The 56331-nt window shown below is 69.7% G+C and carries 54 protein-coding genes and 2 tRNA genes (1 of these 56 only partly in view); 34 read left to right on the forward strand and 22 right to left on the reverse strand.

What is annotated here, in order from left to right; all coding sequences use genetic code 11:
• Positions 1 to 360: 360 nt before the first annotated feature.
• The 3 genes from AC6CH0_RS00005 to AC6CH0_RS00015 are packed head-to-tail and all read right to left on the reverse strand — an operon-like array spanning position 361 to position 2906.
• Positions 361 to 1191, reverse strand: a complete 831-nt coding sequence (locus AC6CH0_RS00005) for an aldo/keto reductase (protein WP_498097357.1) — start codon at positions 1189 to 1191, stop codon at positions 361 to 363.
• A gap of 54 nt (positions 1192 to 1245) precedes the next feature.
• Positions 1246 to 2046 carry a DUF1684 domain-containing protein gene (locus AC6CH0_RS00010; RefSeq protein ID WP_498097359.1) on the reverse strand — a complete coding sequence of 267 codons (801 nt, stop codon included), beginning with the start codon at positions 2044 to 2046 and terminating at the stop codon, positions 1246 to 1248.
• Positions 2047 to 2093: 47 nt separating this feature from the next.
• Positions 2094 to 2906 (reverse strand): CPBP family intramembrane glutamic endopeptidase, encoded by an 813-nt coding sequence (locus AC6CH0_RS00015; protein WP_498097361.1) that lies wholly within the window; start codon positions 2904 to 2906, stop codon positions 2094 to 2096.
• Between the two features lie 48 nt (positions 2907 to 2954).
• Between AC6CH0_RS00015 and hrpA the strand changes: the two genes are divergently transcribed.
• The 9 genes from hrpA to AC6CH0_RS00060 all read left to right on the forward strand — a co-directional run bounded on the left by hrpA (position 2955) and on the right by AC6CH0_RS00060 (position 14302).
• Entirely contained in the window at positions 2955 to 6947 is a 3993-nt protein-coding gene (hrpA, locus tag AC6CH0_RS00020) for an ATP-dependent RNA helicase HrpA (protein WP_498097363.1), read from the forward strand.
• 104 nt (positions 6948 to 7051) lie between these two features.
• Entirely contained in the window at positions 7052 to 8260 is a 1209-nt protein-coding gene (locus AC6CH0_RS00025; protein ID WP_498097365.1) for an MFS transporter, read from the forward strand.
• Positions 8261 to 8283: 23 nt separating this feature from the next.
• On the forward strand, positions 8284 to 9117 hold the full coding sequence (locus AC6CH0_RS00030) for an aldo/keto reductase (protein ID WP_498097367.1): 834 nt from the start codon (positions 8284 to 8286) through the stop codon (positions 9115 to 9117).
• A gap of 163 nt (positions 9118 to 9280) precedes the next feature.
• Complete coding sequence (locus tag AC6CH0_RS00035; protein WP_498097369.1) at positions 9281 to 10243, forward strand: DUF4349 domain-containing protein; 963 nt, start codon at positions 9281 to 9283, stop codon at positions 10241 to 10243.
• 9 nt (positions 10244 to 10252) lie between these two features.
• Positions 10253 to 11428: an acyl-CoA dehydrogenase family protein gene (locus AC6CH0_RS00040; protein ID WP_498097371.1), complete on the forward strand. Its 1176-nt coding sequence runs from the start codon at positions 10253 to 10255 to the stop codon at positions 11426 to 11428.
• Positions 11429 to 11503: 75 nt separating this feature from the next.
• Entirely contained in the window at positions 11504 to 11680 is a 177-nt protein-coding gene (locus tag AC6CH0_RS00045; RefSeq protein ID WP_498097373.1) for a hypothetical protein, read from the forward strand.
• A 6-nt stretch (positions 11681 to 11686) separates the two neighbouring features.
• Entirely contained in the window at positions 11687 to 12568 is an 882-nt protein-coding gene (locus AC6CH0_RS00050) for an alanyl-tRNA editing protein (protein WP_498097375.1), read from the forward strand.
• 44 nt (positions 12569 to 12612) lie between these two features.
• A complete protein-coding gene (locus tag AC6CH0_RS00055; RefSeq protein WP_498097377.1) occupies positions 12613 to 13107 on the forward strand; it encodes a cation:proton antiporter regulatory subunit in 495 nt (164 codons plus the stop codon).
• A gap of 10 nt (positions 13108 to 13117) precedes the next feature.
• Positions 13118 to 14302, forward strand: a complete 1185-nt coding sequence (locus tag AC6CH0_RS00060; RefSeq protein WP_498097379.1) for a cation:proton antiporter — start codon at positions 13118 to 13120, stop codon at positions 14300 to 14302.
• A gap of 87 nt (positions 14303 to 14389) precedes the next feature.
• On the opposite strand, the gene AC6CH0_RS00065 is transcribed toward AC6CH0_RS00060, so the two are convergent.
• Positions 14390 to 15520: an LLM class flavin-dependent oxidoreductase gene (locus AC6CH0_RS00065; RefSeq protein WP_498097381.1), complete on the reverse strand. Its 1131-nt coding sequence runs from the start codon at positions 15518 to 15520 to the stop codon at positions 14390 to 14392.
• A gap of 192 nt (positions 15521 to 15712) precedes the next feature.
• On the opposite strand from AC6CH0_RS00065, the gene AC6CH0_RS00070 reads away from it, so the two are divergent.
• The 3 genes from AC6CH0_RS00070 to AC6CH0_RS00080 all read left to right on the forward strand — a co-directional run bounded on the left by AC6CH0_RS00070 (position 15713) and on the right by AC6CH0_RS00080 (position 18632).
• Positions 15713 to 16366, forward strand: a complete 654-nt coding sequence (locus AC6CH0_RS00070) for an NADPH-dependent F420 reductase (RefSeq protein ID WP_498097383.1) — start codon at positions 15713 to 15715, stop codon at positions 16364 to 16366.
• Between the two features lie 87 nt (positions 16367 to 16453).
• A complete protein-coding gene (locus tag AC6CH0_RS00075) occupies positions 16454 to 17902 on the forward strand; it encodes an MFS transporter (RefSeq protein WP_498097385.1) in 1449 nt (482 codons plus the stop codon).
• Positions 17865 to 18632 (forward strand): DNA alkylation repair protein, encoded by a 768-nt coding sequence (locus AC6CH0_RS00080; protein WP_498097387.1) that lies wholly within the window; start codon positions 17865 to 17867, stop codon positions 18630 to 18632. The genes AC6CH0_RS00075 and AC6CH0_RS00080 overlap by 38 nt, the downstream gene beginning before the upstream one ends.
• 24 nt (positions 18633 to 18656) lie before the next feature.
• Here the strand turns inward: AC6CH0_RS00080 and AC6CH0_RS00085 are convergent, their stop codons facing one another.
• The 5 genes from AC6CH0_RS00085 to galU all read right to left on the reverse strand — a co-directional run bounded on the left by AC6CH0_RS00085 (position 18657) and on the right by galU (position 23071).
• On the reverse strand, positions 18657 to 20150 hold the full coding sequence (locus tag AC6CH0_RS00085; RefSeq protein ID WP_498097389.1) for an MFS transporter: 1494 nt from the start codon (positions 20148 to 20150) through the stop codon (positions 18657 to 18659).
• 117 nt (positions 20151 to 20267) lie between these two features.
• Positions 20268 to 20343, reverse strand: a tRNA-Ala gene (locus tag AC6CH0_RS00090).
• Positions 20344 to 20395: 52 nt separating this feature from the next.
• Positions 20396 to 21454 (reverse strand): hypothetical protein, encoded by a 1059-nt coding sequence (locus AC6CH0_RS00095; RefSeq protein ID WP_498097391.1) that lies wholly within the window; start codon positions 21452 to 21454, stop codon positions 20396 to 20398.
• 52 nt (positions 21455 to 21506) lie between these two features.
• Entirely contained in the window at positions 21507 to 22169 is a 663-nt protein-coding gene (locus AC6CH0_RS00100) for a GNAT family N-acetyltransferase (RefSeq protein WP_498097393.1), read from the reverse strand.
• Positions 22170 to 22171: 2 nt separating this feature from the next.
• Positions 22172 to 23071, reverse strand: coding sequence for a UTP--glucose-1-phosphate uridylyltransferase GalU (galU, locus tag AC6CH0_RS00105; protein WP_498097395.1), 900 nt, complete (start codon positions 23069 to 23071; stop codon positions 22172 to 22174).
• 79 nt (positions 23072 to 23150) lie between these two features.
• Between galU and AC6CH0_RS00110 the strand changes: the two genes are divergently transcribed.
• From AC6CH0_RS00110 to mscL, 3 genes are read left to right on the forward strand one after another with little or no spacing between them, the layout of a single operon-like run.
• Positions 23151 to 23729 (forward strand): 5-formyltetrahydrofolate cyclo-ligase, encoded by a 579-nt coding sequence (locus AC6CH0_RS00110; RefSeq protein WP_498097397.1) that lies wholly within the window; start codon positions 23151 to 23153, stop codon positions 23727 to 23729.
• A 43-nt stretch (positions 23730 to 23772) separates the two neighbouring features.
• Positions 23773 to 24117, forward strand: a complete 345-nt coding sequence (locus tag AC6CH0_RS00115; protein ID WP_498097399.1) for an FmdB family zinc ribbon protein — start codon at positions 23773 to 23775, stop codon at positions 24115 to 24117.
• A 33-nt stretch (positions 24118 to 24150) separates the two neighbouring features.
• Positions 24151 to 24612, forward strand: a complete 462-nt coding sequence (mscL, locus tag AC6CH0_RS00120; RefSeq protein WP_498097401.1) for a large conductance mechanosensitive channel protein MscL — start codon at positions 24151 to 24153, stop codon at positions 24610 to 24612.
• A gap of 9 nt (positions 24613 to 24621) precedes the next feature.
• On the opposite strand, the gene AC6CH0_RS00125 is transcribed toward mscL, so the two are convergent.
• Together AC6CH0_RS00125 and AC6CH0_RS00130 are read right to left on the reverse strand one after the other, a co-directional pair.
• Positions 24622 to 24837, reverse strand: a complete 216-nt coding sequence (locus AC6CH0_RS00125; protein ID WP_498097403.1) for a hypothetical protein — start codon at positions 24835 to 24837, stop codon at positions 24622 to 24624.
• Positions 24834 to 28607 carry a DEAD/DEAH box helicase gene (locus AC6CH0_RS00130; protein WP_498097405.1) on the reverse strand — a complete coding sequence of 1258 codons (3774 nt, stop codon included), beginning with the start codon at positions 28605 to 28607 and terminating at the stop codon, positions 24834 to 24836. Before AC6CH0_RS00130 ends, AC6CH0_RS00125 begins: the two co-directional genes overlap by 4 nt.
• 96 nt (positions 28608 to 28703) lie before the next feature.
• Here AC6CH0_RS00130 and AC6CH0_RS00135 point away from each other — a divergent pair, with 96 nt between their 5' ends.
• The 3 genes from AC6CH0_RS00135 (at position 28704) to AC6CH0_RS00145 (ending at position 31120) form a co-directional block, all read left to right on the forward strand.
• Complete coding sequence (locus AC6CH0_RS00135; protein ID WP_498097407.1) at positions 28704 to 30425, forward strand: FAD-dependent oxidoreductase; 1722 nt, start codon at positions 28704 to 28706, stop codon at positions 30423 to 30425.
• A gap of 99 nt (positions 30426 to 30524) precedes the next feature.
• The gene (locus AC6CH0_RS00140; RefSeq protein ID WP_498097409.1) at positions 30525 to 30830 is read left to right on the forward strand and encodes a rhodanese-like domain-containing protein; all 306 of its coding nucleotides are present in this window, start codon (positions 30525 to 30527) and stop codon (positions 30828 to 30830) included.
• Complete coding sequence (locus AC6CH0_RS00145; RefSeq protein ID WP_498097411.1) at positions 30827 to 31120, forward strand: metal-sensitive transcriptional regulator; 294 nt, start codon at positions 30827 to 30829, stop codon at positions 31118 to 31120. The genes AC6CH0_RS00140 and AC6CH0_RS00145 overlap by 4 nt, the downstream gene beginning before the upstream one ends.
• A 20-nt stretch (positions 31121 to 31140) precedes the next feature.
• Here the strand turns inward: AC6CH0_RS00145 and ald are convergent, their stop codons facing one another.
• Positions 31141 to 32238: an alanine dehydrogenase gene (gene ald, locus AC6CH0_RS00150; RefSeq protein ID WP_498097413.1), complete on the reverse strand. Its 1098-nt coding sequence runs from the start codon at positions 32236 to 32238 to the stop codon at positions 31141 to 31143.
• 144 nt (positions 32239 to 32382) lie between these two features.
• Between ald and AC6CH0_RS00155 the strand changes: the two genes are divergently transcribed.
• From AC6CH0_RS00155 to AC6CH0_RS00185, 7 genes are all read left to right on the forward strand, one after another.
• Positions 32383 to 32898, forward strand: coding sequence for an Lrp/AsnC family transcriptional regulator (locus AC6CH0_RS00155; RefSeq protein ID WP_498097415.1), 516 nt, complete (start codon positions 32383 to 32385; stop codon positions 32896 to 32898).
• A gap of 102 nt (positions 32899 to 33000) precedes the next feature.
• Complete coding sequence (locus AC6CH0_RS00160) at positions 33001 to 34047, forward strand: ATP-dependent DNA ligase (RefSeq protein WP_498097417.1); 1047 nt, start codon at positions 33001 to 33003, stop codon at positions 34045 to 34047.
• A gap of 133 nt (positions 34048 to 34180) precedes the next feature.
• Positions 34181 to 34345, forward strand: coding sequence for a hypothetical protein (locus tag AC6CH0_RS00165; protein WP_498097419.1), 165 nt, complete (start codon positions 34181 to 34183; stop codon positions 34343 to 34345).
• Entirely contained in the window at positions 34342 to 34614 is a 273-nt protein-coding gene (locus tag AC6CH0_RS00170) for a hypothetical protein (RefSeq protein ID WP_498097421.1), read from the forward strand. Before AC6CH0_RS00165 ends, AC6CH0_RS00170 begins: the two co-directional genes overlap by 4 nt.
• Positions 34615 to 34684: 70 nt before the next feature.
• Positions 34685 to 35380 carry a TMEM175 family protein gene (locus tag AC6CH0_RS00175; RefSeq protein WP_498097423.1) on the forward strand — a complete coding sequence of 232 codons (696 nt, stop codon included), beginning with the start codon at positions 34685 to 34687 and terminating at the stop codon, positions 35378 to 35380.
• Positions 35381 to 35481: 101 nt separating this feature from the next.
• Complete coding sequence (locus AC6CH0_RS00180; protein ID WP_498097425.1) at positions 35482 to 38835, forward strand: DEAD/DEAH box helicase; 3354 nt, start codon at positions 35482 to 35484, stop codon at positions 38833 to 38835.
• Between the two features lie 69 nt (positions 38836 to 38904).
• Positions 38905 to 39531, forward strand: a complete 627-nt coding sequence (locus AC6CH0_RS00185) for a glyoxalase (protein WP_498097427.1) — start codon at positions 38905 to 38907, stop codon at positions 39529 to 39531.
• Positions 39532 to 39627: 96 nt separating this feature from the next.
• Here AC6CH0_RS00185 and AC6CH0_RS00190 read toward each other — a convergent pair.
• Positions 39628 to 39702: transfer RNA gene (locus tag AC6CH0_RS00190), tRNA-Arg, on the reverse strand.
• Between the two features lie 93 nt (positions 39703 to 39795).
• Between AC6CH0_RS00190 and AC6CH0_RS00195 the strand changes: the two genes are divergently transcribed.
• Complete coding sequence (locus AC6CH0_RS00195; RefSeq protein WP_498097429.1) at positions 39796 to 40836, forward strand: lactonase family protein; 1041 nt, start codon at positions 39796 to 39798, stop codon at positions 40834 to 40836.
• 46 nt (positions 40837 to 40882) lie between these two features.
• On the opposite strand, the gene AC6CH0_RS00200 is transcribed toward AC6CH0_RS00195, so the two are convergent.
• From AC6CH0_RS00200 to AC6CH0_RS00215, 4 genes are all read right to left on the reverse strand, one after another.
• The gene (locus AC6CH0_RS00200; protein WP_498097431.1) at positions 40883 to 41845 is read right to left on the reverse strand and encodes a CHAP domain-containing protein; all 963 of its coding nucleotides are present in this window, start codon (positions 41843 to 41845) and stop codon (positions 40883 to 40885) included.
• Between the two features lie 134 nt (positions 41846 to 41979).
• Complete coding sequence (locus AC6CH0_RS00205) at positions 41980 to 42477, reverse strand: HNH endonuclease (protein ID WP_498097433.1); 498 nt, start codon at positions 42475 to 42477, stop codon at positions 41980 to 41982.
• Positions 42478 to 42837: 360 nt separating this feature from the next.
• On the reverse strand, positions 42838 to 43698 hold the full coding sequence (locus AC6CH0_RS00210; RefSeq protein WP_498097435.1) for a C40 family peptidase: 861 nt from the start codon (positions 43696 to 43698) through the stop codon (positions 42838 to 42840).
• Between the two features lie 205 nt (positions 43699 to 43903).
• The gene (locus AC6CH0_RS00215; RefSeq protein ID WP_498097437.1) at positions 43904 to 44596 is read right to left on the reverse strand and encodes an iron-dependent transcriptional repressor DtxR; all 693 of its coding nucleotides are present in this window, start codon (positions 44594 to 44596) and stop codon (positions 43904 to 43906) included.
• A gap of 70 nt (positions 44597 to 44666) precedes the next feature.
• Between AC6CH0_RS00215 and serC the strand changes: the two genes are divergently transcribed.
• Together serC and AC6CH0_RS00225 are read left to right on the forward strand one after the other, a co-directional pair.
• Positions 44667 to 45782 (forward strand): phosphoserine transaminase, encoded by a 1116-nt coding sequence (gene serC / locus AC6CH0_RS00220; RefSeq protein ID WP_498097439.1) that lies wholly within the window; start codon positions 44667 to 44669, stop codon positions 45780 to 45782.
• 4 nt (positions 45783 to 45786) lie between these two features.
• Positions 45787 to 46053: a DUF2530 domain-containing protein gene (locus AC6CH0_RS00225; RefSeq protein ID WP_498097441.1), complete on the forward strand. Its 267-nt coding sequence runs from the start codon at positions 45787 to 45789 to the stop codon at positions 46051 to 46053.
• Here the strand turns inward: AC6CH0_RS00225 and AC6CH0_RS00230 are convergent.
• A complete protein-coding gene (locus AC6CH0_RS00230; RefSeq protein ID WP_498097443.1) occupies positions 46026 to 46652 on the reverse strand; it encodes a DUF3027 domain-containing protein in 627 nt (208 codons plus the stop codon). The two genes, AC6CH0_RS00225 and AC6CH0_RS00230, sit on opposite strands and share 28 nt — an antisense overlap.
• On the reverse strand, positions 46645 to 47025 hold the full coding sequence (locus AC6CH0_RS00235; protein ID WP_108931706.1) for a cold-shock protein: 381 nt from the start codon (positions 47023 to 47025) through the stop codon (positions 46645 to 46647). The genes AC6CH0_RS00230 and AC6CH0_RS00235 overlap by 8 nt, the downstream gene beginning before the upstream one ends.
• Positions 47026 to 47134: 109 nt before the next feature.
• On the opposite strand from AC6CH0_RS00235, the gene AC6CH0_RS00240 reads away from it, so the two are divergent.
• The 3 genes from AC6CH0_RS00240 (at position 47135) to AC6CH0_RS00250 (ending at position 51034) form a co-directional block, all read left to right on the forward strand.
• Entirely contained in the window at positions 47135 to 47407 is a 273-nt protein-coding gene (locus AC6CH0_RS00240; protein WP_498097445.1) for a multidrug ABC transporter ATPase, read from the forward strand.
• Positions 47408 to 47416: 9 nt separating this feature from the next.
• Complete coding sequence (locus tag AC6CH0_RS00245; RefSeq protein WP_498097447.1) at positions 47417 to 49279, forward strand: helicase-associated domain-containing protein; 1863 nt, start codon at positions 47417 to 47419, stop codon at positions 49277 to 49279.
• A gap of 111 nt (positions 49280 to 49390) precedes the next feature.
• A complete protein-coding gene (locus tag AC6CH0_RS00250) occupies positions 49391 to 51034 on the forward strand; it encodes a DNA repair helicase XPB (protein ID WP_498097449.1) in 1644 nt (547 codons plus the stop codon).
• A gap of 110 nt (positions 51035 to 51144) precedes the next feature.
• On the opposite strand, the gene AC6CH0_RS00255 is transcribed toward AC6CH0_RS00250, so the two are convergent.
• Positions 51145 to 51867, reverse strand: coding sequence for a pyrimidine reductase family protein (locus tag AC6CH0_RS00255; RefSeq protein WP_498097451.1), 723 nt, complete (start codon positions 51865 to 51867; stop codon positions 51145 to 51147).
• On the reverse strand, positions 51864 to 52736 hold the full coding sequence (gene folP, locus AC6CH0_RS00260) for a dihydropteroate synthase (protein ID WP_498097453.1): 873 nt from the start codon (positions 52734 to 52736) through the stop codon (positions 51864 to 51866). Before folP ends, AC6CH0_RS00255 begins: the two co-directional genes overlap by 4 nt.
• A 119-nt stretch (positions 52737 to 52855) precedes the next feature.
• Between folP and AC6CH0_RS00265 the strand changes: the two genes are divergently transcribed.
• The 3 genes from AC6CH0_RS00265 to AC6CH0_RS00275 all read left to right on the forward strand — a co-directional run bounded on the left by AC6CH0_RS00265 (position 52856) and on the right by AC6CH0_RS00275 (position 55816).
• Complete coding sequence (locus tag AC6CH0_RS00265) at positions 52856 to 53548, forward strand: response regulator transcription factor (protein WP_022894322.1); 693 nt, start codon at positions 52856 to 52858, stop codon at positions 53546 to 53548.
• A 31-nt stretch (positions 53549 to 53579) separates the two neighbouring features.
• Positions 53580 to 55385 carry a sensor histidine kinase gene (locus AC6CH0_RS00270; protein WP_498097455.1) on the forward strand — a complete coding sequence of 602 codons (1806 nt, stop codon included), beginning with the start codon at positions 53580 to 53582 and terminating at the stop codon, positions 55383 to 55385.
• A 140-nt stretch (positions 55386 to 55525) separates the two neighbouring features.
• Positions 55526 to 55816, forward strand: a complete 291-nt coding sequence (locus AC6CH0_RS00275; protein ID WP_498097457.1) for a WXG100 family type VII secretion target — start codon at positions 55526 to 55528, stop codon at positions 55814 to 55816.
• 108 nt (positions 55817 to 55924) lie between these two features.
• Here AC6CH0_RS00275 and groL read toward each other — a convergent pair whose 3' ends face one another.
• Positions 55925 to 56331 carry the final stretch of a chaperonin GroEL gene (groL, locus tag AC6CH0_RS00280; protein ID WP_498097459.1) on the reverse strand. The gene runs 1213 nt beyond the window's last position, so the window shows 407 of its 1620 coding nt (coding positions 1214–1620); the start codon falls outside the window, past its right edge; its stop codon occupies positions 55925 to 55927.

Genomic DNA, 56331 nt, shown 5'->3' on the forward strand with positions numbered 1-56331 from the left:
TGAGTTTCAGCCATTCCGGCCTGCCCTCAGGGCAACCTATCTACCGTACCACTTCCGACGCCGGCTTCGATCACTCGAAGTCACTCAGCGGATGCTGACACAACAAGAACACGACTCGAGAGTCATGTTCGTTCTGAAGTGGGGGTTTCATCTTAGGCTTGAAATCACCGAGTCGCAATGCGACTTCGAGGCTATTTGGCTAAGAATCTCGCCGTCTCGGCCGGGAAGCCCTGATCTCTCAGCCGCTTCCCGCACCGCCGTGGCGATGAGTAAGAATTTACGCGGATCCCCGCACCCCGGCAAATCAGGCATGCATCCCGGGCGTGTCGCGCCGGAACACGGGGATCTCGCGACATCCGGTCAGTTCACGTCGTCGGGGTGGGAGCTCACCCGGCCCTCGCGCTCGAGCGCGGTGATCGCCTCGACCTCGGCATCGGTCAACTCGAAGTCGAAGACGTCGAAGTTCTCGGCCATTCGTTCTCGCCGGTTCGACTTCGGGAAGACGACGTGACCGCGCTGCAGGTGCCAGCGGATCACGACCTGCGCCGGGCTCTTGCCATGCGCCGCTGCAGCGCCGGCGACCTCGGGGAGTTCGAAGAGCGGGTACTTGCCCTGACCGAGCGGCCCCCACGCCTCGATCGCGATGCCGTGCTCCTCGGCGAATGCCGCCGTGGCCGGTTGCTGATGCGCCGGGTGCAGCTCGATCTGGTCGATGGCAGGCACGACGTCGGTCTCGTCGAGCAGTCGCTGGAGATGCGGCACGAGGAAGTTCGAGACGCCGATCGAGCGCACCCGCCCGCTCTCGCGCAACTGTTCGAACGTCTTCCACGTCTCGACGTATCGGTCGTTCGCCGGAGCCGGCCAGTGGATCAGGTACAGGTCGAGATAGTCGAGGCCGAGCCGATCGAGGCTCGCATCGAACGCATCGAGCACCGATTGCGTGCCCTGGTCGTCGTTCCACAGCTTCGTCGTGATGTAGAGCTGTTCGCGCGGGATGCCCGAGTCGGCGAGCGCAGCGCCGACGCCGGCCTCGTTGCCGTAGATACGCGCCGTGTCGATATGGCGATACCCCACCTCGAGGGCATCGGTGACGATGCGCTCGGTCTCTTTCGGGTCGACCTTGAACACGCCGAAGCCGAGCTGCGGGATCGAGTGACCGTCGTTGAGTTGGATGCGGGGAACAGAAGTCATGCTCCATCCCACCACGCCGAAGCGCGCTGCGGCAGGAGGTTCGCTGGCCGCGAATCAGGCCGCGGTCGCTCCGAGCCGGTCGCTGATGGGGTCGGTTGCCACGTCTGCTGCAGCGAGCGCACGGCGCGACGCGTTTCGCTCCCCCGCGCGCAGCGCGATCGGCCAACGATTGCCGGTCGGCGGCAACGGGCACACGTACTCGTCGGAGAACGCGCACGGCGGCAGGTACGCCCGATTGAAATCGACGACCACCCGGCCCGCGGCGTCAGGTTCGGGCACGCGCAGGAACCGGAAGCGGTAGCTCTCGTCTCCGCTCGTTGCGTCGGCGATCACGGCCGAGAGGCCGTGCCCGTCACGGGTGACCGTGAGGGCGAGCGGAACGCCGTCGATCTCGAGTTCGATCGCGCCGCCGAGCCTGCCCTCCGATGCGTGTCCGTCGACCGAGGTGACCTCGATCGTCGCGCCCTCGTCTGCGGCGGCGAACCGTCCGGTCACCACCCGGTCGGACGAGAACGGATAGGTCTCGATGCCGTCGAGACGCGTGCGGCTCGGGGCATCCGGATCGATCACGCGAAGCGCGAGCGATCTGTCGCGCTCGAATGCGCGCAGGCGCACGCTGCCGATCTCGTGCTCCTCCCCCGGAACGAGCCGCACGACCTCGTCGTCCGGCTGGGCTTCACCGACGATCGCGCCGCCCTGGACGCGCCAGCGCCCAGGCGCGCCGGCGAACTCCGCGGATTCCGCCGTGAGCCAGTGGGTGTGACGGAGCGCGGCCGTGCCGTGCGGCGCCGACACCGCCTGCCAGCGGCTCCGCCGCCACTCGCACCACTCGCGTTCGACGTCATCCAGGCTCATGTGCACACCGTAGCCGCCGCGTTCGCCAGCCCCGAAATCACGGGTCGTCAGGCGGCGAGCGCGGAGTCGGGGAGGAACAGCAGCACGAGGGCCGGCGCACTGGTCATGAGGTTGACGAGCAGGTGGGCGATCATGATCGGCATCAGCCGCCGCTGGCGATGCACGATGATCCCGGAGCCGATGCCCCACACGAAGAACGCCGCGAGGTAGACGAGCACCGCATCCGGGGTCGCCGCGTAGAACACATGCTGCAGCGCGAAGATCGCGGCGGGCACGATGATCGCCCAGAACGGCCGCCAGCGCCGCTCGAGTCCCCACTGCGAGTAGCCGCGGTAGACGAGCTCCTCCGCAGGGGCGTTCAGCGGCGCGAAGGTGAGGACCGAGACGACCGCGAGCACCGTGAGCCCCACGCGGTTCACGGGCGGTGCGGCATCCGCGTCGTAGAAGACCGTTGCGAAGTGCTCGAACGCTGCACCGCCGTGGAGGGCGAACATCACCCCAATCACCGCGAGGATGAACGGCAGCCACAGCACGGCGAGCCAGAGCAGGCCCCAGAGCACGTCTGGGCCGAGCCGTCGCCACGAGAAGTCGATGAGGTCACGCGCCCGTTGCCCCGAGCGGTGCAATGCCCGCCGCACGAGCACGATCGAGAGCACGTTCACGGGCAGCATCGTCGCTGCAGCGAACAGCATGCCGGGCGGGAACGGCCCGGGTGAGCCCGTCGACGCGAGCGCGATCCAGGTGCCGAGCGCTGCGAGCCCGACGAGCGCGACCCGGAGGGCCGGGAGACCGAGGAGGGCGGCGACCGCCGGAGAGCGCGTCGAAGTCGACCCCACCTGCACCGCGACATCCGTGGACATGAGGGAGTTCTACCACGGGCCCGCCGGCGCCGCATACGATGGAGGGCTGTGCTTGCTGCGATCACCTACCCCGCCGAGCTGCCCGTCTCCCGGCAGCGTGAGGAGATCGCGCGCGCCATCAGCGAGAACCAGGTCGTGATCGTCGCCGGAGCGACCGGCTCGGGCAAGACGACGCAGCTGCCGAAGATCTGCCTCGAGCTCGGGCGTGAGTCGATCGGCCACACGCAGCCACGGCGACTCGCCGCCCGCACGATCGCCGAGCGCATCGCCGAGGAACTCGGCGATGAGGTCGGCGGCCTCGTCGGCTACCAGGTGCGTTTCACCGACAAGGCCACCGCCTCGACCCGCATCAAGCTGATGACCGACGGCATCCTGCTGAACGAGATGCACCACGACCGGATGCTGCGTCGCTACGACACGATCATCATCGACGAGGCGCACGAGCGCAGCCTCAACATCGACTTCCTCCTCGGCTACCTCAAGCAACTGCTGCCGAAGCGGCCCGACCTCAAGGTCATCGTGACGAGTGCCACGATCGATCCTGAGAGCTTCGCGAAGCACTTCGCGGATGCCGCGGGCACGCCGGCACCGATCATCGAGGTCTCCGGGCGCACCTACCCGGTCGAGATCCGGTACCGCCCGCTGGTCTCGGAGGAATCGGCGAGCGACGATCCCGACGAGACGACGGCGTCGGGCCCCGGCGGCCGGGCCGCGGCCGACGACAAGGACTACCTGCAGGGCATCATCGAGGCGCTCGACGAGCTCGACCGCGAGTCACGCGGCGACGTGCTCGTGTTCCTCTCGGGCGAGAACGAGATCCGCGACGCCGAAGAGGCGGTGCGCGGGCACTACGCCGGCCGCGAGGCATCCGTCACCGAGGTGCTGCCGCTCTACGGACGCCTGTCGTCGGCCGACCAGCACCGCGTGTTCCAGCCATCGACCGTCGCCGGCGTGCGCCGACGCGTAGTGCTCGCGACGAACGTCGCGGAGACGAGCCTCACCGTGCCCGGCATCAAGTACGTCATCGACGCTGGCACCGCACGCATCAGCCGCTACTCGGTGCGCTCGAAGGTGCAGCGGCTGCCGATCGAAGCGATCTCCCAGGCCTCGGCGAACCAGCGATCGGGCCGCTCGGGGCGCACGAGCGACGGCATCGCGATCCGGTTGTACTCCGAAGAGGACTTCGCCAGGCGCCCCGAGTTCACCGAGCCCGAGGTGCTGCGCACCAACCTCGCCGCCGTCATCCTGCAGATGATCTCCCTCGGGCTCGGCGACATCGAAGCATTCCCCTTCCTGACGCCGCCCGACTCGCGGGGCGTGAAAGACGGTGTCGAGCTGCTGCGGGAGTTGGGCGCGGTCGATCCCTCGGCCGGCTCGGGAGCCGGCCCGCGGCTGACGAAAGTCGGCCGCGCACTCGCGAAACTGCCGATCGAGCCTCGTTTCGGTCGCATGGTGGTGGAGTCGAAGCAGCACGGTGTGAGCCGCGAAGTGCTCGCGATCGTCGCCGGGCTCACGATTCAAGACCCGCGCGAGCGTCCGCTCGAGCGTCGCCAGCAGGCCGACGAACGCCATGCCCGATTCGCCGACCCGACGAGCGACTTCATCACGCTGCTGAACCTCTGGAACCACCTCGAGACGCAGCAGCGCGAGCTCGGCTCGAGCGCGTTCCGCCGCATGTGCAAGAACGAATTCCTGAACTACCTGCGCGTGCGCGAATGGAACGACGTCTATCGGCAGTTGAGGCAGATGGCGAAGCCCCTCGGGCTCACGATCGACGACACGACTCCCCGCGGGGGAACCGCGCCCGACGCCGATCGCATCCACAAGGCGCTCCTCGCGGGCCTGCTCAGCCACATCGGGTTGAAGGATGCCCCGGCGAGCACCCAGCCGTCGACGGCACGCGGCGGCGCGGCAGCCGGCGGGCGCAAGCCGAAGGGCGAGTACCTCGGCGCCCGGCAGTCGCGGTTCCTCGTCTTCCCGGGTTCGACGCTCGCGAAGAAGCAACCCGACGCCATCATGAGCGCCGAGCTCGTCGAGACCAGCCGACTCTTCGCCCGCATGAACGCGGCGATCGACCCGGCCTGGGCCGAACCGCTCGCGGGCGACCTCATCAAGCGCAGCCACAGCGAGCCGCACTGGGAGAAGCGTCAGGGCGCTGCCGTCGCGTACGAGAAGGTGACGCTCTACGGCGTGCCGATCGTGGCGCGCCGGCGCATCCAGCTCGCGCGCATCGACCAGGCGTACGCCCGCGAGCTCTTCATCCGGCACGCGCTCGTCGACGGCGACTGGCCGAACGACATCCGGCGTGACCGGCTCTTCGACTTCGACCGGGCGAACCGAAAGCTGCGCGCCGAGCTCGAAGCCGTCGAGGAGCGCAGCCGTCGCCGCGACATCCTCTTCGACGACGAGGCCGTCTTCGACTTCTACGAATCGCGTGTTCCCGCCGACGTCACCTCGACCCGGGTCTTCGAGAACTGGTGGCGTACCGCGAAGCAGGAGACGCCCGAGCTGCTGACGATGACCGCCGACGCGCTCGCCCCCGACGACGCACCGGGCATCGACGAAGACGCCTTCCCGCCGAATTGGCGTCAAGACGACCAGACCCTCGCGTTGCGCTACCGCTTCGAGCCCGGTGCGGCCGACGACGGCGTCACCGTGCAGGTGCCGCTCGTGCTGCTCGCCCGGCTCCGCCCCGACGGCTTCGACCGGCAGGTGCCCGGGCTTCGCACCGAGCTCGTGACGGCCATGATCAAGGCGCTGCCGAAGGTGATCCGGCGCAATGTCGTACCTGCGGCCGACTGGGCCGCGAAGATCGTCGCCGAGCTGGACGAGACGGATGCCCCGGCCGGCACGTCGTTCGCCGACGAGGTCGCCGCCGCGATCAGACAGCTGACCCACACTCCGGTGACGGGTGCCGATTTCGCGATGGATCGGGTACCGCCGCACCTGCTGATGTCGTTCCGCGTGGTCGACGGGCGCGGCAAGCAGCTCGCCGTCGGCAAAGACCTCCGGGCGCTCCAAGCGCAGCTCTCTGACCGTGCGCGCGATGCGGTCGCCGACACCTTCGCGCACGCCGGCCGCGGCGAGCGCGGGGCTCGCGGACCACGGCAGGTCGACGGCCCGGAACCCGCCACCCCGGCCGCGATCGCTGCGGCCGGCGAGGGACCGGGCGCCGGCATCGAACGCAGCGGACTCACGAGCTGGGACTTCGCCGAGCTGCCCCGACACGTCGACACCACGGTCGGCGGCAACCGCGTGCGCGCGTATCCGGCGCTCATCGACGACGGGGCGACGGTCAGCATCCGGCTGCTCGCCACGCCCGAAGAGCAGGCGCGGGCGATGCCCGGCGGCATCCGTCGCCTGCTGATGCTCGCGACCCCGTCGCCGGTGAACTACGTGCAGCAGCACCTGACCGGCAACGAGAAGCTCATTCTCGCCACGAGTCCGTACCCCAGCACCACCGCCCTGTTCGCCGACTGTCTCGTCGCGTGCATCAACGACGTGCTCTACCGGGTCAAGGACGACGGCATGCTCTTCACGAAGCTCGAGTTCGACACGGTGCGCGACCGCGTCTCGGGCGTCGTGATGGACACCATGTTCGAAACCGTCGGCCTCGTCGCCCGCACCCTCACCGCGCTGCGGAGCGCCGAGAAGACCGTGAAGTCGGCGACGAGCATGGCATTGCTGCCTGCGCTGAGCGACGCCAAGGAGCAGCTCGCGGGGCTCGTGTTCCCCGGCTTCGTCGCGCGCACGGGCCTCGAACGTCTCCGGCACGTGCCGCGCTACCTCGAAGGGGTCACGGTGCGCATCGGCAAGCTGACCGACAATCCGGGGCGCGACCGCGTGTGGATGAACGAGGTGCAGACCGCGCTCGCGCGGTTCGCCGACGCCGGCGGCACGATACCGCTCGCGCCGGATGCCGCGGCGAACGTCGTGCGGGCGCGCTGGCTGATCGAGGAACTGCGCATCAGTCTCTTCGCACAAGAGGTGCGCGCCGCCGAGAGCGTGTCGCTGCAGCGCATCACGAAGCTGCTGGCGTAGCCCGCCATCGGCACGGCGCTCGCCGCCGCGGCGTGCCCGACCCGCCCGATCCACCTGCCTGGCAGGTGCCCCCGCGGCATCCGCCTCGATAGAGTGATCGCACCGTGGGAAGCTACTCCGATCTGCTCAAGTCCTCGGGCGTCGCTCGTATCATCGCCGCCCAGCTGACGGCACGGTTCCCGTCGGGAATGCTCTCGCTCGCCTTCCTGCTGCACGTCGAGCAGCAGACGGGATCGTACGGCGCCGCGGGGCTCGTGCTCGCCGCCACCTCGATCGGCCAGGCGATCGCCGGACCGATGACGAGCCGGCTCATGGGCCGGCTCGGCATGCGGCCAGTGCTCATCAGCACCCTCGTCGTCTGCGTGGCTGCGGTCGTCGCGATCGCCGTGCTGCCGCTCACCGTTCCCCTGTACATGGCGATCGGCTTCGTCGCCGGTATCGCGACACCGCCGGTGCAGCCGGCCGTGCGCACGATCTACCCCAAGATGGTGAACTCCCGTCAGCTCACCCCGCTGTTCTCACTCGACGCGTCGGCACAAGAGATCATCTGGGTCGTCGGGCCGGTCGTCACGACGTTCGTCGCGACGCAGATCGGCACGGTCTGGGCGATCCTGCTCGCCGCCGTGCTCATGGTCATCGGCGGCATCTGGTTCATCTCCTCGCCCGAGCTCGGGCGAGTCCGCATCCCGCGTTCGAAGCGTCGGTTCGGCGTCGTGCTGAGCCGGCCGCCGGTGCTGCTCGCGACGATCGTCGGATTCCTGCTGATCGGCGCGTGCGCCGCGATCGAGGCCGGCGTCGTCGCCGTGTTCGGTCACGACGGCGCGGAAGCGGGAATCGTGCTCGCGATCTTCTCGCTGGGCTCGCTCGCGGGCGGCCTCTTCCTCGGGCACGTGCCGATCGGCCCCTGGTCGACGGCGCGCCGCATGTTCATCGTGTTCGCCGGCACGGCGCTCGCGGCCGGGCTCATGGACTTCTGGTGGCTCTCCGCCACCCTCTTCATCGCGGGCATCGGCATCGCACCCGCGCTGGCCGTGCTCTTCGCGATCGTCTCGGCGAGCGTGAAGTTCTCCGACACGGCCGAGGCGTACGGCTGGGTCGGCACCGGGCAGCTCATCGGCGCCGCCCTCGGCTCGGCCCTCGCCGGATTCCTCATCGACGGATACGGCGCGCAGGGCGCGTTCTGGGCGGCAGCGGCGCTCGCGCTGCTGGGGTTCATCGTGCCGGTCCTCGGTCGGCGATGGCACCCCGACCTCAGGGGCCGTGATGCGAGCCCGATCCCCGACACCGAGCCCGTTCCCCTGCAACCGAGCTAGCAGAGCTCAGAGAGGCGCCCCGGATGTCCCGACCGCACCCTCCCGCCCCGATGATGCCGCTCGCCGACGGCGCCAGCATCCCCCAGCTCGGCTACGGCCTCTACAAGGTGCCGTCATCCGATGCCGCGCGGCTCGCTCTCGACGCGATCGCCGCGGGCTACCGGCACCTCGACACCGCCGCCTTCTACGGCAACGAGCGCGAGGTCGGCGAGGCGGTGCGCGCGGCCGACGTTCCTCGTGACGAACTCTTCGTGACGAGCAAGGTCTGGAAGGACGACAACGGCTTCGACTCGACGCTTCGCGCGTTCGACGAGTCCATGCGGCTGCTCGCCCTCGAACGACTCGACCTCTTCCTGATCCACTGGCCGGTTCCCTCGACCGACCGGTACGTCGACACGTGGCGGGCACTCATCCGGCTGCGCGACGAGGGCCGGGTGCGTTCGATCGGCGTCTCCAACTTCCACGCCCATCACCTCGAGCGGCTCATCGACGAGACCGGCGTGACCCCCGTCGTGAACCAGGTCGAGCTGCACCCCTGGCTGCCGCAGACGGCACTTCGCGAGTTCCATGCAGCGAGCGGCATCCGAACCGAGGCCTGGTCGCCGCTCGCCCGCGGCCGAGTGCTCGGCACGCCGCTGCTCGACGACCTCGCCGCGAAGCACCGCCGATCCCCGGCGCAGATCGTGCTGCGCTGGCATGTGCAGCTCGGCAACATCGTGATTCCGAAAGCGTCATCGACCGAACGCATCCGAGAGAACCTCGATGTCTTCGGATTCGAACTCGACGACGACGATCTCGCCGCGATGGCGACCCTCGAGACCGGAGCCCGCACCGGGCGCGATCCCGACGACGACTGAGACGGCACGGCGCCGCAGCAGGCCACGGCGAGCGCGCCGTACGGACGAACCGCCGCGAACGTTGTGGCCGTTCGGCGACTCACAGCCAAGCGCAATGCGATCGTGATCCGACTCCCAGCCGGGTACCAGACATCGGGTTCGGCCCGCGGAATACAGTGAGCCCATGAGACGACGCATCGCACCGGCGGCAGCGGCAGCCGCGATCACCGCCCTCCTCCTCGCCGGATGCTCAGCCGGCAATGGCAGCTCGTCGAGCGAGTCCGCGCCCGGCACTCAGGAGATCGCTCCCGGGGCACCTCAGTCGGTCGAGGGCGGCGACGCCGCCGATTCCACCGAGTTCACGGCCGAGGCCGACGCGGATCGCAGTGTCATCACCACCGGCTGGATCTCCGTCACGGTCGACGACCCGATCGCGAGCGCCGAAGACGCCGCCGACATCGCCGAGCAGGCCGGCGGCCGGATCGACAGCCGCAACGAGACTCCGGGCACGGAGACCCAGCCACCGAGCGCGTTGCTCACCATGCGCGTTCCCGCCGACGACCTCGACGACGTGATCGCGCAGCTTCGCGAGCTCGGCACCGTCAACGCCGTGACGATGAACGCCTCCGATGTCACGCAGCAGCGCCAAGACCTCGATGCCCGCATCGACGCGCTCACCGCCTCGGTCGCCCGCCTGCAGGAACTCCTCGGCACCGCCACCACGATCGCCGACCTCATCGCCATCGAATCAGAACTCACCACCCGGCAGGCCGAACTCGACAGCCTGACGCAGCAGCGCGACTGGCTCGTCGACCAGGTCGATCTCTCGACGATCACGCTCGACCTCGTCACCGAGGACGTCGCACCCGAGGCCGCGCCCGACGACTTCTGGAGCGGGCTCCTCGCCGGATGGGGGGCACTCGTCGCCTTCGCCAGCTGGCTCGGAGTCGCGTTCGGCGTGCTGCTTCCGTGGCTGCTGTCGGCACTCGTGATCGTCGCCATCGTCGTGGCGATCGTCGTCGCTTCCTCGCGCACGCGGCGAACCAGGCGAGCGGATGCCACGGCACCCGTCGCCCCGTCGGGCGCACCGGACGGCGGCGCCTCGACCCCCTCCGCGGGCCCGCCCGCCAGCGGGCCCGAGGCGTAGTCTGGCGGCGTGACAACGCCAGAGACGCCGACTCCCGAGACCCTGCTGAACGACGAGCTGCTCGAACGCATCCGCGAGCGGGCGAGCCGATACGACCGCGACAACGAGTTCTTCGACGACGACCTCACCGAACTCCGGGAGGCCGGCTACCTGACGGCGCTCGTGCCGACCGAGTTCGGCGGGCTCGGCTGGAGCCTCGCAGACGCGGTGAAGAGCCAGATGCGTCTCGCGGGCGCGGCGCCGGCGACCGCGCTAGCCGTCAACATGCACCTCGTGTGGACGGGGGTCGCCAAGGTGCTTCGCGACCGGGGTGACGACTCGCTCGACTTCGTGCTGCGCGAGGCCGGTGCCGGCGAGATCTTCGGCTTCGGCATCAGCGAGGCCGGCAACGACCTCATGCTCTTCGGCTCCCACACGAGCGCCGACCCGCAGCAGGGCGGCGGCTACCGCTACACCGGCCGCAAGATCTTCACCTCGCTGTCGCCGGCGTGGACCCGGCTCGGCACGATGGGCCTCGACACCACCTCGCCCGATGCCCCGAAGATCGTCTACGGCTTCATCGACCGCGAAGACCCCGACGTGCGCATCCTCGACGACTGGGACACGATGGGCATGCGGGCGAGCCAGAGCCGTACGACCGTGCTCGACGGCGCATTCGCGGCCGCCGACCGCATCGTGCGCCGGCTCGACCCCGGACCGAACGCCGACCCGCTCATCTTCGGCATCTTCGCGAACTTCGAGCTGCTGCTCGCCTCGGTCTACGCCGGCATCGGCGACCGGGCATTGAAGTTGGCCGTCGACGCCGCGCATCGGCGCACCTCGATGAAGCGCGACGGCGCGCCCCTGTCGCAAGACCCCGACATCCGCTGGCGCATCGCCGACGCGGCACTCGCCCAGGAGGCCATCGAACCGCAACTCCTCGCGATCGCCCGCGACCTCGACCAGCTCGTCGACCACGGCTCGTTCTGGTTCGCGAAGCTCGTCGGCGTCAAGGTGCGCGCGACCGAGACCGCCAAGCACGTCGTCGATCAGGCGGTGCGCGTCTCCGGCGGGTCGAGCTATTTCGCGGGCTCGGAGCTCGGTCGCCTCTACCGCGACGTGCTCGCGGGCATCTTCCACCCCTCCGATGACGAATCCGCGCACGCGACCGTCGCCAACGCATGGCTCGGCCCGCTCGAGTCGTGAACCCGAGCTCGGTGCGCCCCGAACGGTAGACTTGGCCGGGCGGCGCGGACCGCCACCGGATCACTGGAGGTCGTTGTGAACGTCGTCGCTTTCCTCATCTCGCTGGGGCTGTTCGTCTTCGGCATGTGGTTGATGGGCACCGCGCCCGAGCTGACCGAGTTCCAGGCGCCGCTCTTCTTCGGCGGCATCCTGAGCGTCTCGCTCTCACTCGCCGTTCCGTTCCACGTGCTCGGCCGCAGCGACGGCGTCTGAGCCGCAGTGACACTGCCCTCGCACGACACGCTCGTCACCTATCCCGACGGCTCCCTCGACGCTACTGCCGTCGTGCTGCACGCCGCGCCCGTCGGCGGGTCGCGATTCGCGGTCATCACCGACCGGACGAGCTTCCACCCCGTCGATTCGGCATGGCCCGACCAGCCGGCCGACTCCGGCAGCTTCAGCACCGCACACGGTGACGTGGTGATCGTCGATGCCGTGGTGGCGGCGACCGACGGCAGCGAGCTCTTCCTCGGTGCCGACATCCCGGTGCGAAAGGGCACCGACGGGTGGGTGTTCCTCGTCGCGCACCTCGTCGCCGACGACGTCGCGATCGCCGAGCGCGACGAGGTGACGGTGCGAGCGGATGCCGCCACCCGGCACGCCCTCTCGGTCGGTCACACCGCCTGCCATGCGGCCGCGCTGGCGCTCAACGCCGCACTCGCCGCGCACTGGTCGAAGCCGGCTCGCGAGGATGCGCTCGGCGCCCCCGACTTCGACGGCATCGCGATCACCTCCAGCCGCATCGGTCCCGATTCGTCGGTCGACGTGTACCGATTGAACAAGTCGTTGCGCCGCGCCGGGTTCGACACCGCTGCGGTGGGAACGGAGCAGCTCGGCGAGCTCGCAGCATCCGTGACGGCCACGATCGCCGCGTGGGCGCAGGCCGACGCGAAGGTGCGAATCGAACGCGATGGCGACGGCCTCACCGACCGACGGTTCTGGGTGGCCGAGCTGCCGGGTGGAACGGCACGCATCCCCTGCGGCGGCACCCACGTCGGCTCACTCGCCGAACTCGGTGCCGTCCACGTCGAACTCGACGTCGGCGACGACGCCGGCACGGCGGTGCTCAACATGCGCACGCACGCCCAGCCTCGCCGCTGAGCGCGGCGGGCCGGGACACTGCCGCGCGGGGTTACGATGGCGACGTGGGAATTCGCATCGAGAAGGTCGATCTGCCGGGCATCGGCATTCGGCACGACCTCGTCACCGAAGGCGGTCGACGCATCAGCGTGGTGTCGCACCGAGATGGCGAGCGCGACCTGGGCATCTTCGACCAAGACGACCCCGACGCCTGTCGTGACTCCATTCCGCTGAACGACGATGAGGCCGCAGCACTCGCCGACGTGCTCGGCGCCTCGGTCATGCTGAGTCGCCTGACGAGCCTCAGCGATGAGACCGCCGGGCTCTTCACCGAGCAGATCGCGCTGCCGACCGACTCTCCGTACCTGAACCGCACGCTCGGCGCCACGAAGGCCCGCACCCGTACGCACGCCTCGATCGTGGCCATCGTTCGCGACGGCTCGATCATTCCCTCCCCCACGCCTGCTGAAGCGCTGCGCGCGGGAGACGTCATCGTCGTCGTCGGCACACGCGAAGGACTCGACGGAGTGGCCCGGCTGCTCGCCAACGGCCCCGACTGAGGCCGCGCGAATGCACGAGACCACGCTGCTCCTCATCGAAGTCGGCGCGCTGCTCCTCGGCATGAGCCTGCTCGGGCGACTCGCCCTCGTCATCGGCATCTCGCCGATCCCGTTCTACCTCGTGCTCGGCCTCGCCTTCGGCGAGGGCGGTCTCGTCGCACTCGACGCGAGCGAGGAGTTCTTCCAGACGGGGGCCGAGATCGGGGTCATCCTGCTGCTGGCGCTTCTCGGTCTCGAGTACACCGCCGCCGAGCTCTTCTCGAGCCTGAAGTCCGCCCGAAAGGCCGGACTCATCGACGCCGCCCTGAACGCCGTGCCGGGTGCCGCGCTCGCGCTGCTGCTCGGATGGGGACCGATCGCGGCCGTCGCCCTCGCGGGCGTCACGTGGGTCTCCTCGTCGGGCGTGATCGCCAAGCTGCTGCGCGACCTCGGCCGACTCTCGAACCGCGAGACGCCGTCGATCCTCGCGCTCCTCGTGATAGAGGACCTCGCGATGGCGTTCTACCTGCCGGTGCTGTCGGCACTGGTCGTGGGCGTGAGCCTCTGGCAGGGCGCGGTGGGCGTGGCCGTCGCGGTCGGCGTCGTCGCCGTGATCCTCTACATCGCGCTGCGGCACGGGCACATCGTGTCGCGACTCTTCCCGGCCGACCAGCACGAGCCGCTGCTGCTCGGCGTGCTCGGCCTCACGATGCTCGTCGCCGGACTCGCGGCCGAAGTGAGCGTGTCGGCCGCGGTCGGCGCGTTCCTCGTGGGCATCGCCCTGTCGGGCCGCGTCGCGGAGAACGCGAGCCAGGTGCTCACGCCCCTGCGCGACCTGTTCGCCGCGATCTTCTTCGTGTTCTTCGGATTGACGACCGACTCGTCCGCCCTGCTGTCGATGCTGCCCGCCGCCCTCGCCCTTGCACTCGTGACGATCATCACGAAGCTGCTGACGGGCGCCTACGCCGCCCGCCGTGCCGGTGTCGGCACGCTCGGCCAGTGGCGCGCCGGATTCTCGCTCGCGCCGCGCGGCGAGTTCTCGATCGTCATCGCCGGCCTCGCGGTCGGCGCTGGGGTGGCCCCGCAGCTCGCCCCCCTCGCGACGGCGTACGTGCTCATCACGATCATCGCGGGCACGTTCCTCGCGCGGCTGCCCGAGGCGTCGTGGTTCCGGGCGGCGGTGCGGAAGCGCCGGCCGCCGGTCACGGTCGCCTGACCGGGGCGGGCTCGACTCGCACCTGCCAGGCGGTCGAGTCGGTCATCCACTGCGACCGGGTTTCGACGGCTCGACCGCCAGTCGAGATCAGTCGTGCGGGAGCTCGGCGGATGCCGCGGCATCCGCCCGATCGGCAGCGCCGAGGTCGGCCACCGCACGGAGCTCTGCGTCCTCGGCGTCGGCCGCCTCGAGCAGCTGTCGCACGCGCGGCACCACTTCGGTCGCGTACAGCTCGATGCCGCGCATCATCGCCTCGTGCGGAAGCCCGCCGTTCGAGTACTTGAGATCGAAGCGGTTCGCCCCGATCGCGCGCATCGCGCCCGCGATCTTGACGGCGACCTTCTCGGGAGCTCCCGCGTAGAGGGCTCCGTTCGGACCGGCCTCGTCTTCGAAGTGCTCACGGCTGACCGGGCCCCAGCCGCGTTCACGGCCGATGCGGTCGATGATGATCTTGTAGTGCGGCCAGAGCGTGTCGAGCGCCTCGGCGTCGGTGTCGGCGATGAAGCCGGGCGAGTGGATCGCGATCGGTTGCAACGGGTGGCCGAACTGCTCGAGCGCGCGGCGGTACAGGTCGGCGAGCGGTGCGAACCGGGCCGGACTGCCGCCGATGATCGCGAGCACGAGCGGCAGTCCGTAGTGCGCGGCCCGCACCACGGATTCCGGGCTGCCGCCGACCCCGACCCACGTCTTCAGCCGGCCGTGCTCGACCGGCGGGAACACGCGCTGTTCGGTGAGCGGCGGTCGCAGCTTGCCGGTCCAGGTGACGAGCTGCTGCGGCAGCAGCTCGGAGAAGAGGCCGAGCTTCTCCTCGAAGAGCTCTTGGTACTGGTTCAGCTCGAACCCGAAGAGCGGGAACGACTCGATGAACGAGCCACGGCCGAGAATCACCTCGGCGCGACCGTTGGAGACCCCGTCGAGTGTCGCGAAGCGCTGGAACACCCGCACTGGGTCGTCGGAGCTCAGCACGGTCACCGCTGAACCGAGGTGGATGCGTTCGGTGCGCCCGGCGATCGCGGCGAGCACGACCTCCGGCGCCGAGACGGCGAAGTCCTCGCGGTGATGCTCGCCGACGCCGAAGAAGTCGAGGCCGAGACGATCAGCGAGCTCGGCCTCCTCCACGACGTTGCGCAGGACCTGGGCGTGCGGCAGGGGACTGCCGTCGGGCCCGATCGTCACGTCGCCGAAGGTGTCGAGTCCGAATTCGTAGCGCTCAGGCATCCTGTCTTCCTCTCCGCGTTTTCATGCGTGTGCATGCACAGGGCGGAACCCTCATGAGGTCGAGACTATTCCCACGGTCTCTCGCGGTCACGCGCGGGAATGCGTACTTCGGCGTTCGCGTTCACCATGCATGACGACGCATCGACCTCGGTGCGCTGAGGGCGATGTGCCGATGAATGGGAGAATCGAAGCGTGACGGATCGACCGGTCATCGGAATCTACGGAGCGGGCAAGGTGGGCACCGCCCTCGCTCGTCTGCTCGTGGCGTCCGGCCATCGCGTGCTGATCGCGGGATCCCCGCGGCAGACCGCGCTCGATCTCCTCGTCGGCGTCGTCGCCCCCGGTGCCGAGGTGACCTCGCCCGAAACCCTCGCCGGCACCGCCGACGTCATCATCGTGGCGGTGCCGTTCGGCAAGGCGGGGTCCGTGCCGTGGCACGCGTTCGATGGGCGCATCGTGGTCGACGCCATGAACTACTGGCCGCCCGTCGACGGCAACATCGCGGAGATCGACGACGACCCGCGCACCACGAGCGAGATCAACGCCGCTCGCAACCCGCGCGCCCGCGTCGTGAAGTCGCTCAACCACCTCGGCTACCACGAGATGGAAGACGACAGCATGGCGGCGGGCTCGCCACTGCGGCGCGCCCTCGCGGTCGTGGGCGACGACCCCGACGCCCGCGCCGTGGTCGCCGAACTCATCGACGACCTCGGCTTCGACCCCGTCGATGGCGGCGACCTGCGCCATGGAGAGGCTCTCGAGCCCGGGCACCCCGCCTTCGGCCGCGAGCTCTCGGCGGGCGAGCTCGCCGCGCTCATGACCCCGGCCGCGCACCTCGCCGCCTGAGCGCGGAGGGCAGCTGCAGCAGAGGTGCTCCCGAGTGAGACGGGCGACCCACTAAGGTGAGTCCACCCGTATCCCGAAGGAGTGCCGATGTTGCGTGCCGCCAGACTCGGACCCGTCGCCGCCATCGTCGGATTCCTCGCCTTCGTCGAGTTCACGAGTGGCATCCTGCAGGGCTACTACACACCGCTGCTGACCGACATCGCCCGCCACCTCGGCATTCACGACGCCGACGTCAACTGGCTCGAGGGCACGCAGCTCATGCTCTCGGCGCTCGTCGTGCCCGCCTTCGCGAAGCTCGGCGACATGGTCGGACACAAGCGCATGCTCGTCTGGTCGACTGCGATCACGGCGGTCGCCTCGATCGCCCTCGCCTTCACCGACCAATTCTGGGTGTTCCTCGTGGCGTGGGCGTTGCAGGGATTCTACGTCGTCTGGCTCCCGCTCGAGATCGCCCTGATCTGGTCGCGCAGCCGCTCAGCCGAACGGCCGGCGGCGATGACGCGGAAGGCCGCGGGACTGCTCGTCGCCGCGCTCGAGCTCGGCGCGATCGCCGGCGCCCTCTCGGCCGGCGCGCTCGCCGAGGCCCTGCCGATGCAACTGCTGCTCCTCGTACCGGCGGTCGCCGTCGTCGCCTGCTTCTTCGTCATCCTCTTCGGAGTGAAGGAGTCCCCCGACCTCGCCGGCGGCCGCCTCGACACCGGCGGCCTCATCCTCATCTCGCTCGCACTCCTCTCTCTCACGGGCGGTCTCAGCTTCATGCGGCTGAACGGCCCGGCCGACCTCCTCTCGTGGGCGCTCGTGGCGCTCGGGGTACTGCTCGTCGTCCCGTTCGCCCGGTACGAACTGCGGCATCCCGATCCGCTCATCGATGTGCGCATGTTCCGGCAGCCGACGCTCTGGCCGGTCTTCCTCACGGCCGGGCTCTTCGGCGTGAGCGTGCTCGGCGCCCAGGCGCCGCTGTCGACGTTCGCCCGAACGGATGCGTCCGTGTACGGGTTCGGCCTCAGCGCCACGACCGGGCAGACCTCGATCCTCGTCGGCGCCTACGTGCTCTCGCTCGTCGTCGGCGCGATGCTCTTCCCGCTCGCGACGCGCTGGGTCACCCCGCGCATCGCCCTCATCGGCGCGAGTTCGCTCGTCGCGCTCGGCTACCTCCTCTTCCTCCCGTTCCACGACGGATACGTGCAGGTGCTCGCGAACATGGTGATCGCCGGCATCGGTTCGGGCGCGCTCGTTGCGGCGCTCCCGGCCGCGGCCGCCGCCGCTGCGCCGCGGAACCAGACGGGCGTCGCCACCGGCCTCACGAACTCGGTGAAGACCGTCGGCGGGGCGATCGCTTCGTGCGTCTTCGGCATCGCGCTGCTCGGTGCGGCCGGCGAAGCGGCCACCGGCACGGCGGGCGCGTTCGGCGGGTACGTCACCGTGTGGCTCGTCTGCGGCCTCACTGCGGCGGTCGCCGCCGTGCTCCTCGCCTTCGTGCCGAGACTCGCCTTCTCCGATGCCCCTGTCGTCGAGGCATCCGCCGTCGTACGCTGATGCCCGGGCCGCAGAACGCAGTCGGGAGGCGACGATGACGGATGCCGCGGGGCTGATCGCGACGCTCGAAGGGCTCGCGAGCGACGTGGAGCGCGAGAAGTACACGAGGTACTTTCCGCCCGATCCCGACGCACCGTTCATCGGCGTGCGCATGGGCGCCGTCTTCGAACTCGCGAAGACCGCGCTCGACCTGCCCGCCGCCGAGCTCGAGCGGCTGCTCGAGCAACCGACGCACGAGGTTCGCGCCCTCGCCTGCAGCATCATGGGCAAGGCGGCCGCGCGGCCGAAGACCGCCGAGGCTCGGCGCATGGAACTGTACGAGCTCTACCTCGGCCGCCACGACCGCATCGACCAGTGGGATCTCGTCGACCTCGCCGCGCGCGACGTGGTGGGCGGGTACCTGCTCGAACGGGATCGTGCCCCGCTCACCCGGCTCGCAGCCTCCGCGTTCTGGCCCGAGCGGCGCACGGCCCTCGTTGCGACCTTCGCCTTCCTCCGCCGCGCGGAGCTCGATGACGCGTACACGCTCGCCGAGACCCTCGCCGACGATCCGGAGCCGCTCGTGCAGAAGGCGCTCGGCTGGGTGCTCCGCGCCGCCGGCGACGTCGACCGAGAGCGACTGACCGCCTTCGTCGAGGCCCATGCGGCGACGATGCCGCGAGTTGCCCTGCGCGCCGCGATCGAGCACTACGACAAGCTCGACCGGGCACGCATTCTCGCGATCCGCTGAGTGGTCGGTCCCGCAGCAACCGGATCAGGCGGCCGCGGGCTCCTCGCCGCCGAGCGCACTGCGCTTGCGCCGACGCGACCCGAGGTCGGCCACGCCGATCGCGAAGGCGATCGCCACGAGCACCGCGACGGCGAGCATGCCGATGCCGTATGCGTGGTGGTACACCGTGAGGTCGGGCTTGCCTTCGGACTCGCGGAAGATCGTGGAGTAGAAGAGCGAGAGCGTGACGGCTGTGCCGATCGCCGTGCCGATACGCTGCCCGAGCTGGCCGACCGAACCCGCGAGGCCGCCCTGCTTCACCGGAATGTCCATGAGCGTCAACGTCTGGTTCGGCGACACGACGAGGCCGCCGCCCGCCCCGCCGATCACCATGGCGCCCGCCATTGCCCACGGCGTCACCTCGGGCGGGGTCATGATCGCGAACAGCACGAGCAGGCCGATGCCGGCGAGCAGCAGTGCGAGCCCCCACACGACCAGCGGGCGTCCGATGCGGTTCACGAGCGTGCCGCCGACCCACGATCCGACCGCGCTCATGAGGGCGAAGCCGATGCCGACCATGCCGGCGAAGACGGCTTCGAGCCCGAGCCCGTGCTGCAGGTAGAGGGTGGTTAGCAGGAACATCGACGGCATGGCGGCGAAGTACACGCTCGCGAGCGCCGTGCCGTTGCGGAACGAGCTCACGCCGAACAGTCCGAGCGGCACCAGCGGGTGCTTTCCGGATGCCGCGTACCGCCGTTCCCACGCGATGAACGCGGTGATCGCGAACACGAAGACGACGAGCACCCACCAGCGCGCCGGGTTGTCGCTCGGCGCGCCCGTCGTGAAGAGGAAGGGCCACATAAGCGAGAGCACCGTGACGGCGAAGAGCATCAGGCCGACCGGGTCGAGCGACAGCGGCTTGGTCGACGGACGCCGTGTCTCGGGCAGCAGCCAGATGGCGAGTGCGATCGCGGCGAGCGCGAGCGGCACGTTCATCCAGAAGATGCCGCGCCACCCGTCGACCGGACCCCCGATCGCGATCATGAGACCGCCGAGCGTCGGCCCGAACGCCGTCGCGAGGCCGATCGTCGCTCCGAAGAGCCCGAAGGCCTTGCCGCGTTCCTTGCCGGTGAACAGCTCCTGGATGATGCCGAGCACCTGCGGCATCTGGATGCCCGCCGCGACGCCTTGCAACAGGCGGGCGATGAGCAGTACGCCGACGTTCGGCGCGAGCGCCGCCGCGAGGCTCGTCAGCGTGAACAGGCTGAGGCCGACGATGAACAGGGTCTTGCGCGAGCGCTGGTCGCCGATGCGACCCGCCGGCACGAGGGTCAGGCCGAAGGTGAGCACGTACCCCGCGACGATCAGCTGCAGCTCGGTCGACCCGGCGCCGAACGCGTCTTCGATGGCCGGGAGGCCGACGTTCACCTTCGACAGGTCGAGGATCGTGAGTGCCGCAACGGCCACGCACACCCAGTAGGCACGCCACCGGTGGCCTTCGGGCAGGGTGATCGACCGGGTCTCAGGCGCGTGCGACATCCGTTCCACCATACGCCCGGCTCAGGGCCTCGCGGTTCTTCCCGGCCGACGACACGGACGACGCGACTGAGACGATGATAGCCCTGCCGATTTCACCGGCAGGGCTGTCATTTCGAGTGGTGGACCCAGGGGGATTCGAACCCCCGACCTTCTCATTGCGAACGAGACGCGCTACCAACTGCGCCATGGGCCCGAGCGAGAAAGAGCCTATCATCTCGCATGCGAAGCCTCAGACCATCGCAGGCTCAGCCCGCCTGCCGTCGGCGGCGGAGCACCGCGTCGAGATCGGCGAAGCCCGGGCGCGTGTCGTCGATGATCCCCATGCGCGCATACGCACTCGTGGTCGCGCCGACACCCCGCGTCTCGGACGGCTGCCGCCGTTGGTCGACGGATGCCGCGGCGGGCACGACGGGGCTGATGGCGGGCAGTTCCGGCTCGAGCTCTGCCGCTCGTCGGGCGATGTCGTCGCCCACCTCGGCACGCTTCAGCTGGGCCGCCGCCTCGATGGATGCCATCGCCGTGGCAGCGATCGTGCCGCGGGAGAGGTGCAGCGGCTTGGGCAACGGTTGCGGGGTCCAGCCCTCGACGACCGATTCGGTCGCTGCCAGATCGATCGGTTCGAAGGGCTCGGCTTCCACCACTGTCGCCGACCGTATCGCGACGGCCGGCGCTTGACGGACGCGCGCGAGCCGGACGAGGCAGCCGATCGCGAGAATCGCACCCGCAGCGCCGGCAGCGGGCGCGATGAGCGATGCGCCGAATGCCGCCGCGATGCCGCCGGCGACGACGGTGAGCAGTGAAACGAGCAGCACGAGCGAGCACATGGCGCGCCTGCGCCGAAGCGCACGCCGAGCGGCAGCAGCCGACGCCGTTCGGACTCGATCGGCCGTCGCGGGCTCGACCGCCGGCACGTCGGCCGGCGCCACGACAGCGATCGGCGCGGTGGCGACGAGATTGGCGACGAGCGCCTCGGCAGCGCGCCCACGCGCGGCATCCGCGGCCCCCGCCGCTGCCCGAAGCTCGGAGAGCGCCTGTTGTTCGGCAGCTTCGGCGGTGAGCCGCGCCGCCGCCTCACGCTGTTGGAGGATGCGTTGCTGGTTCGCGACCTCGCGAGCCGTCGCCTCGACCCGCACCGGTTCGGGAGTCTCGGCGGTCTCCGCGAGGATGCGGAGCGTCTGCTGCAGGCGTACCGCGTTGCGCTCGGTGGCGAGGTACTGGCGCCGCAGCAACCAGCTCGGCAACAGGTAGGCGACCCAGAGCGCGGCCGCCACAGCCACGAGCAGCCCCCCACCGATCACGTCCATGGGACAACGCTAGGTCACGGCATGCCGTTGGCCCTACTCGACGCCCGCGTGTTCACCGATCGGCGAGCGGCAGCGGGTAGGCGGATGCCGCGCGGTCGTCGGCATTCACCTGGGCGACCCCCTCGGGCACCCGGCCTTCACGCCATCGGCGGAGCACCCCGCGCGGCACCTCTTCGGACACCAGCGCGAAGGCGAAGTGGTCGCTCCACTCGCCGTTGATGTGGATGAACCGCCGTCGGAACCCTTCATAGCGGAAGCCGAGTTTCTCGACCACCCGGAGCGATGGGCCGTTGCCCGGTCGGATGCAGATCTCCATGCGATGCAAGCGCAGTACCCCGAAGCAGTAGTCGGTTGCCAGCGCGACGGCCGCTGGGGTGATGCCGCGACCGGCGACGTGCTGCGCCACCCAGTAGCCGATCGTGGCCGAGGAGAGTGAGCCGAACGTGATCGACGACACGTTCAGTTGACCGACGAGTTCGCCGTCGAGCTCGATGATGAACGGGAGCGCGTGGCCGGTTCGAGTGTGCGCCAGCAGGTTGCGGATGCTGGAGCGGGTGTCGATCACCGAACCGCCGCCGGGATAGGTGGCCTCCCACTGACGCAGCCAACCTCGGTTGGCGAGCAACACCCGTTCGAGGGGTTTCGCGTCGCGGACGCGGATCGGTCGCAGCGTGACGTCGCCGTCGCGCAGGGTGGGTACGGCGGCTGCGGACATGCTCAGACTGTATCGAGTCCCGCGGCGTACTCGACGAGCCACGGACGCAGTTCGGGACCGAGGTCGGCGCGATCGGCAGCGAGTTGGATGACCGCCTTGATGTAGTCGAGCTTGTCGCCCGTGTCGTAGCGCCGGCCTCGGAAGATGACGCCGAAGACCCCGCCAGTGCCTTCGACGTCGTTGGCCATCGTCATGAGCGCGTCGGTCAGCTGGATCTCCCCGCCCTTGCCCGGCTTCGTGTGCTCGAGAATCTCGAACACCTCGGGCTTCAGCACGTACCGGCCGATCACGGCGTAGTTCGAGGGCGCGACTTCTTTCGCCGGCTTCTCGACCATGCCCGTGACCCGCACCACGTCAGGGTCGTCGGTCGGCTCGACCGCCGCGGCGCCGTAGAGGTGGATCGAATCGGGGTCGACCTCGAGGAGGGCGACGATCGAGGCATCCCTCGCGCCCTGTTCGTCGAGCATGCGCGTCAGCAGCGTGTCGCGGGCGTCGATGATGTCGTCGCCGAGCAGCACGGCGAACGGCTGATCACCCACGTGCATGTGTGCTCGCAGGACGGCATGGCCGAGACCGAGGGGGTCGCCCTGTCGCACGTAGTGCATGTCGGCGAGGTCGGTCGATTCGTTGACTTTCGCCAGTTTGACCGTGTCTCCCTTGGCCTCGAGGGAGGCCTCGAGTTCGGCGACGCGATCGAAGTGATTCTCGAGGGCGTTCTTGTTGCGTCCCGTCACCATGAGCACGTCGGTGAGCCCGGCTTCGACGGCCTCTTCGACCACGTACTGGATCGCCGGCTTGTCGACGACGGGCAGCATCTCCTTCGGCATCGCCTTGGTCGCGGGCAGGAATCGGGTTCCGAGCCCGGCGGCGGGGATGACGGCCTTCGTGATGCGTGAGGTCATGCGATTCAGCGTATCGTTCACCGCCGCGCATCACTCGGTGAAAGGGCGACGACGGGCGCATCCGCCTAGGATGTGTGCCATGCCCGAGGATCCGGTCGTCCAGAAGCGCGTACTCCGCGCCGAACTCCGCGAGCGGCGCCAGAACATGCCCGCACACGAGCGGGAGCTCGCGACCGAGGGCTTCACTGCACGACTCCAGGAGCTCGTCGGCTCGACCGACGCCACGTCGTTGTCGTGCTACCTCTCGATGCCGACCGAACCCGACACCCGTCCGTTCGTGAACTGGGCCGAGGCCCGCGGCATCCGGGTGCTGTTCCCCGTGACTCGTGAAGACGGCTTGCTCGACTGGACCGTCGGCGAGGAGGAGATCGAGCAGTTGGGGCTCTACGGCATGCCCGAAGCCGTCGGTGAGCTGCTCGGCCCCATGGCCATCAACGACGTCGATCTCATCGTCGTGCCGGCGGCCGCGGTCGACGGTGTCGGCATGCGTCTCGGCTGGGGTCGCGGCTATTTCGACAAGACACTCGGATCAATGGGAAAATGTCCCCCGGTGTACGCCGTGGTCTTCGACAGCGAGTTCGTCGAGACCGTGCCGCGTGAGGTGCACGACCAGCCCGTGAACGGCATCGTGACGCCCACGCGCATCATCGCGTTCTGACCCGGCCCAGCGCCGGCACCGCCCGAGAACCGGAAGAAGCTCCATGCCCACCTACTCCTACCGTTGCACCGAGTGCGACAACGCCTTCGACATCCACCAGGCATTCACCGACGACACGCTGAGCGTCTGCGAGGTCTGCGGCGGCAAGCTGCGAAAGCTCTTCAACACCATCGGCGTGACCTTCAACGGCTCGGGCTTCTATCGCACCGATTCACGCGCCGCCGGCCAGGGCTCGTCGGAATCGAAGAGTTCGAGCGGAGGATCCTCAACGGGCTCGAGCGGTTCGTCGGGCTCGTCCGGTACATCGAGTTCATCGGGCGGGTCCGGCTCGGGCGGATCCGGCAGCGGCAGCACGAGCGGTGCAGGCTCGTCGGCTAGCGTGGCCTGAGCCGTGGTGGGCGGCACGAACCGAGGAGGCGTCATGCTCAAGGGATTCCGAGATTTCATCATGCGGGGCAACGTCATCGACCTCGCCGTCGCGGTCGTCATCGGCGCCGCGTTCACCGCGGTCGTGAACTCCCTCGTCACGAACATCTTCAACCCGCTGATCGGAGCGGTCTTCAGGGCCGACAGCCTCGACGACGCCCTCGTGCTGACCATTCCGACCCTCGAAGGCGACGGCGCACAGGTCAGGTTCGGCGCCGTCATCGGCGCGATCCTCACGTTCGTCGTCGTCGCCGCCGTCGTGTACTTCGTCTTCGTGCTGCCGATCAACACGATGAAGAAGCACGCCGAAGAACGTCTCACCCGCGGCGGCACCCCAGACGCCTCGGAGCCTGCACCCGAGACCGAGCTCGTGCTGCTCGGTCAGATCCGCGATCTGCTCGTCGAGCAGCGTGCGAGCGCCGGCGATTCGACGGCGGGCAAGCACCAACTGTCCTGACCGAACGAGTCAGCCCCAGTGCGGCGGACGCTCGCGCGTGATGCGCTCGTCGTCGGCGGAGCCTTCCCGCTTGCGCTCGACCGGAGCCGAGGCGTCGTCCGGAACCGCAGCATCGCCCGGAACGGGCGCCTCGGGCGACGGATCCGATCCGGGCGCCGGCGTGAGCCTGGCACGACGCGCCCTGCCGGACGCGCGTTCGACGCGCTGACGTGGTTGCTCGGTCATCGACGTGCGGCCGCGGCATCCGCGGGCCGTTCGGCCTCTGGCCGTCCGAGCAGAGCCGCGACCCGGGCGGCAACCGCCTCGGGGTTGCCGAAGAGTTCGAAACTGTGCACGCGCAGGTAGTGCCAGCCGAGCCGGCGCAGCACGTCGGGGCGCAAACGCAGCGATTCGCGCAGGCTGAGGCCCGCCAGCGCCTCATCGGTCTCCACGACGACGGCCTTGCCGGCGTTCGCGGCGGCGAGCGCGAGTCGCCCGCGGTGACCGAGGCTCACCCGGATGCCGCGGCGTTCGAGTCGTGCCGCGAGATCGTGCAGCATCGACGGCGCTTCACCGGTCTCCCCGACCGCGGCCGCGCGCGCCTCGGTCTGGGTCAGGACGTTCGCGAGGGCGAGCACGCCGTGGCTCTGTCGGTCTTCGTCGATGTCCTCGGGGCGGAATGCCGAGACCAGGTCCATCGACCGCCGGGCACGGGTCATGCCGACCGCGAGAAGGCGGTCGCCGCCCGGCTCGCCGAGTGAGCCGAAGTTGGAGAGCAAGCGGCCGTGCGGCGTGCGGCCGTAGCCGACGGAGAAGATCACGCGGTCGCGGCTCTGCGCGACGGCCTGCTCGAGCGTGAGCACGGTGAACGGCTCGGCCCGGTCCTTCAGGATGAAGTCGGAGAGGTCGGTGCGCTTGGCGAACGCGGCGAGCACGGCCTGGTGCACCCGGGCGGCGTGCCTGGCGCTCGCGGTGATCACCATGAGCGACTCCCGCGGTCGCTTGACCGCGTGCTCCATGACGAGTTCGACGACCTTCGCGACCTCCGTGTCGATCGACTCCACCGTGCCGGTCACGGAGTCGGGAAGGCCATTGCCGGCGACGTAGTGCAGGCCGAGGCTGCCGTGCCCGAGGAAGCTCCCGGCCCAGGGCAGCGAGACGATGCGACCGGCGTAGAAGCGATTGTTCACCAGCTCGGCGAGATCTTCGCCTCCGGCCCGGTAGCTGCGGGTCAAGGTGAGCGTGGGCAGCAACTCGCCGAGGCGGGCCAGTGCGGAATCCGCGTGCAGGGCGTCGACGCCGTGCTCGGTCGACGGGCCGCCCGACTGCTCGGCGTCGTCGATGCCGGTCTCGAAGAGCGTCGGCGTCTGGGTGACGGGGTCGCCGAACGCGACCACCTGCTTCGCCCGCCGGATCGCGCCGAGGTTCTCGGCGATGCTCGTGGCTCCGGCGTCGACGAGGATGACCGTGTCGAACCCGATGGAATCCTCGATCGCAGCGACGTCGTAGGGCGAAGCGAGCCACACGGGTGCGAGGGCCCGGAAGAGGTGAGGCGTCTCCGCCTGCAGGGTCTCGGGGCGCACCCGGTCGCCGCGGAGCATCCGCTTCAGTCGACCCGCTTCGTCGGGGTGGTCGACGAGCGCGACCTTCCAGTTCTCGGCGAGCCGCCAGGCGAGCTGCGGGCCGGCTGCCGATGCGTGTGCTTCGTCGACGAGCCGGAAGTCCCCTTCGAGACGGTCGAGCACCGTCGTGTTCGCGCCGAGCAGCGCCTTCTCTCCGGCGAGCACCGATTCGAGCACCGACTGCCACCATGCGAGTTCGAGCTCGGCGGCGACGGCCCGCTCGGGTACATGGCGCTTGGCCAGGTCGAGCAGCAGCGGATCGAGTCCGAGGTCGCGAAGCCGGGCGAGCACCGCGGTGCGTTCCTGCAGGTTCGTCAGCACCTCGGACTCGGCGGCGAGCCCGACGAGGGTCGACGTCAGCTCCCGAACAGGTCGGGCGGCGAGTTGACGTGACGTTCCCACGATGCCGAGCGGCGCATCGAGCGCCGCGAGGTCTGTGGTGACGTGCTGGTAGGCGACGTGTACGTCGTCGATGCCGACCGGAACGCCGGGGATCGCCCCCGCGTCGGAGTAGCGCTGCCAGAGCGTTCGCTGCTGCTGGATGCCGCGGAGCGCCGAGTTCAGGTCGGAGACGTGAACGCCGGGGCGCACGAACTCGAGCGCGTGCCGGCGCAGACGCCGGCGGTTCGCACTCGACATGCCCGGCGAATCGCGCCGCGACGAGGTCGCGGCGATCAGTTCACCCAGCGGACGGTCGAACACCGAAGGCTGGAACCGATCGAGCGTCTCTCGTACATCGAGGAGCAGGCGCAGGAACACGCCGAGCTCCGCGACGGACTCGAACTCGCGCAGCCGCGTCTGGGCGATGAGCGCACGGCCTCGATCGAGCAACCGCGGCAGGTCGCTCGCCGAGAGACGTTTCGCGAGGTCGTGCGCGGTGGTCGCCTCGGCAGAGGACGTGAATGACGCACCGTACCAGGGCGAATCGCCCGGGCCGTAGCGGAACTCGCCGAGCGCTGCGGCACGGGCGAGTTCTCGAGCGATCTCGTCGCGGCCGTCGGCGAGGGCGACGAGCGCGCCGTGATCGAGTCTCGCGGTCGTCGACGGCGACTCTGGCGCGAGCGCGAGCCTCGCGAGCGCTCCGAGTGCATCGAGCACCGAGACGTGCAATTCAGGGTCGGCGCGGGTGAGCGCGGCGCGGTAGTCGAGCAGCACCTTGCGCAGGCGTACGAGAGCGTCATCGACGTCGACGACCCTCGGGCGCTCGGCCTTCTCGTTGCGCGAGATCGACTGGATGAGCTCGCGTCGGAGGCCGGCGGTCGTCACGGCCGCTCCGCCGAGGCCGACCTGCCCGAGTCGATGGGCGATGCCGTCGAGGCTCGCCCGCCGCGCACCCACGACGAGCACTCGCTTGTCCTTCGCCACGAGGGCGCCGATGGCGTTCACGATCGTCTGCGTGCCGCCGGTGCCCGGCAAGGTCTTCACGACGACCGAGGTGCCCGCCTCGATCTCGGCGACCGCCTGCTCCTGCTCGGGATCGGCATCGAGCAGCAGTGTGTCGGTCGATGGCGGACGCGCGTCTTGGGACACCGCACGCACACGTTCGCCGGTCGCGGCGACGACCGCCGCGCGCGCGGCCCGGTTGCCGGCGATCGCGTCGATGACGGGATGCTCGAGTTTCGCGGCATCCGCTGCCATGTCGGGGCCGACCTCGGCGAACGAGGAGACCACGAGTCGCGGCGCGACGTGGAACCAGGGCAGGTGGCTCGTGAGGCCACGGAGCCGATCGATCACCGGCTGCGGCTTGAACACGCCGTTCGTGATGGCGAGCGCGACGAATGCCTCGGCGTCGAGCGTGATCTGGAACTGCTCGCGGAGTTCGCGGGCCAGCGCCGGGTTCAGGAACGGCTGACCCTTGAGCTTCAGCTCGAAGTCGCGGCCGTATCTGCGGATCGCGAGCGGGCGCAACAGCACCGGTGCGAGGAACTCCTCGCCGGCGTTGCGCCACGAGGCGAGCCCGATCGCCAGGTGCACCGACTCGATGCCGCGCACCGAGCGCAACTCGATGCCCTTCTGGGTGATCTCGGCGGCCGCGAGTCGCGCGTTGCGCAATGCGAGTTCGTCGCGGATCAGGCTTGAGAGCAAGGTGGACTTGCCGGTGATGAACTGCGGCAGGCCGCCCGGATGCGTCGTCGAGAGCTCGATGCGGGTACGGGGCGTGTCGACGAAGCGAGCGAGGGGTGAACGTCCGCCGACGGCGGCGAGTTCGGTGTGCCAGCGGCGCCAGGCTGGCTCGGCGACGTTGCCGGCGACCAGCTCGGGATCGCCGAGGCTGAGGCCTTCGGGGCTCGTGTTGTCGTGTCGCATGTGTTCCGGGGTGAGGAGTTCCGCGGCAGCATCGATCTCGGAGTCGAGGATCTCCTCGTCATCGTGATTTCGATCGAGCCGCCGCACACCGACACCATACGTGGTATCGCGCGAATTCCACGGAGCATCGCCGCGGGAGGATGCGTTTCGATACCCCCCGGGTATTGTGATACCGTCGCACGGATGAGTACCGCACGTCGCCCGCCCGCATTCCCTGTCTCCGACGCCCCGATGGCGCCCGTGCGCACGACCGTCATCGTCGGCGGCGTCGCGGGCGGCATGTCGACCGCGACGAGGCTGCGCCGACTCGACGAGCACCGCGAGATCATCGTGCTCGAGCGCAGCGGCGCGGTGTCGTTCGCGAACTGCGGGCTGCCCTACCACGTGTCGGGAGTGATCGGCGAGCGCGGCGAACTCGCGCTGCAGACACCCGAGCGGCTCGCGGCGCGGTTCCGCATCGACGCGCGGGTGCGGCACGAGGTGCTCTCGATCGACCGTGACGCGAAGACCGTCGCGGTGCGGCGCCTCGACGACGGGCATCTCGACCGGATCGGCTATGACGAGCTCGTGCTCTCCCCCGGAGCCGCACCGCGGTGGCCCATGGGCATCGCGGCCGGTGCGCCCGTGCATGCCCTGCGCACACTCGACGACCTCGACCACATCATGACCGGGCTCGACGGAGTCTCCCCCGGCAGCCCAGTGGTCGTCATCGGCGGCGGATACGTCGGCATCGAGATGGCCGACAACCTGCATCGGCGCGGCCTCGAGGTCACGCTGGTGCAGCGCGGCGATCAGTTGCTCGCCGCGCTCGACGAGGAGATGACCGCGCCCGTCGCCGATCACCTCGCCGGCATCGGCATCGAGGTGCGCCTCGGACGCCGAACCGTCGAGATCGGAGCCGACCGCGTCGTGCTCGACGACGGCAGCCGATTGCCTGCGGCGCTCGTGATCGCGGCGATGGGCGTGACGCCCGAGGCATCCCTCGCCACCGATGCCGGACTCGCGATCGGCGCCGACGGCGGCATCGCGGTCGACGCGTTCCACCGCACGAGCGACCCGGCGATCTTCGCTCTCGGCGATGCCGCGGAGAAAGAGGATGCGATCGACGGCGCCGGGCGCGTCGTGACCCTCGCCGGCCTCGCGAATCGTCACGGCCGGGCCGTCGCCGATGCGATCGCGGGCGATGCCGCCGCCGCACGGCCGACCCTCGGCACCGCCATCGTGGATGCCGCCGGCCTCACCGTCGCGAACGTCGGGTGGTCGGAGCGCACCGCGCTCGAGCGCGGGCGAGACGTGCGCGTCATCCACACGCATCCGTTCTCGCACGCCACGTACTTCCCCGGCGCCTCACCACTGTCGCTGAAGCTCGTCGTCGATCGCGTCGACGACCGGATCCTCGGCGCTCAAGCGGTCGGCACCGCCGGCGTCGACAAGCGCATCGACGTCATCGCCACCGCGATGAGCGCCGGGCTCACGGCCTCAGCCCTCGCCGACCTCGAACTCGCCTATGCCCCGCAGTACGGCGCTGCGAAGGACCCGGTCAACATGATCGGCTACGTCGATCGCAACCTCGCGAACGGCTCGGATCGGGCGATCCAGTGGCACGAGCTCGAGCACGAGCTCGCTGCCGGAGCCCTGCTGCTCGACGTGCGCGCCGAGGCGCAGCTCGCCGAGGGGCTCATCCCCGGCGGACGCTGGATCCCGGTGGAGGCGCTGCGGGAACGGCACACCGAGTTCGGCGGCCGGCGCATCGTCGTGCACTGCCGGGTCGGTCAAGGCGCGCACACCGCCGCGCGCCTGCTCGCGAGCCTCGGACACGACGTCGTGAACCTCGACGGCGGCTACCTGACCTGGCGCGACGGCCGACGGGCGAGAGCGCTCGCAGGCATGGATCTCGCCGCCTGAATACCGGCTGCCGCATCAGCGGCGAGCCGGCGGCCACTCCCACCCATTCACCGACCACGACCAGCACGGCCCGTCCGTCCGTCCAGTACAGGAGTACCGATGCGATCCACGACCCCGAACGACGTGCACGCGATGACCGACGCGGTCATCCTCGACGTGCGCGAGCCCCACGAGCTCGCACAGGCGCGCATCGAGGGCACCATCGACATCCCCCTCGGCGAGCTCGTCGCGCGAGTGGCCGAGGTGCCGACCGACACCACCGTCTACGTGCTCTGCCACGTCGGTGGCCGCAGCGCCCAGGCCACGCAGTACCTCGAGTCGCTCGGCGTCGACGCCGTGAACGTCGACGGCGGCATCATGGCCTGGTACCAGGCCGGCCTGCCGGTCACCCTGGGTGCGTCATGACCTCCGCCTCGGAGCCGGCCGACGACGCGCAGCGGCGCATCGCGAATCGGCTGAAGCGCGCCCGCGGACAACTGAACGCCGTCATCGACGCCGTCGAGTCCGGCGCTGACTGCCGCACCGTCGTGACCCAGCTCTCGGCGGTCTCGAGCGCGCTCGACAAGGCCGGCTTCGCGATCATCTCCACGGCGATGCGCGACTGCCTCGCCGACCCGGAAGACGGTCAGGCGACGGATGCCGCGGATCGCCTCACCGTCGACGAACTCGAGAAGCTCTTCCTGACCCTGTCCTGAGCTCGCTCGCGCGGCGACGGTCAGTGCAGGGCGAGCTCGAGGCCGTGCGCGGCAGCGACGCCCTCGTTCGCGAGACGCCCCCCGGTGGCGTTGAGGCCCTTCGCGAGCGCGGGGTCCGCCGCGAGCGCGGCCTCCCAGCCGAGATCGGCGATCTTCAGCGTGTACGGCAGGGTGGCATTCGTGAGGGCCGGCGTCGACGTCGCGGGCACCGCGCCCGGCATGTTGGCGACGCAGTAGAAGATCGCGTCGTGCACGCGGAACGTCGGCTCGGCGTGCGTCGTGGGGCGCGAGCCCTCGAAGCACCCGCCCTGGTCGATCGCGATGTCCACGAGCACCGATCCCGGCTTCATCGCCGCGACCATCTCGTCACTGACCACCTTGGGGGCGGCAGCTCCGGGCACGAGCACGGCGCCGACGACGAGATCGGCGTCTTTCAGCTGGCGGGCGATCTCGTACGGGGAGGATGCGAGCGTGTGGATGCGGTGGTCGTAGCGGGCGTCGATCTCGCGCAACTTGGGCAGCGAGATGTCGAACACCGTGACGTCGGCGCCGAGACCGAGCGCGGTCGCGGCGGCCTGCTCACCGGCGACACCGCCGCCGATCACGACGACCTTCGCGGGCGAGGTGCCCGGCACGCCGGCCATCAGCACTCCGCGCCCACCACGCGACGCGAGCAGCTCGGCGGCGCCGACCTGAGGCGCGAGCCGCCCGGCGACCTCACTCATGGGCGTGAGCAGCGGCAGTGAGCGGTCGGCCAGCTGCACGGTCTCGTAGGCGATCGCGGTGACGCCCGAATCGAGGATCGCCCGGGTCAGCGGCAGGTCGGCCGCGAGGTGCAGGTAGGTGAAGAGCGTGAGGTCGTCGCGGAGGAAGCCGTACTCGGCGGCGATCGGCTCCTTCACCTTCAGCACGAGCTCGGCCGACCACGCCTCGTCGGCGGTCGCGACGATCGTCGCTCCGGCCTCGGCGTACTCGGCGTCGAGGTAGCCGGCCCCGATACCGGCGCCGGCCTGGATCGCCACGGAGTGGCCGCGCCCGGCGAGGGCGTGCACTCCCGCGGGCGTCATGGCGACGCGGAATTCGTTGTTCTTGATCTCTGCGGGCACGCCGATGTGCATGGGTTGCTCCGATGGCTGTGTTCGAATGTCGTAGTGATGTGCGCGATCATTTTCGCCGCTTATTCGCCTCTCCGAAAGATCAACCGCACAGAATTCGGTATAGTCGCGATATTCGCAGCACTCATTCGAATGAAGGATGTCTCGATGACCGACGCACCGCAGATCAGCGCACCCGGCGTGGATCACACTCCGGTCGTGCTCGACGCGATCGATCGCCAGATCATCGCCCGTCTGCACGAGAACGCCCGCATTCCGAACATCGATCTCGCGCGGGCGGTCGGTGTCTCGCCGTCGACCTGCCTCGCCAGGGTGCGGTCGCTGCGTGAGCGCGGCGTCATCGTGCGATACACCGCGGAGATCGATCCAGCAGCACTCGGCTATCACCTGCAGGCGCTCGTGAGCGTTCGAATACGGCCGGGCGCGCGCCATCTCATGGAACAGATCTCCGACGAACTGCGCACGCAGCCCGAGGTCGCCCAGCTCTTCTTCCTCGGCGGCTCCGAGGACTTCCTCATCCACGTGCGCGTGCGCGACAGCGATCACGTGCGGCAGTTCGTGTTGAAGAACCTCTCGGCGAACCCGGCCGTCGCCCTCACCGAGACGAACCTGGTATTCGAGCACCACACCGCGCTCTCGGCGGGGCTCCGTGCGGTGATCTGAGCGCCGCCCTCGCCTGCGGAAGCATCCGGCCATATCGCTGTCGGGGCCGTGATCCGAGCGCCGCCCTCGCCTGCGGAAGCATCCGGCCATATCGTTGTCGGCATGGCGCCCAACGAGATCGTCGCCCCCATGCTCGCGAAAGCGGTGCCCACCGTGCCCGAGCCCGACTCGGTGCCGGGCGGTCTCGCCTACGAGCCGAAATGGGACGGCTTCCGCGGCATCGTCGTGTACGACGGCGAGCGCGTCGAGATCGGCAGCCGCGGCGCGAAGCCGCTCACACGCTATTTCCCCGAGCTCGTCGAGGCGTTCGCTCGGCTGCTGCCCGGGCCGTGCGTGCTCGACGGAGAGATCGTGATCTCCACTGCACGCACCGGGCAGGCGCGGCTCGACTGGGAGGCGCTCACGCAGCGCATCCACCCCGCTGCGAGCCGGGTCGACCTGCTCGCCCGCGAGACCCCCGCGATGTTCGTCGCGTTCGACCTGCTCGAGCACGACGGGCGCTCGCTCCTCGCCGAGCCGTTCTCCGAACGGCGAGCGGCGCTCGAGCGACTGGTCGGCGAGCTCGGCGACCCGATTCGACTCACACGCATCACGACGGATGTCGTGGTCGCCCGACGCTGGCTCGAGGAGTTCGAGGGAGCGGGCCTCGACGGGGTCGTCGCCAAGCCGCTGACTGCACCGTACGCACCCGGCAAGCGCGTGATGCTGAAGGCGAAGCACCACCGCACGGCCGACGTGGTCGCGCTCGGCTATCGCGTGCACAAGTCCGGCACGGGCGTCGGCTCGATCCTGCTCGGCCTGTACGACGACGAGGGTCGCCTGCGGAACGTGGGCGGCATGTCGGCGTTCAGCAATGCGCGACGGCTCGAGCTCATCGACGAACTCGAGCCGTACGTCGAGCGTGGCGCCGACGGCGGCGCCGTCACCGGCGAGACCGAGCGCAGCCGGTTCTCCTCGGGGCGCGACGTCTCGTTCGTACAGCTGCGCCCCGAGCTCGTCGCCGAGGTGCGATTCGATCAGCTCGAGGGCGACCGTTTCCGGCATACTGCGCAGTTCGAACGGTGGCGTCCCGACCGCGAACCGCGCTCGTGCACCTTCGAGCAGATCGAGCGGCCTGTCGCGTACGACCTCGATGACGTGCTCGGCTGACCATCGAGCTGACGCAGCTCGCCGAGTAGCACGCGCTGCGGCAAAGTCAATCCCTATCACTCGGCACCGCGCACACGTAGCTTCGATGATGGCGGCCCCACAGGCGTGGCCGACGCGACCGAGGAGAATACCGATGAGCGACCGATCCCCGACCGATTCCAGTCCGGAGGACCAACTCGACGAAGCCGTCGATGCCGCCGAGCAGCACCAGCACGCCGAGGAACATGCCGACGCCGACGAACATCTCGTCGTGCGCGATCCTGAGACCGGCCGTACTTCAGAGGAGCCGGCACAATGAGCTCGATCCTCGATGAACCGGCCCGCGACGAGCGCGGCCGCCACAGCCATGGCATGCCGCCGATCGGACTCTGGTGGCCGATGCTGGAGCGCCCCCTGCAACGAGAGGTGCTCGAGAACGTCGACGCCCCGCTGCGCGCGGTCGTCGTCCGCCGCATCTACGAGCTCTGCGAGCTGGATCCGGGGCACGCTCCGCGCTTCGGCGTTCGCCTCGGCGAGAACGAGCGCGCCTACATCGCCGGCTGGATGCACTCGGTCGACTGGTACTGAGATCCGGGCCCGTCGAGAACTCTCGGCGGGTCGGACGCCCGCGCAGCTCGCCGTGCCGCAGAATCCTGCCGTGGCCACAGCAGTGGAAGAGGCGCGGCGATACGAACGCGACAGCGTCGAGTTCGCGCGCACCTTCGCCTTTCTCGATGCGATCTACGCGATCGCGCTGACCCTCCTCGTCGTGAACATCGACCCGCCGGCTGCTGCGGAGTGGTCGAGCTTCGCGACGCTCGCAGACAGCGGCCTCGGCTGGCAGCTCCTCGGGTTCGGCATCAGCTTCGCGGTGATCGCCGTGTTCTGGCGGGCGAATCACCGCATCGTCGGCGGGTTCAGTGCGATCACGCCGGCGACCATCACCGCGAACCTCGTGGCGATCGCGTTCGTCGTGCTCATCCCGTTCTCGACGCAGGGCATCAGCGACGCGGAGACGGCCGATCAGCCGCTCGCCGTCTCGATCTACGCCGTGAACATCAGCATCGCCGTGCTCGCCCAGGCCGCGGTGTTCTTCGTCGCCCGTCGCGACGGCGTCCTGCGCGACCCGCTGCCGCGCCGAGCCGACACGATCAAGTTCATCGACACGCTGACGACGCCGGCGGTGTTCCTCGCCTCCATCCCGATCGCCTACCTGTTCGGTGCCGACTGGGCGCGATACGCGTGGGCGTCGCTGATCGTGTTGGGCCCGATCAGCGGGAGCTGGGCGGCTCGACGCATCGCGCGCATCCGGGCGGCCGCAGCGACCCACCCGGCGGGTACGGACAGCAGCTGAGGCCGAACAGCCGTCTCGCATCCACAGGCCCTGGCTCTTGCGGGCGGTACCGACGACGTCGCATGTGCATCCATGTCGTCGCGGGGTGCGACGATTGAAGGATGCCCGTCGACACGTACCCGTTCGTGGAGGAGCTCGCGATCGCGAGGTTCGTCGGTCCGCTGAACCTCAGCCGGGGCCGCACGGCGGCACGAGCCGGAGCCGTGGTCTCACTCACCTGGGACCCGGCGCAGTTCCGGCTGAGCGCCGACGTGCGCGGCACTGCGGCCGAGCCGTACCGATCGAGCGCGAAGCTCGACCTCGGCATGCCGGGGCGTACGACGATCCTCACCGGTTCCTGCACCTGCCCGGTCGGGCGAAACTGCAAGCACGTGGCCGCCATGCTGCTCGCCGCCGCGGAGCAGAACCGGCGCGCACTGGCCGACGCGGCCGAGTCCGCTTCGCGCGATGCCGTGACCGCCGCTGCGGCGGGGTGGCGAGGAGAACTCGCGGCGCTCGCCGGGAGCAGCGGCGGTTCCGGCGGCGAATCGGATGACGCTGCGCCACGCCAACCGCTCGCCCTGCAGTTCGAGCTGCGCGAGCGCATCGCTCGTCGCGGCAGCGGACGTCAGTCCGCCCGCGATGAGCCGGCGTCATCTGCGGCATCCGTTGATCGGCTCGCGGTGCGCCCGGTGACCCGCGGCGCCCGCGGCGGCTGGATCAAGGGCAGCCTCACGTGGCAGAACATCGGGTTCCAGGGTCACGCCGGCGGGTTCGATCCGGCGCAGGCGCGTTGGTTCGCCGAGTTCTCGCTTCTCAAGGGCGCTCGCCATTCGGCGTTCGCCGAGTTCGGCTCCGCATGGATTTCGCTCGACGAGTACGAGAGCCGCACGCTGTGGGCCTTGCTCGAGGCCGCGCCCCGTCTCGGCATCGCCCTCGTCGGGGGAACGGCGCGCGCGGTCGTCGACGTCGCCGGTGCCGCGGTCATCGGACTGGACGCCCGGCGTGCCGAGCCCGACTCCGCTGCCGACGCCGACCTCGTGCTCACCCCGTCCGTCACCGTCGGTGAGCTCGCCTACCCGGCAGAGCAGGTGCGGCTCATCGGCGATCACGGCGTCTACGCCTACGACTTCGCTCGCGGCACGATCACGCTCGCGCCGCTCGCGGCACCGCTGACGGCCGCAGGACGAGCGACGGTGCGGCGTCGCGCCCCGATCGTGGTGCCGTCGAGCGAGGTGCCCGCCTTCATCGAGGAGCAGTACGCCCCGCTGGCGCGATCGTTGCGGCTCGGGAGCGGCGACGGCAGCTTCGCACTGCCCGAGTTGCCGCCCGCGACACTCGTGCTCACGATGCATCACGAACCGCACCACACCGTCCGGCTCGAATGGCACTGGCAGGCCGACGGCGGGCGACGATTCGCCCTCGACGCGCCCGCTGCCGAATTCCACGACGCCGAGCGTGAACGGCTCGTCGCGACATCCGCTGCCGCCGTGCTCGCCGACGATCCGGCCGGACTGCCGGCGGTGTCGCCCGGAACCGAGCCGAGGCTTCGCGCCGAGGCGACGCTCCGCGGCCTTGCGAGCGCCGAGTTCGCCGCCCGGCTGCTGCCCCGCCTGCAGGAGCTCGACCGCCTGCGCGTCGAGGTGATCGGCGATCCCCCGGCGTATCGAGAGCTCGTCGAAGCGCCGAAGCTGACGGTCACGACCGTCGAGAGCGAGCGCACCGACTGGTTCGACCTCGGCGTCGTCGTGACCGTCGAGGGCAAGCGAGTGCCGTTCGGCCCGCTGTTCAGCGCGCTCGCCAAGGGCCGGGCGAAGCTGATGCTGATCGACGGCAGCTACCTCTCGCTCAAGCAGCCCGTGTTCGATCCGCTGCGCGAGCTCATCGAAGAGGCGGGGTCGCTGCGCGAGTGGGAGGTCGGGCTGCGCATCAGCCGTTACCAGACGAGCCTCTGGGCGGAGTTCGAAGACCTCGCCGACGAGTCGGAGACCGCAGTGGCCTGGCGCGAGACCGTGGCGGGTCTGCGGGCGGCCGACCGGGTCGAAGAGATCCCGCCCCCGGCCGGGCTCGCGATGGAGCTGCGGCCCTACCAACTCGCCGGCTACCGCTGGCTCGCGTTCCTCTACCAGCACGGGCTCGGCGGCATCCTCGCCGACGACATGGGCCTCGGCAAGACCGCGCAGACGCTCGCCCTCATGGCGCACGTGCACGAGACGACCGATGAGGCCGCGCGCAGACCCTTTCTCGTCGTTGCGCCCACATCCGTGGTCTCGAACTGGGCCACCGAGGCCGCGCGCTTCGTGCCGGGACTCCGCGTCGAATCGGTCACCGCCACTCGCGCGGCCAGTCGCACCCGACTCGCGGATGTCGCGGCGCGAGCCGACATCGTCGTGACGAGCTATGCGATCCTCCGTCTCGATGCTCCCGAGTTCGCGGGCCTCGAGTGGGCGGGGCTCGTGCTCGACGAGGCGCAGTTCGTGAAGAACGCGTCGTCGAAGGCGAATGCCGCAGCCCGCGACATCCGTGCCCCCTTCAGGCTCGCCGTGACCGGCACACCCGTCGAGAACAACCTGATGGAGCTGTGGGCGCTGCTGAAGATCGTCGCGCCCGGACTGTTTCCCTCAGGCCGCGGGTTCGCCGAGCGCTTCGCCCGGCCGATCGAGAATGACCACAACGCCGAACGTCTCGCGACCTTGCGACGGCGCATCCGACCGTTCATGTTGCGCCGCACGAAGGAAGTCGTGGCACCGGAGCTGCCGCCGAAGCAGGAGCAGGTGCTGACCGTCTCGCTCGATGCCGAACACCAGCGCATCTACGACGCCTTCCTGCAGCTCGAGCGGCAGAAGCTGCTCGGTCTCATCGACGACCTCGACCGCAACCGGTTCACCGTGTTCCGCTCGCTCACGCTGTTGCGCATGCTCAGCCTGCACGCCGGGCTCATCGACCCCGAGCAATACGCGGAGGTGCCGTCGGCGAAGCTCGACGCGCTCTTCGACCAGCTCGACGAGGTCGTCGCCGAGGGGCACCGGGCGATCGTGTTCAGCCAGTTCACCTCATTCCTGCAGCTGGCAGCGGCACGGCTCGAGGCCGCGGGCGTGCCGTACGCCTACCTCGACGGATCGACGACGCGTCGGGCCGAGGTCATCGCGACGTTCCGCGAGGGCGACGCGCCCGTGTTCCTGATCAGCCTGAAGGCCGGCGGGTTCGGCCTGAACCTCACCGAGGCCGACTACGTGTTCCTGCTCGACCCGTGGTGGAACCCGGCGAGCGAGGCGCAAGCCGTCGACCGGGCGCACCGCATCGGCCAGTCGAAACCCGTGAACGTCTACCGCATGGTCGCCGAGGGCACCATCGAAGAGAAGGTCATGGCGCTGAAGGCGCGCAAGGCGAAACTCGTCTCCTCGCTCATGGACGACGGCGAGCTCTTCAGCGAGACGCTCACGGCCGACGACATCCGCGGGTTGCTCGGCAGCTGAGCGGGGTATCCGGGCATCGAGCAGTATCGAAGAAGCACGGGTGCACGGCCCGCGAATAGCGTCATCTGCATGAACACACTCACCGCTCAGACCACCATCGATTCCGTCACGCTCGAGGCCGCCGACGTTGCCGCCGCCGAGCGCATCATCGCCGCCTTCGGGCTCGACGACCGTATTCGTGCACGTGCAGCGGATGCCCCGTCGACGGGATTCCGCGGCTTCACCCTCTCGCTCATCGTCGCCCAGCCCTCGACCGTCAGCAGCCTGTTCGACGCCGCGATCGCCGCCGGTGCGACCCCGCTGAAGCCCGTCGAGAAGTCGATGTGGGGGTACGGCGGCAGCCTCCAGGCCCCCGACGGCACGATCTGGAAGGTCGCGACCTCGGCGAAGAAGGAGACCGGCCCCGCGACCCGTCGCATCGACCAGATCGCGCTCCTGCTCGGCGCCGAAGACGTCGGAGCCAGCAAGCGGTTCTACGTCGACCACGGCTTCACCGTCGGCAAGAGCTTCGGCAGCTACGTGGAGTTCGCTTCAGCGGCCAGCGCCCTCAAGCTCGGCCTCTACAAGCGCCGTGCGCTCGCGAAGGACGCCGGCGTCGAGGCCGACGGCGCGGGGTCGCACCGCATCGCGATCGCCGGCAGCACCGGGCCGTTCACCGACCCCGACGGCTTCGTGTGGGAGGCCGCCTCGGCGTGAGGCGCACAGCGATCCACTGAACCGCGACGGATGGCGGGTGGCGGGGCTTCGCCCGGCTCCCGCCATCGTCGCGCTCACGCGGAGACCGGAGCACCGTGGTGCCCCTGGAGGGACTCGAACCCCCAACCCTTTCCTTAGGACGGAACTGCTCTTCCATTGAGCTACAGAGGCTGACCGCAAGAGAGTCTACCCGGCTCGCGGTAGCGTGTTCTGCGGCGCGCGTGCGCCGTGGTGAACGGCGGCGCGGCCGCAGAACGGGGCAGCATGAGCGAGTCGACGAGCACCAGGTTCTGGGTCGGCGCAGCCACCACCGGCGCGCTGGGGTCGGCTGCGCGAGGCATCCGTCCGTTGGATGTCGCCGCCGATGGCTCCGCGGCGCTCGGCGAACCCGTCGACGTCGGACCGAACCCGATGTTCCTCGCCGTCTCCCCCGTCACCGGCGTGCTCGGTGTCGTGCACGAGCTCGACGAGGGCAGCGTCTCGACGTGGACCATCGAGGGCGATGACCTCGCGGCCTTCGGTCATCCGGGGACCACCGGAGTGTCGGGGCCGTGCCATCTCGCCTTCGACGAGTCGGGTGGCGTCATCTTCGCTGCGAACTACTCCGGCGCCCGGCTCTCGGTGCACCCCTCGGCCCCCGACGTCTCGGCCGACGTCGTGATCGCGGTCGACTTCACCGGCAGCGGCCCGAATCGCGTACGCCAGGAATCCGCCCACCCGCACCAGGCCGTGATCGATTCCGCGAGGAACCGCCTGCTCGTGCCGGACCTCGGCGCCGACCGGGTGCGGGTGCTCCCGCTCGACGCACTGCCCGAGTCGATCGGCCACGACGAAGCGCGGGACATCACGATGCACGGCGGCGCTGGGCCGCGCCACCTCGTGATCGCGGGCGACCTCGCGATCACGGCCAACGAACTCGACCGCACGGCGAGCATCGTCGACCTCGTCGATGGCCGCGAGGTCGCCTGGTTCTCGATCGGCGACGACGTCGAGCCCCGAGGTCTCGGTTGCTCGGCGATCCGCCTGACACGCGGCGGTATCGTGCTCATCGGCGACCGCGACGCCGATGCACTGCGCGGCCTGCGTTTCGACGCTGCGGCCCGCACGCTCGAGCTCGTCGCGACGGTGAAGACCGGCGGGCGGCATCCGCGTGACCTGAACGTGACGCACGACGAGCGGTTCGCGCTCGTGGCCGATCAGGCGTCGGACTCCATCGCGGTCGTCGCGCTCGATGTCGACGGCGCGCCGATCGACGTCGTCGGAGTGGTCGAGACACCCGCACCGGCGTGCCTGGCGCGGGTGTAAAAGCCTCGATACGGCCCTGACGGGCTTACTCGACCGGCGGGTTCACTCAGGCGGGTGGGTAGAGGTACAGCGCCGACCCCGCCGGAATGGTGCGGCGGTGGTACGAGTGGTCGGAGTTCTGGTTGTACTCCTCGATGTTGACCGAGCCGTCGCCGTTGATGGACTGCACGTAGGCCACGTGATTGTACGGGAACCAGGCGACGGCCCCCACGACGGGTTCACTCGACGTCGGCCAGCCGCGGCTCGCCCACTCATCGGCCCACGCATGCGCACTGCCCGACGCGAGGTTGCCCCAATCCCATTTCCACGGAGCGCTCGTGACTCCGGCGTCACGGTTCATGCGCCAGGCGACGAAGTCGACGCACTCGCGGTAGTAATACCGCAGCGGCGAGAGCCCTCCGCCGAAGTCGTCGGGAGTCTGGTCCCACCAGGGGTAGTCGTCGCCCTCGGCCTTGACCGTGTGGACCGCGTAACTGCCGCTGCCGCGCGAAGCGAGGTTCGCGGCCCACGCCGCCTTGTCGGCCGCCTCCTGATCGAGACGGGCCGCCTCGATCTCGGCCTTCGAGGTGACGGCGTAGCCCTCGGCGGAGAGCGGGGCACCGCTGGCGAGCGAGGAGACCTCGACGTCTTGCGCCTCGGCCTTCGTCAGGTTGAAGGCGCCGGATGCGGCGAAGGTCTCGCCGCCCGGCATGAACGCGTACGCAGGCAGCGCGACGGTGCCGACGATGGCGGGCACCACGAGCACGGTCGCGAAGACGCGCATCGGCCCGTTGCGACGCGTCGCACGCGGCGCGCGCGCGACGGTCGCCGCGAGGTCGGCGGCTGCCGGAGCGGGATTCGAGTCGACGGTGACGGATGCCGCGGCATCCGCTCTGGCTCCGAACAGGGCCCTGGCTCGCTTCGACCGGCCCGACTCCGTTGCAGCGCCTCGCCGACCTCGGCCGTGGCCCGCCGCCCGACGCTCGGAGCGCGGGCGCTCGTGCGCGTCGTTCGTCTCGTCACCGTTCAACAGCTGGACCTCCGGGCACCGCTCGGAGGCCGCGGTGCAGCCCGGAGCGGAGTGGCTTCTCGGGTGTCGGCGATCTCAGGGACGCCGGACTCGTACCACCATAGGGCACTCGCCATGCCTTTGTCACGATTCGATCAGGCCGCCGTTGCGAGGTACTCGTGCCACTGCGGCAACGGCCGCTCGAAGCCGCGCGCCACCCAATTGCGGCCGTTCGGGCGCGCAGGCGTGAAGCGGAGCTGCCAGCCCATCTCGGCGGGCGTGCGATCGCTCTTCGTGTTGTTGCAGCGCAGGCAGCAGGCGACGAGGTTCTCCCACGTGTCGCGCCCTCCGCGCGATCGCGGCAGCACGTGGTCGATGGTTGCCGCCGCGCGACCGCAGTACGCGCACTGGTGATCATCGCGGCGGAGCACTCCGCGCCGGCTCACGGGCGCCTGGCTCAGCCGTGGCGCCCGCACGTAGCGGGTCAGGAGGATCACGCTGGGCCGCTGCCACGCTCCGCTTGCGGCGCACACCGGGTTGCCCTCTTCGTGCTGGATGACGGTGGCCTTGTGATTCATGACGAGGAGCAGCGCTCGCTTGAACGAGACGATGGCGAGCGGCTCATAGCCCGCGTTGAGCACGAGTGTGCGCATGGAGTGCCTTTCGATCGGTGCTGGATGGCTTCCAGCAGCGTGAACGGATCGGCGTTCCGAGGGATCGGTGCAGGGTGGGCAGCGCCGGCAGCCGGCGGCTCGAGCTGCCCGGAGAACAGAGAACGGGCACCGTCGTGATGACAGTGCCCGTCGGGGCGTGCGCCCGGTTCGTGCTCGATTGACTACTACGCCGTTGGTCGAAGAGCGCGCGGGCATCCGTGGAATGGATGCTGCGCGACGTGACCATCGGCTTCCCCTGCCCGGTTTCTCGGATCGTCAGGATCTCAGGTTAGAACACGAATGGCGCGCCGGGAACTTCCGGCGCGCCATTCACGTGTCGTGTCACGCGATGTTCATCGATCAGATGCCGATGCGCACGATGTAGTAGTCGCTCGTCCAGATGGGCTGGACACGAACGGATGCCCCTTCGTACGGCGCGTGGAGGATCATGCCGTTTCCGGCGTAGAAGCCATCGTGACCGGGCATGATGACGAGGTCGCCGGGCTGCGCGTCGGCCTCGGAGATACGAGTGCCCATGGCGCCCTGCCCCGCCGAGGAGTGCGGCATGCCCACGCCGAACTGGGCGTAGACGTACATCACGAAGCCCGAGCAGTCGAAGCCGGCCGGGGTGGCGCCGCCGTAGACGTAGGGCGTGCCGATGTACTGCGTCGCGACGTTGTAGACGCTCGCGAGATCGAAGTTCGGGTACGGCGGGTTGGCGAGGAAGTCACCGACCGACGGGCCCGAGTAGGAGGCCGCATACGAGGTCATGGCCGACTCGGCGGCCACGCGGGCGGCCTCCGCTGCCGCAGCGGCCTCGGCTGCCGCTTGGATCTCAGCGCCGGAGACGGCGGCGTAGCCGTCTTTCGTCACCGGTGCGGCGATGACGTCGTCGGTCACCTCGACCGACTGGGCTTCGGCCTTCGTGAGCTTCGTGAGGTCGGTCTCCGCGTACTGCGGGCCGGCCGAGCCGGGAGCGAACGCATACGCGGGAATGGCGAGGGTGCCCACGATGCCGGCGGCGACCGTCATCACGAGCACGTTCGCGAGCCGGCCACGGCGCAGCCGGCGGGTCGACGGCAACGTCGACGACGCGACGCGAGCGGCCGCATCGGGCTGCGTGGAGCTGGGGGAAACGGGAGCCTTCGCGGCGATGATCGCCTTCGTAGCTGCCCCGCGGGCATGGTTCCTGGTCAGACGACGCCGGGAGAATCGAGCCAAAACGTGTACCTCCGTCGCCCCACGACATCAGATGTCACCCCACCGGATGCGCGCGATGGCGCTTACGGGTACTTGATCGAGCGGTGGGCTTGGGAGGCGTCTCGACCCTGGTCCTCCGACTGGCTTCGTGCCGGCGGACTCGAAAGAGACTACGCGACGAGTGCTCGAATGTCACATTCTGGTTACGGCGCGGCCCGAAAGCCGCTCATTCAGCGATGAAGAGATGACTCGCGACCTCGCTCGGCAGCTCGAGTCCGCCGTCGACGCCGTCGACCTCGACGAGCACGTAGCCGCCGGCGCGGCTGAACGACGCCATGGCGCCGGGCATGACCCCCGCCTGCCGCATCTGCGCGAGGAGTTCGGGGTCGAACTGCACCGGTTCGCCGAGGCGGCGAACGATGCCGCGCACCGGAGCGTCACTGGCGTCGACCGCCTCGACGACGTTGACGACTCCGGTCATGAAGGCATCACTGGCGGGGAGTCCGAGTTCTTCGAGGCCCGGGATCGGATTGCCGTAGGGCGACTCGCGTGGGCTGCCGAGGATCTCGATGAGGCGGCGTTCGACCTGCTCGCTCATCACATGCTCCCAGCGGCATGCCTCGTCGTGCACGAACTCCCACTCGAGGCCGATCACGTCGGCGAGCAGCCGTTCGGCGAGTCGGTGCTTGCGCATGACGTGCACCGCCTTCGAGCGACCGTCGGCGGTGAGTTCGAGATGCCGGTCGCCAGATACGACGACGAGTCCGTCGCGCTCCATGCGGGCCACGGTCTGCGAGACGGTGGGACCGGAGTGACCGAGCCGCTCGGAGATGCGCGCCCGCAACGGCACGATGTTCTCCTCCTCGAGATCGAGGATCGTGCGGAGATACATCTCCGTTGTGTCGATCAAGTCGGTCACGCGCCATCCTCCCGTTGTCACAGCCCGTCGTCCAGCCTACCGGGCGCCGCCCGATCGCTAGACTCGTCGCATGCCGAGCATCGTGATTCCCAGTGACCTGCTGCCCGTCGACGGACGCTTCGGCTGCGGACCCTCCAAGGTTCGCCCCGAGCAGCTCGCGCACCTCGCGGAGCTCGGCCCCGCCGTGCTCGGAACCTCGCACCGGCAGGCCCCGGTGAAGCAGCTCGTGGGCCGGGTGCGCAGCGGACTCGGCGAGCTCTTCTCCCTCCCCGACGGCTACGAGGTCGTCCTCGGCAACGGCGGTTCGACGGCGTTCTGGGATGCCGCGGCGTTCGGCCTCATCGAGCAGCGGGCGCAGCTGGCCTCATTCGGCGAGTTCGGTGCCAAGTTCGCCGCAGCCGCGGCCGCACCGTGGCTCGAAGCACCCGATGTCCGAAAGGCCGATCCGGGTTCGCGGGCCGAGCCGGCAGCGCTCGACGGCATCGACGTGTATGCGTGGCCGCAGAACGAGACGTCGACCGGCGTGATGGCCCCGGTGGCCCGCGTCGCCGGCGACGACGGCGCGCTGACCGTCATCGACGCCACGAGCGCTGCGGGCGGCATCCATGTCGACCCCACGCAGTTCGACGTCTACTACTTCGCCCCGCAGAAGAACTTCGCGTCCGACGGCGGCATCTGGTTCGCGCTGCTCTCCCCCGCGGCGATCGAGCGCGTCGAGCGCGTCGCCGCGAGCGGCCGCTACATTCCCGAGTTCCTCTCGCTGAAGAACGCGGTCGACAACTCCCGGCTCGACCAGACCCTGAACACGCCGGCGCTCGCGACGCTCCTGCTGCTCGAGAACCAGCTGGAGTGGATGAACCGGTCGGGTGGCCTCTCCTGGGCCGATGCCCGAACTCGCGAGTCATCCTCGGTGCTCTACGACTGGGCTGAGCGCACCTCGATCGCCACCCCGTTCGTCGCGAACCCCGCTCACCGCTCCCAAGTGGTCGTCACGATCGACTTCGACGAGTCGACGGATGCCGCGGCGCTCGCCTCAGTGCTCCGCGCCAACGGCATCGTCGACACCGAGCCCTACCGCAAGCTCGGCCGCAACCAGTTGCGGGTCGCGACCTTCACCGCGATCGAACCCGACGACGTCAGGGCGCTCACGGCCTCGATCGACTACGTGCTGTCGCAGATCGGCTGACCGCGTGAGGTTCTGGCTCAGCGATGATGAACGGCGCCCCGACCCGGTGCCGGCACGAGCCGATGCCCGAAAGGCCGTGCTCGCGGGCACCATCGGATGGCTCGTGGCGCTCGTCGCCTGTTTCGTCGCCCGAGAGACGCTGGAGTCGTCGGGTCTCTGGTGGTTCGCGGGCGCCGCGATCACCGGCATCGTCGTGGGCTTGATCGGCCTCGTCTCGGTGCAGGTGATCCGCAAGCGGTCGACTCAGTCGACGGAGCGTCCACGGAGCTGATCGTCGTCGGTGCCCTCATCGGCGACGTCGCCTGAGCCCGCTTCCGCGGTGTCGGCGCCCGACTGGTCGAGTGCGTCGATGTCGATGCCGTCGAACTCATCGTCACCGTGATCGTCGTGATCGTCACCGTCGAGCTCGTCGTCGTCGAGCTCATCGTCGTCGAGCTCGTCGTCGAGGCCTTCGTCGTCGGCGTCGTCGTCGTCGAGTTCGTCGTCGGACTCCGCGGGCTCACCCGCCGCGGCGGCGAGCACGTCTTGCGCCGCCCGGTAGTCGGCGAGGCGTTCCGACCAGGGCACCCAGTCGGGAGCGAGCAGGGCGGACTCCCCGGGCATGAGCTCGGTCTCGAGCACCGTCGGTGCGGCGTCGGCGTCGACCCGTGACAGCGTGACGCTCCAGCGCCACCCGGGGTAGCCGCCGAGGTCGGACGCGAAGAGCAGGGTGAGCACGTGCTCGCCCTCGACGATGTGCCCGACGACCGAACCGACGGTCTCGGGCGCGGTCACCTCGAGCAGCGCTCGCCTCGCGAGATCCACCGACGACAACAGCACCTCGTCGGGGACGACGACGGGCGTGTTCTCGGAATCGGTCGGCTCAGGCATCCAGATCGTCTGCCACCTTGCGCAGCACCGCGGCGACGGTGCGTGCCTTCGACTTCTCGGGGTAGCGACCGCGCCGCAGATCGGCGCCGATGCCGTCGAGCACCTTCACGACGTCTTCGACGATGATCGCCATGTCGTCGGCGGGCTTGCGGTTGATCTTCGTGAGGCTCACGGGCGCGTCGAGCACGCGCACCGAGAGCGCTTGCGCGCCGCGCTTGCCCTCGGCGACACCGAACTCGAGACGGCTGCCCGCACGCACGGTCGCGCCGGCGGGAAGAGCGGATGCATGGAGGAAGACCTCTTGGCCGTCATCGGAGCTGATGAAGCCGAATCCCTTCTCCTCGTCGTAGAACTTGACCTTGCCGGTGGGCATCGTGTGAACCTCGCTCATGTCTGCAGGCGCGCTGAAACGCTGCGCCATCCACCGCCCAGTCTAGGCCTCGGGGCACCCGAGAACGGGCCGCCTGGCCTATTCTGGACGTGTGAGCGATTCCGGCACCATCACCGACAATCGCGCTGAGCGCGTCCTCGCCTATATGTTCGCCGCAGTCGTCGGCTTGTCGATCATCTGCTTCTTCGCCGTGATGATCGGCACCTTCTCGGGTGTGACCCGAGAAGAGATGGGCACCGGTCTCTGGGCGGTCGTGACGATGCTGCCGTGGTTCGGGCTGCCGATCGCCTTCCTGCTGCTCATCGCGCTGCTCATCGTCAACGGCGTGCGTCGCGCCCGCTCCTCGCGAGCCGGATCGAGCTGACCGGAGACGATGCTCGAACTCGCCGCACGACTCCGCGGGCTGTCGCGAGACTCTCTCGCAGCAGCGCTGCACTCGCGCGACTTCGACCCCTCGGCCGTGCGCGACCTCTTCGATCTCGCCGAGGCGGTGCTCGCACCGGATTCGATCGATCATGCGGTGAGCCGCCTCGACCGACGGCGACTCGCCGTGCTCGTGACCGCGGTCGACCTCGCTGCCGGCGGCGACACCACGGTCGCAGCGGTGCAGGGCGCGCTGGTGCGGCACGCGGCGTCCGCCGAACTGTCCGACGCCACGGGCGAACTGCTCGACGCACTCACCGACCTCCTGCTCGTCGTGCGCGACGACGATCGCGTGCACGTGCCGAGCGGGGTCATCGCCCGCGTGGCGCCGCGGCTCGGCGACGAACTGCCGACCGCAGCCGAGCTGGCGTCACCGGCACCGCCGGTGCTCGTCGCGAGCGACCGCGTCGACCGCACCATCCTCGATCGGCGTGCCGCCGAGACGGCGTACGCAACGGTCGCGGCGACCGCAGAGGTGCTCGCGTCGCTCGGCACGCAACCCGCTCGCGAACTCGCGAAGGGAGGCCTCGCTCTGCCCGACTCGAAACGCCTCGCCGAGGCGAGCGGCACCGCCCTCGATGCGCTGCCGCGCCTCTTCCACCGGGCGGACGAGGCCGGCCTCGTGGTGCGCGAGGGCGCGTTCTGGCTGGAGTCGGAACGAGGCGCGACCTGGTCGCTGCAATCGGCAGAGGGTCGGTGGCGACGTCTCGCGGAGTGCTGGCGAGACCGCATCCCCGAAGCGCTGCGCGAGCTCGTGACCCGGCGCAGCGAGTCGCTCACCGCGAGCACGCTGCGCGACGACGTGCGCTGGTTCTACCCCGCCGGCGGACGATGGCTCGACGACGGGCTCGAACGACTCATCGACGAGGCAGAGGCGCTCGGACTCGCCGTCGCCGGCGAACCCGCTCCGACCGCGCTGCTCGTGCTGGCCGGTGACTTCGACCAGGCCGCCGCCCGGCTCGCCGCGCATTTCCCCTCGCAGGTCGAGAAGGTCTACCTGCAGCACGACCTCTCGATCGTCTCGCCCGGGCCGCTGGAACCGTCGCTCGACGCACGCCTTCGCAGCTTCGCCGATGTCGAAGGTCGCGACCTCGCCTCGACCTATCGCGTCAGCGCGGCATCCGTGAATCGGGGCCTCGCCGCCGGCGAGACCGCGGACTCGATCCTCGACTTCCTGCGGCGGCTCTCGCTCACGGGAATCCCGCAGCCGCTGGCCTATCTCGTGGGCGAAGCCGCGGCGAGGTTCGGTTCGCTTCGTGTCGCGGTCGCCGATGAAGCGGATGCCCCGGCACGATCGGCGATCCGCTCCGATGACGAGCAACTCGTGCGCACGCTCGCCGTCGACCAGTCGCTCGCCGCCGTCGGCCTGCGGCAGACCGGCCCGCACCGCCTCCTCTCCCGGTTCGCGCCCGAAGTCGTGTTCTGGGCACTCTCCGACGCCCGCTATCCCGTGGCGGCCGAAGACTCGGCCGGCAACATCATCCGGCTGCGGCGTCACCACCTCGCCCACGTTCCCGATCCCGCACCGAAGCCCGATCCGATCGAGGCGCTGCTCGATCTCGTGCTCGCCGAGGGCGAAGCGGGGGCGACCGAGCAGGCTTGGCTCGCACGACAGCTCGAGGCGGCGGCGCGCGCGAAGGAGACGCTCACGGTCACGGTGCGCATGCCGGGTGGCGATACCGCCGACTATCTCCTCGCGCCGGCGAGCGTCGCGAACGGGCGCCTGCGCGCCCGCGACCGAAAGGCCGACATCGAACGCACGCTGCCGCTGTCGGCGATCGCCGCGGTGTCGCCGGCGCCCGCCGGAGCCTGAGCGTTTCGAGCGGTCATCGGAGCGCTTCCAGCCCGCGGCAGGAGTCGGCTGCAACGTTCGGAGCGACCGGCTCGGACGCCTTCCCATCAACCGGGCGTAGACTCGACCGCTATGTCAGACGGCCCACTCATCGTGCAGAGCGACCGAACCGTCCTCCTCGAGGTCGCACACCCGCTCGCCGAAGACGCGCGCCACGACCTCGCCGTGTTCGCCGAGCTCGAACGCGCGCCCGAACACGTGCACACCTACCGCATCACGCGGCTCGGCCTCTGGAACGCGAGGGCCGCCGGCCACGACGCGGCAGACATGCTCGCGACGCTCGAGCGATATGCGAAGTTCCCGGTGCCCCAGACCGTCGCCGTCGACATGCGCGAGACGGTCGGCCGATACGGCCGCCTCGTGGTCGACCGCACCGACGACGGCGCGCTGCGCCTGCACAGCGACGATGTCGCCGTGCTCACCGAAGTGGCCTCCGCGAAGCGCATCGCACCGCTGCTCGCCGAGCGCATCGACGACCGGAGCTTCCTCGTCGCGGCGTGGGCGCGGGGCGCACTCAAGCAAGAGCTCGTGAAGCTCGGCTGGCCCGCCGAGGACCTCGCCGGCTACACGCCCGGCACTCCGCACCAGATCGACCTCGACCAGGCCGACTGGCACCTGCGCGACTACCAGCAGAAGGCCATCGACAATTTCTTCGAGGGCGGCTCGGGCGTCGTCGTGCTGCCGTGCGGCGCCGGCAAGACCCTCGTCGGTGCCGGTGCGATGGCGACCGCGAAGACCACGACGCTCATCCTCGTGACCAACACCGTCTCGGCCAGGCAGTGGCGCGACGAGCTGCTGCGGCGCACCTCGCTGACCGCCGACGAGATCGGCGAGTACTCGGGGCAGGTGAAGGAGGTCAAGCCCGTCACCATCGCGACGTACCAGATCCTCACGGCGAAGCGGAAGGGCGAGTACGCCCACCTGGCGCTCCTCGACGCCCTCGACTGGGGCCTCGTGGTGTACGACGAGGTGCACCTGCTGCCTGCGCCCGTCTTCAAGCTCACCGCCGAGTTGCAGGCCCGCCGCCGGCTCGGCCTCACCGCCACGCTCGTGCGCGAAGACGGCCGCGAAGGCGACGTCTTCAGCCTCATCGGCCCGAAACGGTTCGACGCACCGTGGAAGGAGATCGAAGCGCAGGGCTACATCTCCCCCGCGGCCTGCTACGAGGTGCGCATCGACCTGCCGCAATCCGAACGACTCAGCTACGCGGCATCCGCCGACGACGAGCGCTACCGGCTCGCTGCGACCGCGCCCGCCAAGCTCGGCGTCGTGAAAGAGCTCGTGGCCAAGCACGCCGGCGAGCGCATCCTCGTGATCGGTCAGTACCTCGACCAGATCGATGAGCTCGCACTGGCGCTCGACGCCCCGCAGCTGACGGGCGCGACACCCGTCGACGAGCGCGAACGACTGTTCCAGGAGTTCCGCGACGGGCGCACGCCGGTGCTCGTGGTGTCGAAGGTCGCGAACTTCTCGGTCGACCTTCCCGAGGCGACCGTGGCGATCCAGGTGTCGGGATCGTTCGGTTCGCGGCAGGAGGAGGCGCAGCGCCTCGGCCGGCTCCTGCGGCCGAAGGAGTCGGGCCTCAGCGCGAACTTCTACACGCTCGTCGCCCGCGACACGGTCGATCAGGACTTCGCCCAGAACCGTCAGCGCTTCCTCGCCGAGCAGGGCTACAGCTACACGATCCTCGACGCGCACTCGCTCGAAGCTGCGTGACCCGGCGCGGCGCGAAGCGACGCGCCAGGTCACGAAAGGCGGAGCAGGAGCGTGAATGGACGAAGTCGCTTCACGCGTGCTCGGCAGATTCGAGAACGTGACTCCCGCCCTCAGCCGCGCACGTACCGCAGCAGCAGCAGATCACCCGCCGGAATCGCGTGCACGAGACGCATCCGCCTCTGCAGTTCGGGAGTTCCGCGCACGATGCGGCCCGCCGTACCCGCGACCAGCAACGGGCTGAGCGAGAGGCAGAGCTCGTCCACGAGGTCCGCGTCGAGCAGCGAGCCGAACAGGTGCGGCCCGCCCTCGCAGAGCACCTGTCGCAGCCCCTGATCGGCGAAGCGGTCGAGCAGGGCGCGTGCGTCGACCTGCTGCTCGCCGACCACGACGACGTCGGCGACCCGCTCGAGCGCATCCCGCCGCGCGTCCGGAGCCGCCGCGTGCGTCACGACGATCGGGCGTGCGACCGCGTTCGTGAAGAAGGCACCGTCGGGGTCGAGTCCGAGCGAGGAGGAGACCACGGCGACCCGCGGCTGCGGCGGCAGTCCGTGGGCGACCCGCCACGCGACATCCGCTTCGCCGACGGCGAGACCGCCGTATCCCTCGGTGCGCACCGTTCCCGCGCCGACCAGTACGACGTCGGCCAGGGTGCGCAGCACCTGCATCGCGAGCCGGTCGTCGGCATCGCCCAGGCCGCCGCTGCGTCCATCGAGGGTGGCAGCGCCGTCGAGGCTCGAGACGAAGTTCATGCGCACCAGCCGCGAGCCGCGGTCGGCGGGCGCGTAGGCAGCGAGCAGCTCGTCGCGATCGAGCACGGCCTCCCCCGCGTTCATCGGTTGTGCTCCAGGAAGACCGGCTCGCGCCAGCCCTCGATGGCCTCGACCATGCGCATCGCATCGACGGTCTCGCGCACGTTGTGCACGCGCACGATGCGGGCGCCCTGCATCACGCAGTAGACGGCGGCGGCGATCGACCCCTCGATGCGCTGTTCGCGCGGACGGCCGAGGCTCTCCCCGACGAAGTCCTTGTTCGAGAGGGCGACCAGTGTCGGGTACCCGAGGCTCGTGATCTCACCGAGCCGTCGGGTCAGCTCGAGCGAATGCAGCGTGTGCTTGTTCAGGTCGTGTCCCGGGTCGACGATGATGCGATCGGATGCCACGCCTCGCGACTCAGCCAGGGCGACGCGCTCGGCGAGGAAGGCCGACACCTCGGCCACGACATCGCCGTACCGCGGCGATGGGTACGGCGTGCGCGGCTTCGCGAGGCTGTGCGTGACCACGATCGTCGCACCGGTCTCTGCGACGACGTCGGCCATCGACGGATCGTGGATGCCGGTCGTGTCGTTCACGACGTGCGCCCCCGCGGCGATGGCGGCGCGGGCGACCTCGGGGTGGAAGGTGTCGACCGAGATCACCGCACCCGATGCGGCGAGCGCCTCGACGACCGGCACGACACGGCCGATCTCTTCGGAGGGCGGGATCGGCGGGCCCGGCGCGAACTTCGCGCCGCCGACGTCGATCCAGTCGGCGCCCTGATCGATCGCATGGGTGGCCGCGTCGACCGCCGCGTCGAGCGCCTCGGTGCGGCCCCGGTCGTAGAACGAATCGGGCGTGCGATTCACGATCGCCATGACGGCGACCTCGCGAGCGAAGTCGAATTCACGCGGGCCGATCCGCCGGATCACCTGGTTGCGATTCGCCATGGTGCCGAGTCTTCCACGCTCGCTTCGAGGCGGCCAACGCGCACGGCGCGTGGACCAGAGTTGCGCGGCCCTCGAAGTATGTTCAGGAAAGTTCCAGCCAATGCGCAGAGAATTGTCACATGAGCGACGGACCACGCATTCTGATCGTCGATGACGAGCCCAACATCCGCGATCTCCTCACCACCAGCCTGCGCTTCGCCGGGTTCGCCGTGCGAGCGGTCGGCAACGGCGCGCAGACCATCTCCGCGGTGCTCGAGGAAGAGCCCGACCTCATCATCCTCGACGTGATGCTGCCCGACATGAACGGCTTCGGCGTCACCAAGCGACTGCGGTCGGCCGGCTACACCGCTCCGATCCTCTTCCTCACCGCGAAAGACGACACCGAAGACAAGATCACCGGCCTCACCGTCGGCGGCGACGACTACGTCACGAAGCCGTTCAGCCTCGACGAGATCGTCGCGCGCATCAAGGCGATCCTTCGGCGCACGATGCACGCCGAAGAAGATGCCGTGATCCGCACCGGCGAGCTCACCATGGACCAGGACACGCACGAGGTGCTCGTCGGCGACGTGCCGGTCGAGCTCTCGCCCACCGAGTTCAAGCTGTTGCGCTACCTCATGCTGAACCCGAACCGGGTGCTGTCGAAGGCGCAGATCCTCGATCACGTGTGGGAGTACGACTTCAACGGCGACGCCGGCATCGTGGAGAGCTACATCTCCTACCTGCGCCGAAAGCTCGACCAGCACTCCGCGGAGCCGCTGATCCAGACCAAGCGCGGATTCGGCTACATGCTGAAGTCCTCCAAGCCCTGACTCAGGCTTCGCCGCCTAGACTCGGCCCGCCATGAATCAGATCTCCGAGCGGTGGAACCGCATCTCGCTGCGCACCAAGATCACGGGTGTCACCGTGCTCATGCTGACGCTCGGGCTGCTGGTCTCCGGCATCGGCACCGCGGCGATGCTGCGCTCGTACGTCGAAGACCAGACGAAGGAGAAGCTCGAGGCGATCGCCTCGGGCGATCTGCGCAAGTACTTCACCGACGAGGGTGACGCGCCGAGCGACAAGACCGACCTCAACGACCTCACCTTCCGGTCCGATCTCGATGTCTTCGTCGCCGTCTACGACGAGGAGACCGGCACGTTCGAGAAGCACAATTGGCACAATCGCGAACGCTCGGAGGTACCCGAGTTCCCCGAGTACCTGACCGCCGCGCTCGTGAACGCCAAGAACGCCACCGGCTACGAGGTGTTCGCGTTGCACGACTCCGCCGGCAACCCGACCTTCCGCGCCGTCGCCGCGATCATGACCGCCGACCAGCAGGGCAACTACGCGCCGATCATCATCGCCGTCTCCTCGAAGGACACCGAGCAGTTGCTCGCGGTGTACCTCACGATCTTCCTCGGCTTCGGATTCGGCGTCGTGCTCGTCGGCGCCCTCCTGACCCGCATGCTCGTCACCACGACCTTCATGCCACTCCGCGAGGTCGAACGAACCGCGTCGGCGATCGCCGACGGCGACTTCAGCCAGCGGCTCGGCGGCGCGACGCCGAACACCGAGGTCGGGCGGCTGAACCGGTCGCTCAACACGATGCTCAACCGCATCGACCGCGCCTTCCGCGATCGCGCTCGCACGATCGACCAGATGCGACGCTTCGTCGGGGACGCCTCGCACGAGCTCCGCACCCCGCTCGTGTCGGTGCGGGGCTACGCCGAGCTGTATCGCATGGGCGCGTTGCAGTCGCCCGAAGAGGTCGGGCAGGCGATGGAACGCATCGAGAAGGAGGCCATCCGCATGGGCGGCCTGGTCGAAGACCTTCTCGCCCTCGCTCGACTCGACGAGGCGAAGCCCCTCGAACTCGCCGAGGTCGATCTGGTGCCGCTCGCCCGTGACGCCGCCCTCGACACCATGGCGGCGCACCCCGCGCGCGTGGTCACGGTGATCGCCCCCGAAGAGCTCAGCACCCCGGACACCACGGGAGCGCCGGCACCCGACCTCGAAGTCGAACTCGAGCCGGCTCCCGATCGCGCCGGCACCGTCACCGGACCGATCTCGTTCGCGGGTGCCACGCTCGCCCGGTTGCGCGGACGTCGCCCTCGCACCGAGGCCGGCGGCACCACGAGCGGCAAGAAGGCCTCCACGAAGGGCGGCTCCGGGACATCCGCCTCGAAGCGTGCCGCCCGTGCGTCGGCAGCGACGACCGCCCCGACGACCGCGAGCACCGCCGCGGTCGAGACCCAGCAGAAGCCCGTGCGACGCACGGTGGTGCTGGTCGAGGAGAACAAGATCCGTCAGGTCATCACGAACCTGATGGGCAACGCGATCCGGTTCACCGCGCCCGAGAGTCCCATCGAGATCCGCATCTCGGTCGACGACTCCACCGAGCGTGCCATGATCGAGGTCGTCGACCACGGTGAAGGCATCCCGCCGCAGATCCGCGAGAAGATCTTCCAGCGGTTCTGGCGCGCCGACACCTCGCGCACGCGGGAGACGGGCGGCTCCGGCCTCGGGCTCGCCATCGTGTCGTCGATCGTCGCAGCGCACAACGGGACCGTCGACGTCGTCGAGACACCGGGCGGTGGAGCGACGTTCCGCGTCTCACTCCCCTTGGCCGGATCGCCTGCCGCGCCGCAGCGCGTCGGCACCGACTGACGCCAGGCCGGTCCCGCCACGGCCACTCCGCCTCGACAGGCGACAGACGACGGCTGCCGCGCACAACTGCGCCGGGCTGGGTGCTTCGGTGCCCTCGGGCACTCATAGCGTGAGCAGCACACCGAACGAAAGGGGCCGAGATGGCCGTCTACCAGGTCGACGCCGAGCAGGTGTCCGCAGCGACCCAGACCGTACAGGGCACGATCGGGCGCATCCAGTCAGAGGTCGCGTCGTTGCTGGGCCAGCTCACGGGGCTGCAATCCTCGTGGTCGGGCCAGGCCTCTGCGGCGTTCCAGGGCGCCGTGGCCGACTGGCGCGCGACGCAGCTGCAGGTCGAAGAGAGCCTTTCCGGCCTCAATCGCGCGCTCGGCGTCGCCGCCGTGCAGTACTCCGATGCCGAGCAGGCGAACGCCCGGCTGTTCCTGCGCTGAGGCGCACTGCGCACTGCGCACCGCGCCCTCCGCCCAGACCGCGACGAACGGCGATGGGCGCCTCCCGTACGGGAGACGCCCATCGTTCGTGTTGCGTGAGGCTCGGACTCAGAAGTCCATGCCGCCCGTGGGGTCGCCGACCGGAGCCGGGTTCTTCTCGGGCTTGTCAGCGACGACGGCCTCGGTGGTGAGGAAGAGACCGGCGATCGACGCAGCGTTGAGCAGCGCCGAACGGGTGACCTTCACCGGGTCGTTGATGCCGGCAGCGAGCATGTCGACGTATTCGCCGGTCGCGGCGTTCAGGCCGTGGCCGATCGGGAGGTTGCGCACGCGGTCGACCACGACGCCCGGCTCGAGGCCGGCGTTGAGGGCGATCTGCTTGAGCGGCGCGTCGATGGCCACGCGCACGATGTTCGCGCCCGTCGCCTCGTCGCCCGTGAGCTCGAGCTTCTCGAACGCGGTCTTGCCGGCCTGGATGAGTGCGACGCCACCACCGGCGACGATGCCCTCTTCGA

Source organism: Agromyces sp. GQ35 (assembly GCF_059758475.1).

Excerpts from the sequence above, each read along its gene's own strand:
- AC6CH0_RS00005 (WP_498097357.1), bottom strand. The coding sequence starts at position 1,191 with ATGACTTCTGTTCCCCGCATCCAACTCAACGACGGTCACTCGATCCCG.
- AC6CH0_RS00010 (WP_498097359.1), bottom strand. The coding sequence starts at position 2,046 with ATGAGCCTGGATGACGTCGAACGCGAGTGGTGCGAGTGGCGGCGGAGC.
- AC6CH0_RS00015 (WP_498097361.1), bottom strand. The coding sequence starts at position 2,906 with ATGTCCACGGATGTCGCGGTGCAGGTGGGGTCGACTTCGACGCGCTCT.
- AC6CH0_RS00030 (WP_498097367.1), top strand. The coding sequence starts at position 8,284 with ATGTCCCGACCGCACCCTCCCGCCCCGATGATGCCGCTCGCCGACGGC.
- AC6CH0_RS00035 (WP_498097369.1), top strand. The coding sequence starts at position 9,281 with ATGAGACGACGCATCGCACCGGCGGCAGCGGCAGCCGCGATCACCGCC.
- AC6CH0_RS00060 (WP_498097379.1), top strand. The coding sequence starts at position 13,118 with ATGCACGAGACCACGCTGCTCCTCATCGAAGTCGGCGCGCTGCTCCTC.
- AC6CH0_RS00065 (WP_498097381.1), bottom strand. The coding sequence starts at position 15,520 with ATGCCTGAGCGCTACGAATTCGGACTCGACACCTTCGGCGACGTGACG.
- AC6CH0_RS00075 (WP_498097385.1), top strand. The coding sequence starts at position 16,454 with ATGTTGCGTGCCGCCAGACTCGGACCCGTCGCCGCCATCGTCGGATTC.
- AC6CH0_RS00080 (WP_498097387.1), top strand. The coding sequence starts at position 17,865 with ATGCCCCTGTCGTCGAGGCATCCGCCGTCGTACGCTGATGCCCGGGCC.
- AC6CH0_RS00085 (WP_498097389.1), bottom strand. The coding sequence starts at position 20,150 with ATGTCGCACGCGCCTGAGACCCGGTCGATCACCCTGCCCGAAGGCCAC.
- AC6CH0_RS00095 (WP_498097391.1), bottom strand. The coding sequence starts at position 21,454 with ATGGACGTGATCGGTGGGGGGCTGCTCGTGGCTGTGGCGGCCGCGCTC.
- AC6CH0_RS00100 (WP_498097393.1), bottom strand. The coding sequence starts at position 22,169 with ATGTCCGCAGCCGCCGTACCCACCCTGCGCGACGGCGACGTCACGCTG.
- galU (WP_498097395.1), bottom strand. The coding sequence starts at position 23,071 with ATGACCTCACGCATCACGAAGGCCGTCATCCCCGCCGCCGGGCTCGGA.
- AC6CH0_RS00110 (WP_498097397.1), top strand. The coding sequence starts at position 23,151 with ATGCCCGAGGATCCGGTCGTCCAGAAGCGCGTACTCCGCGCCGAACTC.
- AC6CH0_RS00115 (WP_498097399.1), top strand. The coding sequence starts at position 23,773 with ATGCCCACCTACTCCTACCGTTGCACCGAGTGCGACAACGCCTTCGAC.
- mscL (WP_498097401.1), top strand. The coding sequence starts at position 24,151 with ATGCTCAAGGGATTCCGAGATTTCATCATGCGGGGCAACGTCATCGAC.
- AC6CH0_RS00125 (WP_498097403.1), bottom strand. The coding sequence starts at position 24,837 with ATGACCGAGCAACCACGTCAGCGCGTCGAACGCGCGTCCGGCAGGGCG.
- AC6CH0_RS00135 (WP_498097407.1), top strand. The coding sequence starts at position 28,704 with ATGAGTACCGCACGTCGCCCGCCCGCATTCCCTGTCTCCGACGCCCCG.
- AC6CH0_RS00140 (WP_498097409.1), top strand. The coding sequence starts at position 30,525 with ATGCGATCCACGACCCCGAACGACGTGCACGCGATGACCGACGCGGTC.
- AC6CH0_RS00145 (WP_498097411.1), top strand. The coding sequence starts at position 30,827 with ATGACCTCCGCCTCGGAGCCGGCCGACGACGCGCAGCGGCGCATCGCG.
- ald (WP_498097413.1), bottom strand. The coding sequence starts at position 32,238 with ATGCACATCGGCGTGCCCGCAGAGATCAAGAACAACGAATTCCGCGTC.
- AC6CH0_RS00155 (WP_498097415.1), top strand. The coding sequence starts at position 32,383 with ATGACCGACGCACCGCAGATCAGCGCACCCGGCGTGGATCACACTCCG.
- AC6CH0_RS00160 (WP_498097417.1), top strand. The coding sequence starts at position 33,001 with ATGGCGCCCAACGAGATCGTCGCCCCCATGCTCGCGAAAGCGGTGCCC.
- AC6CH0_RS00165 (WP_498097419.1), top strand. The coding sequence starts at position 34,181 with ATGAGCGACCGATCCCCGACCGATTCCAGTCCGGAGGACCAACTCGAC.
- AC6CH0_RS00170 (WP_498097421.1), top strand. The coding sequence starts at position 34,342 with ATGAGCTCGATCCTCGATGAACCGGCCCGCGACGAGCGCGGCCGCCAC.
- AC6CH0_RS00180 (WP_498097425.1), top strand. The coding sequence starts at position 35,482 with ATGCCCGTCGACACGTACCCGTTCGTGGAGGAGCTCGCGATCGCGAGG.
- AC6CH0_RS00185 (WP_498097427.1), top strand. The coding sequence starts at position 38,905 with ATGAACACACTCACCGCTCAGACCACCATCGATTCCGTCACGCTCGAG.
- AC6CH0_RS00195 (WP_498097429.1), top strand. The coding sequence starts at position 39,796 with ATGAGCGAGTCGACGAGCACCAGGTTCTGGGTCGGCGCAGCCACCACC.
- AC6CH0_RS00205 (WP_498097433.1), bottom strand. The coding sequence starts at position 42,477 with ATGCGCACACTCGTGCTCAACGCGGGCTATGAGCCGCTCGCCATCGTC.
- serC (WP_498097439.1), top strand. The coding sequence starts at position 44,667 with ATGCCGAGCATCGTGATTCCCAGTGACCTGCTGCCCGTCGACGGACGC.
- AC6CH0_RS00230 (WP_498097443.1), bottom strand. The coding sequence starts at position 46,652 with ATGCCTGAGCCGACCGATTCCGAGAACACGCCCGTCGTCGTCCCCGAC.
- AC6CH0_RS00235 (WP_108931706.1), bottom strand. The coding sequence starts at position 47,025 with ATGCCCACCGGCAAGGTCAAGTTCTACGACGAGGAGAAGGGATTCGGC.
- AC6CH0_RS00245 (WP_498097447.1), top strand. The coding sequence starts at position 47,417 with ATGCTCGAACTCGCCGCACGACTCCGCGGGCTGTCGCGAGACTCTCTC.
- AC6CH0_RS00250 (WP_498097449.1), top strand. The coding sequence starts at position 49,391 with ATGTCAGACGGCCCACTCATCGTGCAGAGCGACCGAACCGTCCTCCTC.
- AC6CH0_RS00255 (WP_498097451.1), bottom strand. The coding sequence starts at position 51,867 with ATGAACGCGGGGGAGGCCGTGCTCGATCGCGACGAGCTGCTCGCTGCC.
- folP (WP_498097453.1), bottom strand. The coding sequence starts at position 52,736 with ATGGCGAATCGCAACCAGGTGATCCGGCGGATCGGCCCGCGTGAATTC.
- AC6CH0_RS00265 (WP_022894322.1), top strand. The coding sequence starts at position 52,856 with ATGAGCGACGGACCACGCATTCTGATCGTCGATGACGAGCCCAACATC.
- AC6CH0_RS00270 (WP_498097455.1), top strand. The coding sequence starts at position 53,580 with ATGAATCAGATCTCCGAGCGGTGGAACCGCATCTCGCTGCGCACCAAG.
- AC6CH0_RS00275 (WP_498097457.1), top strand. The coding sequence starts at position 55,526 with ATGGCCGTCTACCAGGTCGACGCCGAGCAGGTGTCCGCAGCGACCCAG.